Annotated in this window: 52 protein-coding genes and 1 tRNA gene; 38 read left to right on the top strand and 15 right to left on the bottom strand. The window is 66.1% G+C overall.

Annotated elements, in window-relative coordinates; all coding sequences use genetic code 11:
- Positions 1 to 235 precede the first annotated feature (235 nt).
- Entirely contained in the window at positions 236 to 3,484 is a 3,249-nt protein-coding gene (locus WDC87_RS04780; protein ID WP_252745171.1) for an autotransporter outer membrane beta-barrel domain-containing protein, read from the top strand.
- A 504-nt stretch (positions 3,485 to 3,988) separates the two neighbouring features.
- Here the strand turns inward: WDC87_RS04780 and ychF are convergent.
- The 8 genes from ychF to WDC87_RS04740 all read right to left on the bottom strand — a co-directional run bounded on the left by ychF (position 3,989) and on the right by WDC87_RS04740 (position 10,948).
- A complete protein-coding gene (gene ychF, locus WDC87_RS04775; RefSeq protein WP_005415403.1) occupies positions 3,989 to 5,080 on the bottom strand; it encodes a redox-regulated ATPase YchF in 1,092 nt (363 codons plus the stop codon).
- Between the two features lie 117 nt (positions 5,081 to 5,197).
- Positions 5,198 to 5,776, bottom strand: a complete 579-nt coding sequence (gene pth / locus WDC87_RS04770; RefSeq protein ID WP_072167917.1) for an aminoacyl-tRNA hydrolase — start codon at positions 5,774 to 5,776, stop codon at positions 5,198 to 5,200.
- Between the two features lie 48 nt (positions 5,777 to 5,824).
- Positions 5,825 to 6,442, bottom strand: coding sequence for a 50S ribosomal protein L25/general stress protein Ctc (locus WDC87_RS04765; protein WP_005415401.1), 618 nt, complete (start codon positions 6,440 to 6,442; stop codon positions 5,825 to 5,827).
- A 110-nt stretch (positions 6,443 to 6,552) separates the two neighbouring features.
- Entirely contained in the window at positions 6,553 to 7,512 is a 960-nt protein-coding gene (locus WDC87_RS04760) for a ribose-phosphate diphosphokinase (RefSeq protein WP_005415400.1), read from the bottom strand.
- A gap of 140 nt (positions 7,513 to 7,652) precedes the next feature.
- A tRNA-Gln gene (locus WDC87_RS04755) sits at positions 7,653 to 7,729 on the bottom strand.
- Between the two features lie 11 nt (positions 7,730 to 7,740).
- On the bottom strand, positions 7,741 to 8,610 hold the full coding sequence (gene ispE, locus WDC87_RS04750) for a 4-(cytidine 5'-diphospho)-2-C-methyl-D-erythritol kinase (RefSeq protein WP_088496488.1): 870 nt from the start codon (positions 8,608 to 8,610) through the stop codon (positions 7,741 to 7,743).
- On the bottom strand, positions 8,607 to 9,266 hold the full coding sequence (lolB, locus tag WDC87_RS04745) for a lipoprotein insertase outer membrane protein LolB (RefSeq protein WP_252744738.1): 660 nt from the start codon (positions 9,264 to 9,266) through the stop codon (positions 8,607 to 8,609). The genes ispE and lolB overlap by 4 nt, the downstream gene beginning before the upstream one ends.
- Positions 9,263 to 10,948 carry a tetratricopeptide repeat protein gene (locus tag WDC87_RS04740; protein ID WP_172412111.1) on the bottom strand — a complete coding sequence of 562 codons (1,686 nt, stop codon included), beginning with the start codon at positions 10,946 to 10,948 and terminating at the stop codon, positions 9,263 to 9,265. The genes lolB and WDC87_RS04740 overlap by 4 nt, the downstream gene beginning before the upstream one ends.
- Before the next feature lie 63 nt (positions 10,949 to 11,011).
- On the opposite strand from WDC87_RS04740, the gene hemA reads away from it, so the two are divergent.
- From hemA to WDC87_RS04715, 5 genes are all read left to right on the top strand, one after another.
- Positions 11,012 to 12,295 carry a glutamyl-tRNA reductase gene (gene hemA / locus WDC87_RS04735; RefSeq protein WP_065178970.1) on the top strand — a complete coding sequence of 428 codons (1,284 nt, stop codon included), beginning with the start codon at positions 11,012 to 11,014 and terminating at the stop codon, positions 12,293 to 12,295.
- On the top strand, positions 12,273 to 13,355 hold the full coding sequence (gene prfA / locus WDC87_RS04730; RefSeq protein ID WP_014036080.1) for a peptide chain release factor 1: 1,083 nt from the start codon (positions 12,273 to 12,275) through the stop codon (positions 13,353 to 13,355). Before hemA ends, prfA begins: the two co-directional genes overlap by 23 nt.
- A gap of 5 nt (positions 13,356 to 13,360) precedes the next feature.
- On the top strand, positions 13,361 to 15,067 hold the full coding sequence (locus WDC87_RS04725) for a tetratricopeptide repeat protein (protein ID WP_072167913.1): 1,707 nt from the start codon (positions 13,361 to 13,363) through the stop codon (positions 15,065 to 15,067).
- 46 nt (positions 15,068 to 15,113) lie between these two features.
- On the top strand, positions 15,114 to 15,896 hold the full coding sequence (ppk2, locus tag WDC87_RS04720) for a polyphosphate kinase 2 (RefSeq protein WP_088496485.1): 783 nt from the start codon (positions 15,114 to 15,116) through the stop codon (positions 15,894 to 15,896).
- A gap of 509 nt (positions 15,897 to 16,405) precedes the next feature.
- Entirely contained in the window at positions 16,406 to 17,020 is a 615-nt protein-coding gene (locus WDC87_RS04715; protein WP_005420993.1) for a DUF938 domain-containing protein, read from the top strand.
- Here WDC87_RS04715 and WDC87_RS04710 read toward each other — a convergent pair whose 3' ends face one another.
- From WDC87_RS04710 to WDC87_RS04700, 3 genes are all read right to left on the bottom strand, one after another.
- Positions 17,021 to 18,346, bottom strand: coding sequence for a type II toxin-antitoxin system HipA family toxin (locus WDC87_RS04710; protein ID WP_072167388.1), 1,326 nt, complete (start codon positions 18,344 to 18,346; stop codon positions 17,021 to 17,023).
- Between the two features lie 2 nt (positions 18,347 to 18,348).
- Positions 18,349 to 18,603, bottom strand: a complete 255-nt coding sequence (locus WDC87_RS04705; RefSeq protein WP_227836869.1) for a helix-turn-helix domain-containing protein — start codon at positions 18,601 to 18,603, stop codon at positions 18,349 to 18,351.
- Between the two features lie 253 nt (positions 18,604 to 18,856).
- Positions 18,857 to 22,543 (bottom strand): indolepyruvate ferredoxin oxidoreductase family protein, encoded by a 3,687-nt coding sequence (locus WDC87_RS04700; protein ID WP_252745040.1) that lies wholly within the window; start codon positions 22,541 to 22,543, stop codon positions 18,857 to 18,859.
- Between the two features lie 174 nt (positions 22,544 to 22,717).
- On the opposite strand from WDC87_RS04700, the gene WDC87_RS04695 reads away from it, so the two are divergent.
- The gene (locus tag WDC87_RS04695) at positions 22,718 to 23,353 is read left to right on the top strand and encodes a tetratricopeptide repeat protein (protein WP_061479389.1); all 636 of its coding nucleotides are present in this window, start codon (positions 22,718 to 22,720) and stop codon (positions 23,351 to 23,353) included.
- A gap of 698 nt (positions 23,354 to 24,051) precedes the next feature.
- On the opposite strand, the gene WDC87_RS04690 is transcribed toward WDC87_RS04695, so the two are convergent.
- On the bottom strand, positions 24,052 to 25,536 hold the full coding sequence (locus tag WDC87_RS04690; protein ID WP_088496481.1) for an AAA family ATPase: 1,485 nt from the start codon (positions 25,534 to 25,536) through the stop codon (positions 24,052 to 24,054).
- A 123-nt stretch (positions 25,537 to 25,659) separates the two neighbouring features.
- Here WDC87_RS04690 and WDC87_RS04685 point away from each other — a divergent pair, with 123 nt between their 5' ends.
- From WDC87_RS04685 to WDC87_RS04645, 9 genes are all read left to right on the top strand, one after another.
- On the top strand, positions 25,660 to 26,289 hold the full coding sequence (locus WDC87_RS04685; protein ID WP_252744567.1) for a ParA family protein: 630 nt from the start codon (positions 25,660 to 25,662) through the stop codon (positions 26,287 to 26,289).
- Between the two features lie 49 nt (positions 26,290 to 26,338).
- On the top strand, positions 26,339 to 26,815 hold the full coding sequence (locus tag WDC87_RS04680; RefSeq protein WP_061479387.1) for a histidine phosphatase family protein: 477 nt from the start codon (positions 26,339 to 26,341) through the stop codon (positions 26,813 to 26,815).
- Between the two features lie 4 nt (positions 26,816 to 26,819).
- Positions 26,820 to 27,437, top strand: coding sequence for a YceI family protein (locus WDC87_RS04675; RefSeq protein ID WP_065178694.1), 618 nt, complete (start codon positions 26,820 to 26,822; stop codon positions 27,435 to 27,437).
- Complete coding sequence (locus WDC87_RS04670) at positions 27,434 to 29,488, top strand: phospholipase D family protein (RefSeq protein ID WP_252744568.1); 2,055 nt, start codon at positions 27,434 to 27,436, stop codon at positions 29,486 to 29,488. The genes WDC87_RS04675 and WDC87_RS04670 overlap by 4 nt, the downstream gene beginning before the upstream one ends.
- A gap of 10 nt (positions 29,489 to 29,498) precedes the next feature.
- A complete protein-coding gene (locus WDC87_RS04665) occupies positions 29,499 to 29,933 on the top strand; it encodes a hotdog fold thioesterase (protein ID WP_049414459.1) in 435 nt (144 codons plus the stop codon).
- A 118-nt stretch (positions 29,934 to 30,051) separates the two neighbouring features.
- Positions 30,052 to 30,843 (top strand): lysophospholipid acyltransferase family protein, encoded by a 792-nt coding sequence (locus tag WDC87_RS04660; RefSeq protein WP_061479384.1) that lies wholly within the window; start codon positions 30,052 to 30,054, stop codon positions 30,841 to 30,843.
- A gap of 52 nt (positions 30,844 to 30,895) precedes the next feature.
- Positions 30,896 to 31,885, top strand: a complete 990-nt coding sequence (locus WDC87_RS04655; protein ID WP_050562730.1) for an alpha/beta fold hydrolase — start codon at positions 30,896 to 30,898, stop codon at positions 31,883 to 31,885.
- A 56-nt stretch (positions 31,886 to 31,941) separates the two neighbouring features.
- On the top strand, positions 31,942 to 34,011 hold the full coding sequence (locus WDC87_RS04650) for a tetratricopeptide repeat protein (RefSeq protein ID WP_072167383.1): 2,070 nt from the start codon (positions 31,942 to 31,944) through the stop codon (positions 34,009 to 34,011).
- A gap of 10 nt (positions 34,012 to 34,021) precedes the next feature.
- A complete protein-coding gene (locus WDC87_RS04645; protein ID WP_005420969.1) occupies positions 34,022 to 34,633 on the top strand; it encodes a YbhB/YbcL family Raf kinase inhibitor-like protein in 612 nt (203 codons plus the stop codon).
- A gap of 126 nt (positions 34,634 to 34,759) precedes the next feature.
- On the opposite strand, the gene WDC87_RS04640 is transcribed toward WDC87_RS04645, so the two are convergent.
- The 3 genes from WDC87_RS04640 to WDC87_RS04630 all read right to left on the bottom strand — a co-directional run bounded on the left by WDC87_RS04640 (position 34,760) and on the right by WDC87_RS04630 (position 37,078).
- Entirely contained in the window at positions 34,760 to 35,218 is a 459-nt protein-coding gene (locus WDC87_RS04640; protein WP_072167381.1) for an META domain-containing protein, read from the bottom strand.
- Between the two features lie 167 nt (positions 35,219 to 35,385).
- Positions 35,386 to 36,210: an META and DUF4377 domain-containing protein gene (locus WDC87_RS04635; protein WP_005420968.1), complete on the bottom strand. Its 825-nt coding sequence runs from the start codon at positions 36,208 to 36,210 to the stop codon at positions 35,386 to 35,388.
- Positions 36,211 to 36,283: 73 nt separating this feature from the next.
- Positions 36,284 to 37,078 (bottom strand): undecaprenyl-diphosphate phosphatase, encoded by a 795-nt coding sequence (locus tag WDC87_RS04630; protein WP_065195965.1) that lies wholly within the window; start codon positions 37,076 to 37,078, stop codon positions 36,284 to 36,286.
- 223 nt (positions 37,079 to 37,301) lie between these two features.
- Here WDC87_RS04630 and glnA point away from each other — a divergent pair, with 223 nt between their 5' ends.
- The 22 genes from glnA to WDC87_RS04520 all read left to right on the top strand — a co-directional run bounded on the left by glnA (position 37,302) and on the right by WDC87_RS04520 (position 56,711).
- Positions 37,302 to 38,711 carry a type I glutamate--ammonia ligase gene (glnA, locus tag WDC87_RS04625; protein ID WP_005420964.1) on the top strand — a complete coding sequence of 470 codons (1,410 nt, stop codon included), beginning with the start codon at positions 37,302 to 37,304 and terminating at the stop codon, positions 38,709 to 38,711.
- A 342-nt stretch (positions 38,712 to 39,053) separates the two neighbouring features.
- Positions 39,054 to 39,392: a P-II family nitrogen regulator gene (locus WDC87_RS04620; RefSeq protein WP_004134334.1), complete on the top strand. Its 339-nt coding sequence runs from the start codon at positions 39,054 to 39,056 to the stop codon at positions 39,390 to 39,392.
- A gap of 22 nt (positions 39,393 to 39,414) precedes the next feature.
- Complete coding sequence (gene amt, locus WDC87_RS04615) at positions 39,415 to 40,845, top strand: ammonium transporter (protein ID WP_188241388.1); 1,431 nt, start codon at positions 39,415 to 39,417, stop codon at positions 40,843 to 40,845.
- Between the two features lie 124 nt (positions 40,846 to 40,969).
- Positions 40,970 to 41,527 carry a hypothetical protein gene (locus WDC87_RS04610; protein WP_072167378.1) on the top strand — a complete coding sequence of 186 codons (558 nt, stop codon included), beginning with the start codon at positions 40,970 to 40,972 and terminating at the stop codon, positions 41,525 to 41,527.
- Positions 41,528 to 41,665: 138 nt separating this feature from the next.
- Positions 41,666 to 41,833 carry a hypothetical protein gene (locus tag WDC87_RS04605; RefSeq protein ID WP_176698774.1) on the top strand — a complete coding sequence of 56 codons (168 nt, stop codon included), beginning with the start codon at positions 41,666 to 41,668 and terminating at the stop codon, positions 41,831 to 41,833.
- A 51-nt stretch (positions 41,834 to 41,884) separates the two neighbouring features.
- A complete protein-coding gene (locus WDC87_RS04600; RefSeq protein ID WP_227836872.1) occupies positions 41,885 to 42,391 on the top strand; it encodes a hypothetical protein in 507 nt (168 codons plus the stop codon).
- A gap of 184 nt (positions 42,392 to 42,575) precedes the next feature.
- Positions 42,576 to 42,896 carry a hypothetical protein gene (locus WDC87_RS04595; protein ID WP_072167376.1) on the top strand — a complete coding sequence of 107 codons (321 nt, stop codon included), beginning with the start codon at positions 42,576 to 42,578 and terminating at the stop codon, positions 42,894 to 42,896.
- A gap of 33 nt (positions 42,897 to 42,929) precedes the next feature.
- Positions 42,930 to 43,136: a hypothetical protein gene (locus tag WDC87_RS04590; RefSeq protein ID WP_227836873.1), complete on the top strand. Its 207-nt coding sequence runs from the start codon at positions 42,930 to 42,932 to the stop codon at positions 43,134 to 43,136.
- A gap of 249 nt (positions 43,137 to 43,385) precedes the next feature.
- Complete coding sequence (locus WDC87_RS04585) at positions 43,386 to 43,619, top strand: hypothetical protein (protein WP_252744281.1); 234 nt, start codon at positions 43,386 to 43,388, stop codon at positions 43,617 to 43,619.
- A gap of 1,016 nt (positions 43,620 to 44,635) precedes the next feature.
- Positions 44,636 to 45,679 carry a VENN motif pre-toxin domain-containing protein gene (locus tag WDC87_RS04580; protein ID WP_227836874.1) on the top strand — a complete coding sequence of 348 codons (1,044 nt, stop codon included), beginning with the start codon at positions 44,636 to 44,638 and terminating at the stop codon, positions 45,677 to 45,679.
- Complete coding sequence (locus WDC87_RS04575; RefSeq protein ID WP_141653566.1) at positions 45,669 to 46,214, top strand: hypothetical protein; 546 nt, start codon at positions 45,669 to 45,671, stop codon at positions 46,212 to 46,214. Before WDC87_RS04580 ends, WDC87_RS04575 begins: the two co-directional genes overlap by 11 nt.
- 375 nt (positions 46,215 to 46,589) lie before the next feature.
- On the top strand, positions 46,590 to 46,865 hold the full coding sequence (locus tag WDC87_RS04570) for a DUF596 domain-containing protein (RefSeq protein ID WP_172412110.1): 276 nt from the start codon (positions 46,590 to 46,592) through the stop codon (positions 46,863 to 46,865).
- Between the two features lie 173 nt (positions 46,866 to 47,038).
- Positions 47,039 to 47,560, top strand: a complete 522-nt coding sequence (locus WDC87_RS04565; protein ID WP_141653565.1) for a hypothetical protein — start codon at positions 47,039 to 47,041, stop codon at positions 47,558 to 47,560.
- A gap of 94 nt (positions 47,561 to 47,654) precedes the next feature.
- Complete coding sequence (locus WDC87_RS04560) at positions 47,655 to 48,041, top strand: hypothetical protein (RefSeq protein ID WP_072167372.1); 387 nt, start codon at positions 47,655 to 47,657, stop codon at positions 48,039 to 48,041.
- A 141-nt stretch (positions 48,042 to 48,182) separates the two neighbouring features.
- Positions 48,183 to 48,929: an N-acetylmuramoyl-L-alanine amidase gene (locus WDC87_RS04555; RefSeq protein ID WP_072167433.1), complete on the top strand. Its 747-nt coding sequence runs from the start codon at positions 48,183 to 48,185 to the stop codon at positions 48,927 to 48,929.
- A 67-nt stretch (positions 48,930 to 48,996) separates the two neighbouring features.
- The gene (locus WDC87_RS04550) at positions 48,997 to 50,163 is read left to right on the top strand and encodes an MltA domain-containing protein (RefSeq protein WP_072167432.1); all 1,167 of its coding nucleotides are present in this window, start codon (positions 48,997 to 48,999) and stop codon (positions 50,161 to 50,163) included.
- Between the two features lie 107 nt (positions 50,164 to 50,270).
- Positions 50,271 to 50,585: a hypothetical protein gene (locus WDC87_RS04545; RefSeq protein ID WP_072167371.1), complete on the top strand. Its 315-nt coding sequence runs from the start codon at positions 50,271 to 50,273 to the stop codon at positions 50,583 to 50,585.
- 139 nt (positions 50,586 to 50,724) lie between these two features.
- Complete coding sequence (locus WDC87_RS04540; protein WP_252744279.1) at positions 50,725 to 52,770, top strand: TonB-dependent receptor; 2,046 nt, start codon at positions 50,725 to 50,727, stop codon at positions 52,768 to 52,770.
- 116 nt (positions 52,771 to 52,886) lie between these two features.
- Entirely contained in the window at positions 52,887 to 53,948 is a 1,062-nt protein-coding gene (locus WDC87_RS04535) for an ATP-binding protein (RefSeq protein WP_252744278.1), read from the top strand.
- Entirely contained in the window at positions 53,941 to 55,389 is a 1,449-nt protein-coding gene (ntrC, locus tag WDC87_RS04530; RefSeq protein ID WP_252744277.1) for a nitrogen regulation protein NR(I), read from the top strand. Before WDC87_RS04535 ends, ntrC begins: the two co-directional genes overlap by 8 nt.
- 93 nt (positions 55,390 to 55,482) lie before the next feature.
- The gene (locus WDC87_RS04525; protein WP_252744276.1) at positions 55,483 to 56,052 is read left to right on the top strand and encodes a superoxide dismutase family protein; all 570 of its coding nucleotides are present in this window, start codon (positions 55,483 to 55,485) and stop codon (positions 56,050 to 56,052) included.
- 32 nt (positions 56,053 to 56,084) lie between these two features.
- The gene (locus WDC87_RS04520) at positions 56,085 to 56,711 is read left to right on the top strand and encodes a superoxide dismutase family protein (RefSeq protein ID WP_252744275.1); all 627 of its coding nucleotides are present in this window, start codon (positions 56,085 to 56,087) and stop codon (positions 56,709 to 56,711) included.
- The last annotated feature ends 192 nt before the right edge of the window (positions 56,712 to 56,903 follow it).

The following is a 56,903-nucleotide window of genomic DNA, read 5'->3' as shown; positions in this document are numbered from 1 at the left end:
CCCGTGCGGGGGCCTGCGACGGCTTTAGGAAACGCCTGATTCCATAGGACAGTGCCGATTTCTAGGCTGGACGCATCCCGCCATGGTGCGCCTGCCGGCAGCAACCGCGTCGCCGTGGGGGACGGAAGCCCGATGGCGCCTGCAGCTGCCATCGCGTGTGGCTTCCGCAGCGACGCGGCCCTGCCGCGCCAGTCCGCGCAGCCCTGCTGCGCCCTGCCACAGGAAGTCCAACAGCATGTACGCCTCCCCCACTCGGCGCCGCCGAGCGTCCGGGCGCGCGCGCCTCGCGCCTGCTCCCCTCCTTCCCAGCCTGCTGGCAACCGCCCTGTGGGCGGCACTGCCAGTCCACGCCGCCGATCTGACCGGGCCCCTGCAGGTCAGCGATGGCAACAACCTGCAGCTGGGTGCCGATGATGTCCTCACCCATGGCGCGGGCAGCTTCGCACTGACCGTCACCGGCGCTGGCAGCAGCGCACTGATCGACGGCAGCCGCATCAACGTGACCGGTAATGGCAGCGCCGTGTCTGCTGCCAGTGGCGGCCAGGTGCAGCTGCGCGGTGCCACCCTGTCGATCGCACCCGCTACCGGCGTGGGCTTCTACGCACTGTATGCCAATGGTGCCGGCAGCGTGATCGATGCGCGCGATGTCGATATCGATGCCACGCGCAACGGCAGCGGATTCGGCAGCGTGCAGGCCTACAACGGTGGCGTGATCCGTTACACCGGGGGCCGCCTTTCAGTGACAGGTACCGGTGCGGCGCTGGCCGGTGCGTCCGGCAAGGGCAGTGAACTGCACCTGGCCGATCTGCAGATGAGCGCCGACGGTGGTGCCCGTCTGCGCGCCGACAGCGCGGGCCTGCTGACGATCCGCAACAGCCGCATCACCCTCGCTCCCGGTGGCATCCTCGCCGGCGTTGCCGTCGATGGCGCGGGCAGCCGCGCCGAGCTGTATGACACCTACATGGAAGGCGGCTGGTTCGATATCGACAGTGGTGGCAGCGTGCTGCTGGAGAACGTGGAAGCGCACTCGGTGGGTGGCAGCATGCGCCTGCTCGGCAGCCGCATCAGCAAGACCTATTCCAGCGCAGTGATCAACGGCGGCAGCTTCTACACTGTCGGCGGCTATGGCGTGAACATCAACAGCTGGGGGCAGCTGACCGCCCGCGACGCCGCGTTCGATGTGCGTGATGGCTACTCCGGATTCTGGCTGGCCAGCGATGAGTCGCGCCTGCAGCTGACCGACAGCACCATCGACACCTGGACCGACACCTACGGCTACGGTGTCGAGATCGCCGGCGGGGTCGCCACCGTGCAGGGCGGCCGGATCACCACGCACGGCGATACGACCTATGGCGTACGCGTGACCGGTTCCACCGGCAGCACCGCCAGCCGCATTGAAGCCACCGGCAACGTGATCGACGTGCGCGGCAACGGGGGTGGCGGCGTGTTCATCGGTGGCTCCACCGCCACCGCGCTGCTCGACACCGTTGCGATCCGCGGCGACGGCGAGAACGCGTTCGGCATCGTGCACATGAACACCGCGCGGCTGACCCAGGCCGATCGCCTGGACATCCGCATGACCGGCAGCAACAGTGGTGGCTACCGCTCCTACCTGACCGCGTTCGGCCCGTACTGGAACCGGGCCACCTTCAATGACAGCCACATCGAGACCGCCAGCGGCGCCGCGTTCTGGCTGCAGGGCAGCAACCATGCGTTGACCGTCAATGGCAGCGACGTGACCGCAGGCGACGGCAGCGGGCGCCTGCTGCGGGTCAGCGACACGGTGTTCACCGATGGCAGCAGCGTGGCGACCAGCCGCATCGACTTCAGCGCCGACGCCAGCACGCTGCGCGGTGACGTGGTGGTCGACAGCGCAACGGCTGACGTACGCATGGTGCTGGGCAACGGCACCACGTTCAGCGGTGCCCTGCGCAACAACTCAGGCTACCAGGTCGCACAGCTTGCGCTGGATGGCAGCAGCCAGTGGAACGTGCGTGCCAGTTCCAGCGTCGGCGCGCTCGAACACGCCGGCACCATCGCCTTCGATGCCCCGGGGGCAAGCGGCTTCAAGACCGTCACTGTCAGCGGCGACTATGTGGGCAACGGTGGTCAGTGGATCTTCAACCGTGCACTGGGTGACGACACTTCGCTGGGCGACCAGCTGGTCATCAGTGGCAACAGCAGCGGCACTGCCAGCGTGAGCGTGCGCAATGCCGGCGGTGCCGGTGCACTGACGCAGGAGGGTATCCGCCTGATCACCGTTGGCGGCCAGTCCGATGCACAGTTCAGCCTGCAGGGACGCGCGGTCGCCGGTGCCTACGACTACTTCCTGTTCAAGGGCGGCGTGTCGACCCCGGATGATGGCAACTGGTACCTGCGTTCGGAATACGTGCCACCCGTCGATCCGCCGGAACCGCCGATTGATCCGCCGCAGCCGCCGGAGCCGCCGGAGCCGCCGGTCGATCCACCGTCACCGCCGGAACCGCCGGTCGATCCACCGTTGCCGCCGGAGCCGCCGATCGATCCACCGCGCCCGCAGGTGGAACGCCCGGAACCGGCGGCCTACCTGGCCAACCGCAGCGCCGCGCTGGGCATGTTCCGGCACAGCCTGCACGACCGCGCCGGTGACCCCGCCGCCGAGGCCGGCACCAGCAGCGATGCCGTGGCCTGGATGCACCTTCGGAGCGCGCAGCCCGACAGCCACGACCGCAGCCGCCAGATCCAGGTCGATGGGCAGATCAGCAGCGTGCTGGTCGGCGTCGGCCGTCGCTTCGAGGTGGGCGGCGCGGGCGAACTGCAGGCAGGTGCGATGCTCGGCCACGGCCGCGCGCGCAATGACAGCCGCTCGCAGGTGACCGGCTATACCGCGCGTGGCGTGGTCACCGGCACCAGTGTGGGTGCCTATGCCACGTGGCTGCAGGATGCGCGCATGCAGGGCGGCGCCTATGTGGATGGTTGGCTGCAGTACGGCCGCTTCCGCAACAGCGTGCAGGGCGATGGCCTGCAGAAGGAACGTTATGACGCCCGCAACTGGAGTGCATCGGCCGAAGCCGGCTATGTGCTGCCCCTGCGGCGCACCGCGCAGCGCGGCATCTACCTGCAACCGCAACTGCAGGTGGTGCACAGCCGCTATGACAGCGACCGCGTGGTCGAGGCCAACGGCACGGTGGTCGAAGACCGCAGTGGTGACGAGACCAGCACCCGCCTCGGCCTGCGCCTCTACAGCCGCGGGTTGAGCCCGGCGCAGGGCCAGGTGCATCCGTACATGGCAGTGAACTGGTGGTCCGGCGGCAATGGCGCGGGCTTGGCGATGGACGGTGAACGGCTGCAGCGGCAGTTGCCGCGCGACATCTACGAAGCCAAGGCCGGTGTACAGGTGGATCTGTCCGGCGGCTGGCGCGGCTGGGGCGAAGTGAGCCGGCAGAGCGGCGGCATGGGCTTCCGCGACGTCGGTGCCCAGCTGGGCGTGTCGTACACCTGGTGATGCGGGAAGTGTCCGGCAAGGGAGTGCCGGGCACTTTTTCCACATGCCGCGTGGAAAGCGATGGGAGTTTGATGTGGACAAGTGGCGGTGAGCTCCACGCATCAAGCGTTTCAGGGAGTGGCGTTTTTTTGTCCACGCCCATGCGCGGTTTTCCACATCCGCCGTGGAGAGTGGTTGGGATTTGGTGTGGACAAGTGGGTGCGAGCATTGCACCGCAAGCATTTCGAAGCGTGGTGAAAATTTGTCCACATTGCACAGGCAAGCCTGGCAGAGCCGAGCCCACGCTCGGCTGATGCCCCCCAAGCCGAGCGTGGGCTCGGCGCTACAGGGGAGCTGCACGGTTTTCCACATGCGGCGTGGAAAGCGATGGGAGTTTGCTGTGGACAAGTGCCGGCGAACGTCACGCCGCAAGCGTTTCGCAGCGTGGTGATTTTTTGTCCATCGCCAGAAACGCAGACGCCCCGCACAAGGCGGGGCGTCCGGGGTCGATCCGATGCCGCTGGATCAGACGTTGAAGCGGAAGTGCAGGATGTCGCCTTCCTGCACGCGGTATTCCTTGCCTTCCAGGCGCAGTCGACCGGCTTCCTTGGCGCCGGCTTCGCCCTTGTACTTGATGAAGTCGTCATACGCGATGGTTTCGGCGCGGATGAAACCCTTCTCGAAGTCGGTGTGGATGACCGCGGCGGCCTGCGGGGCAGTGGCGCCCTTGCGCACGGTCCACGCACGGACTTCCTTCACGCCAGCGGTGAAGTAGGTCTGCAGGCCGAGCAGGCTGTAGGCCGCGTTGATCACGCGGTTCAAACCCGGCTCGCTCAGGCCCAGGTCGGCCAGGAAGGTATCGCGGTCCTCGTCGTCGAGCTGGGACAGCTCTTCTTCGATCGCGGCCGACACCGGCACCACCTGCGCGCCCTCGGCGGCGGCATGCGCGCGCACGGCTTCCAGGTGCGGGTTGTTCTCGAAACCGTCTTCCAGCACGTTGGCGATGTACATCACCGGCTTCAGGGTGAGCAGGAACAGATCGCGCACCAGCGCCTTCTCTTCCTCGTCCAGGCCCGCCGAGCGACCGGCCTTGCCCTCCGACAGCGCCGCCTGCAGCTTGGCCAGCACCGGCTTGCGCGCCGCGGCGTCCTTGTCACCGCCCTTGGCGGCGCGCTCGGCACGGTTCAGCGCCTTCTCGACGCTGTCCAGGTCGGCCAGCGCCAGCTCGGTATCGATGGTTTCGATGTCCGAGATCGGATCGACCTTGCCGGCCACGTGCACGATGTCACCGTGCTCGAAGCAGCGCACCACGTGGGTGATCGCATCGACTTCGCGGATGTGCGCCAGGAACTTGTTGCCCAGGCCTTCACCGCTGGCGGCACCGGCAACCAGGCCGGCGATGTCGACGAACTCGACCGCGGTCGGGATGACCTTCTGCGGGTTGATGATGCCCGCCAGCTCGTTCAGGCGCGGATCCGGTACCGGCACGATGCCGACGTTCGGCTCGATGGTGCAGAACGGGAAGTTCGCCGCGGCGATACCCGCCTTGGTCAGCGCATTGAACAGGGTCGACTTGCCGACGTTGGGCAGGCCGACGATGCCGCATTTGATACCCATGGGTGACAGCTCTCTGGGGTGAAAGTGATTGGTGAAACAGCGCGCGCGCTGCTTGGCCAATCCATCTCGGTGTCGATCATTGTGTGCCAACCAAGGTTGGCACCTACCCAAAGCGGTTTACTTCGGGGTGTGCAGCCGCTTCATCGCTTCGTTGAAATCGCCCTGCACCGCCAGCGGCATCACGTCGATCGCATCATCGATGGCGCGTGCGATCAGCACGTCGTCGTCCTTCGACGGGCGCCCCAGCACCCAACCCACCACGCGGTCCTTGTGGCCGGGATGGCCGATGCCCACGCGCAGGCGATGGAACTTGCCGTGGCCGAGCAGGCGCATGGTGTCGCGCAGGCCGTTCTGGCCACCGTGGCCACCGTCGAACTTCAGCCGTGCCGCGCCGGGCGGCAGGTCCAGTTCGTCGTGGGCCAGCAGGGTTTCCTCCGGCTCGATCTTCCAGAACCGCTGCGCGGCGGTGACCGACTTGCCGCTGAGGTTCATGAAGGTGGCGGGCTTGAGCAGCCACACCGTCTGCCCGGCGATCTCGACCTTGGCGGTCTCGCCGAACAGCTTGCTGTCCACATTCCATCGCGCACCGGCTTTTTCCGCCAGGGCCTCAACGAAATGAAACCCGGCATTGTGCCGGGTCCGGGCGTGTTCCGATCCGGGGTTGCCCAGACCGACGATCAGTCGCAGTCCTGCCATGGTTCCTTCCAGTACGGTGCCTGCCCGGAGGCAGGCACCGCAGCGGTATTACTCGGCGGCAGCCGCTTCTTCGTCGGCCGCGTCGGCCTTGCCGGCCTTGGCGGTGACGATGGCGTCGTCGTGGTCCTTGCCCAGCGCCAGGGCCGGGATTTCCACGCCCTTCGGCAGCTTGATGTCGGACAGGTACACCACGTCACCGGCCTTCAGCTCACCCAGGTCGACTTCGATCGACTCCGGCAGGTCCTTCGGCAGGCAGGTGATGGTCACTTCCTTCAGTTCGTGGGTGACCACGACGTCGGCAGCCTTGCCGGCCGGCGAGGTGTCTTCGTTGACGAAGTGCAGCGGGACCGAAGCGGTCAGGGCTTCGTTCTCGTTCACGCGCTGGAAGTCCAGGTGCATGATCAGCTGCTTGTACGGGTGGCGCTGCATGTCACGCAGCAGGACCTTCTGCACCTGGCCGTCCAGGTTCAGGTCCAGGATCGAGGCATAGAACCACTCGTTCTGCTGGGCCAGCCAGATTTCGTTGTGGTCCAGGCTGATGGCGACCGGCTCGGCGTTGCCGCCGTACACGATGGCCGGGATCACACCGGCGTGACGCAGGCGGCGGCTCGCACCCTTACGCTGCAGTTCACGCTTGGTGACCTTGATTTCATGGGTCTTCGACATTTTCGACTACTCAGGTTGTTGCCGCGCCCTGCGGCGTGGCGGTTGAAGATGCTTCCGCGACCAGAAGCACCCGGGGTATGTCCCCGCCGTTGCCGGCAGGGACGAAAAACTCAGTCGACGTACAGCGAGCTGACCGACTCGCCGAAGGCGATGCGGCGCATCGTTTCGGCCAGCATCTCCGCCACGCTCAGCTGGCGGATCTTGCTGCACACCCGCGCGGCGTCCTTCAGCGGGATGGTGTCGGTCACCACCAGCTCGTCGAGCTGGGAATTGGTGATGTTGTCCACCGCCGGGCCCGACAGCACCGCGTGGGTGCAGTAGGCGGCGACCTTGAGCGCACCGCGCGCCTTCAGGGCAGCGGCAGCGGCGCACAGGGTGCCGGCGGTATCGACGATGTCATCGACCATCACGCAGGTCTTGCCTTCGACGTCACCGATGATGTTCATCACGGTGGAGACGTTGGCGCGCGGGCGGCGCTTGTCGATGATCGCCAGGTCGGCGTCATCCAGGCGCTTGGCCACCGCACGGGCGCGGACCACGCCGCCCACGTCCGGCGAGACGACGATCAGGTTCTCGGTGCCGTAGGCGCGCCAGATGTCGGCCAGCAGCAGCGGGGACGCGTACACGTTGTCCACCGGAATATCGAAGAAGCCCTGGATCTGGTCGGCGTGCAGGTCGACGGTCAGCACGCGATCAGCGCCCGCGGTGCTGAACATCTTCGCCGCCAGCTTGGCGGTGATCGGCACGCGCGAGGAGCGCATGCGGCGATCCTGGCGCGAGTAGCCGAAGTACGGCACCACCGCGGTCACGCTGGCCACCGATGCGCGCTTGAGCGCGTCGATCAGCACCAGCAGTTCCATCAGGTTTTCCGCGCTCGGCGCGCAGGTCGGCTGGATCACGAACACGTCCTGCTTGCGGACGTTCTCTTCGATCTCCACCTGCACTTCGCCATCGGAGAAGTGCGAGACCAGCGCCTTGCCCGGGCGAACCCCCAGTTCCTTGCAGATGTTCTGCGCCAGACGTTTGTTGGCGTTGCCGGAAAAGACCAGCAGGTTCGGGGACTCTTGCATCATGATTGTCTCGGGCGGGGACGAGTGGCGGGGATCCGGGGGCGGCAAGGACCCGGATGGACCCCTGCTGCTGACAACACCGCGGTTGTTTCCACGTCCCGCGCGGGCGATGCGCTGGAAGGCGCGGACACAGCCGCTATTGGCAGGGGCGGTAGGATTCGAACCTACGAATGCCAGGATCAAAACCTGGTGCCTTGGGCCTCTTGGCGACGCCCCTGCATTGATAAATCAGTGTTGCTCGAGTGCATCCAGCAGTGGCGAACGCGCAACGCCCGCTGCCACCCTTGCCCGCAACTCCTTCGGCAATTTCGACCGTCCCTGCTCTGCAGCAGACTGCGACGCGAATTCGACGAAACAACCACTTCCCGAACCGGTCAGCCGCGCGGTGCCGATGTCGCTCAACGCGGCAAGCGCTGCCTCGACGGCAGGCTCACGGCGGCGCAGCACCGGTTCGAACGCGTTCCCGACCAAGGTCCCGGAAGCGAAGTCCTCTATTTTCGCCACTGGGCTGTCGCGCGTCAAATCCGGGTCTGCAAACAGGGCCGGCGTGGGAACATGAACGCCCGGTTCAACCACCACATACCAGGCCGGCGCCAGCGTGATCGGCTGCAGGCGCTCGCCCACCCCTTCTGCCCAGGCGTTGCGACCGCGCACGAACACCGGCACGTCGGCGCCCAGGCGCAGGCCCAGCGCGGCCAGCGCCTCTTCGTCCAGCCCGGCCTGCCAGAGCCGGTTCAGCACCACCAGTACCGTGGCCGCATCGGACGAGCCGCCACCGAAGCCGCCACCGGCAGGAACGTGCTTTTCGACGATGATGTCCGCACCTTGCGCGACCTTCGCCACTTCCTGGAGCAGACGCGCGGCGCGCACCGCCAGATCATCGGCCTCGGCCACGCCGGCCAGGCCCTCGCCCTGCCGGCGCACCTGGCCGTCTTCACGCAGGCGCAGGCCGATGCGATCGCCCCAGTCCAGCAGGCGGAACACGGTCTGAAGTTCGTGGTAGCCGTCGGCCCGGCGGCCGGTGATGTGCAGGAACAGGTTCAGCTTGGCCGGGGCCGGCCACCAGGACCAGCCCGCGTCGTCGACTGCCCCACTCATGGCGTGCCCTGCCCCCACTGGTCCACCAGCAGGCGCACCTTGGCGTCACCATTGCTGGCCTCGATCCGGCGCGGCAGCGCCGGTCGTCCGGCGTCGGCCGGGTACCAGTCCAGGTACTGTACCTGCCAGCCCATCTGCTGCATGCGGCGCGGCCGGCCTTCACCGTCGCGTTCGACCGTCTCGGGGCCGGCGGCGTCGCCGGCGACCAGCCCGCGGATCCACTCCGGCAACTGGTTGACCGGAATGTCCCAGCCGGTCGCCTCCAGCAACAGCTGCTGGGCGTCCTCGCCGTCGCGCGGGCCGCCCGTCAGTCCTTCCAGGCGGCCAGCTTCGGAATGGGTATCGCCGGTCAGCTTCCAGCTCTGCCGGGTCACCGGCGCGCTCAACTCCACCACGTAGCGGCGGCCTTGCTGCTTCCAGTCGATGCGACCGCTGCCGCCGTCCTTGCCCTTGCTGACCGCGACCCGGCCCTGGAAGGCCCAGTCCGGCTGTGCATGCAGGGCGGCCACGCGCGCCGCTTCGGCCCGCGCCGCTTCGGCCGAGACCGTCTCGACCACCGCCGGTGGCGGGGTCTTCTGCGTGCCCACGCTGGTACAGGCGGTCACCGCCAGGGTCGCTGCCGCCAACAGCAGCGGCCGGATCAGGGAAACACTCATGGATTGAATTTCTCGCGGGCGCGCAGCAGCGCGCGGTTTTCAGGGTCGAGCTTGGCGGCTTCGTCGAAGAAGTGGCGGGCCTCGTCATGCTTGCCCAGCACCCACAGCACCTCGCCGACATGGGCGGCAATCTCCGGGTCCTTGGCCAGGGTCCAGGCCCGGCGCAGCTGCACCAGCGCTTCGTCCTTGCGGCCCAGGCGATACAGCACCCAGCCATAGCTGTCGACGATAGCGGCGTTGTCCGGCTCGGCGACGCGGGCGCGGTCGATCAGCTCCAGCGCCTCCTGCAGGCGCCCGGTACGGTCAGCCAGGGTGTAGCCCAAGGCGTTCAGGGCCGGCACGTTTTCCGGGTCGGTCACCAGGATCTTGCGCAGGTCGGCCTCGGCGCGCGGAATATCGTCCCGACGCTCCCAGGTGAGCGCGCGGGCGTACAGCAGGCCATTGTCATCCGGGTAGGCGGCCAGGCCGCGGGCAAGCGCATCCAGTTCGCCAGCACTGTCATCGCCGCGCTGGCGCAGCTCGGCCTCCAGTAGATACGCGTCACGGCGCACATCATCGTCGACCACCGCGTCGGACTGGATCGCGTGCACCTCATCCAGTGCCTGCGGCAGCCGTCCGGCCAGCGCCTGGGCGTTTGCCGCACGCAGGCGCGCCTCGCTCAGCTCATCACCGCCGGGCACACTGTGGTACCACTGCACCGCCTCGGGATAGCGCTTCAGGTATTCGGCGATCTTGCCCAGCAACAGGCGCTGCGCGGGGTCCGGCTTGGCCGCCTGCCGCGACAGTTCGTTGTAGAGGTTGGACAGCGCCGCCTTGTCGCCCTGCTTGGCCAACAGTGAAGCGCGCATGCCCCAGGTCTGCACATCCTGCGGGCCGAATGCCAGTACGCGCTCGGCCGCAGCCGGTTGCCCCAGGCTGTCGTAGGCGATGGCCACCGCATTGCGCAGCTCGGGGTCCTGCCGGGTCTTCGGCTCGACGTCGTGCAGCAGCGACAAGGCCTTGTCGGTCTCGCCGGCCTGCTGCAGCTGGCTGGCACGCAGCAACGCTACGCGCGGTTCTTCGGGGAAGCGCCTGACCACTTCATCGATCATGCGACGCGCCAGGTCGGGCTTGTCCATGCGCAGGGCGAGGCGGCCGAACTCCTGCCAGGCCTCGATCTTCGGCGGAATCGCATTGGCATCGACCAGCTCGCCGAGCACCTGCGCCGGCACCGCCGGGTCGCGGCCACCGCCGATCAGCGCGGCCAGGGCGAACTTCCAGCCGCGCTCGTCGGGGTCGGCCAGCAGCGCCTGCAATTCAGTGCGGGCGGCCTTCACATCACCCTGGCGCATGGCCAGCGCACCGGCGGCGCTGCGCATGGTCAACGAACGCGGGGCGCGCTGCTGCCACAGGGCCAGGCCCTTGGCGGCGCTGGCGTCATCGTTGGCAAGCATGGAGATACGGGTCGCGCGCTCGGCCAGGCCAGCATCGCCGTCAGTCTGCTGCGCGGCCTGCAGGTACCAGCGCGCGGCCTCGGCCAGCTTGCCGGCCTGCAGGGCGAACTCACCGGCCATCACCGGCTCCAGCGCCAGTTCCCCGGTGGCCGCGGCCCGCACGGGGGCCTTGGGCGGCACCGCCGCCAGGGCCTGCGCGCAGGCCAGGGACAGCAGCAGAACACTGGGGATGCGAATCAATGCGGGCATCGTCGGCATCGGGGCCTTAAAATGTCGTCCAATGGCCAGCAGCTTATCGCAAGCAACTGAACAATGACCCTGTGGGTGCTCGGACTGAATCACCAGACCGCACCGGTGGAGCTGCGCGAGCGCGCGGCCTTCGCCGGTGAGGCGTTGCCGCGTGCGCTGGGCTCGCTGCGCGATACCCCGCAGATCGCCGAGGCGGTCCTGCTGTCCACCTGCAACCGCACCGAGCTGTACGCCGTGGCCGAGTCGGCACAGGCGCTGGACCAGTGGCTGCGCAGCCAGGCCGGTGACCTGCAGGGTTATCTGTACCAGCATGCCGATGCCGAGGCTGTGCGCCACCTGTTCCGGGTCGCCACCGGGCTGGACTCGATGGTGCTGGGCGAACCGCAGATCCTCGGCCAGGTGAAGGACGCCTGGTCGACCGCGCGCGACCATGGCCTGCTCGGCCAGCGCCTGGACCGCCTGTTCCAGCAGACCTTCTCGGTGGCCAAGCGGGCGCGCACCGATACCCAGGTCGGTGCCAACCCGGTATCGGTGGCGTCGGCGGCGGTGCGCCTGGCGCAGAACGCGTTCGCCCGGCTGGACGACTCCACTGTGCTGCTGGTTGGTGCCGGCGAGACCATCGAGCTGGCTGCACGGCACCTGAGCGAAGGCAAGGTGCGGCGGCTGCTGATCGCCAACCGCACCCTGGCCCACGCGCAGGAACTGGCCAGCCGCCATGGCGGCGTGGCCCTGCCGCTGACCGAACTGGACCGTCACCTGGGCGAGGCCGACGTGGTGTTCTCGGCCACCGCCGCGCGCGAGCCGGTGATCCATCGCGAGATGGTGGCCAAGGCCCTGCGTGCACGCCGGCACAAGCCGATGCTGCTGTTCGACCTGGCCGTTCCGCGCGACATCGAAGCCGAGGTCGGCACGCTCAACGATGCCTTCCTCTACACCGTCGATGACCTGGAGCGCGCGGTGGAAGACAACCGCCGTGGCCGCCGCGAGGCCGCCGCCGAAGCCGAGGCGATCATCGACCTGCAGGTATCGCGTTACGTCGAGACCCAGCAGGCCAGTGCCCATCAGGCGCCTTTGCGGCAGCTGCGTGCGTTCGGCGAGGCCACCCGCGCCGAGTTGCTGGAGCGCGCACGCCAGCAGCTGGCCAACGGCAAGCCCGCCGACGAAGTGCTGGAACTGCTGGCCCACGGCCTGACCAACCGCCTGCTGCATCCGCCGACCGCCGCACTGCGCGCCGCCGCGCTGAGTGGCGATGCCGACCTGACCCGCGCCGCCGAGCGCCTGTTCCCGGCCACGCCGGGCTACCACCACCCACCCGTGAGACCCGATGACGCCGACCCTGCGCCGTAAGCTGGAAGCGCTGGCCGAGCGCCGCGAAGAACTGGAACGCCTGCTCGCCGAACCCGACGTGGTCGCCGACAACACCCGTTTCCGCGACCTTTCGCGCGAATTCGCCCAACTTGAACCGGTCGCCACTGCACTGGCCGATGAAGCCCGTGCCAAGGCCGACCTGGCCGCCGCCGAAGGCATGCGCGCCGACCCCGACCTGCGCGAGCTGGCCGACGAGGAAATCGCCGCCGCGCAGGCGCGCCTGCAGGAACTGGAGCAGGAGCTTGCGCTGCTGCTGGTGCCGCGTGACCCGCGCGACGAAGGCAACCTGTTCCTGGAAGTGCGCGCCGGCACCGGCGGCGACGAAGCCGCGATCTTCGCCGGCGACCTGTTCCGCATGTACGCCCGCTATGCCGAGCGCCAGGGCTGGAAGGTCGAGATCGAATCGGACAACCCCGGCGAGCATGGCGGCTACAAGGAAGTGGTGGCGCGTGTGGTCGGCCGTGGTGCGTTCTCGCGCCTGAAGTTCGAATCGGGCACGCATCGCGTGCAGCGCGTGCCGGCCACCGAATCGCAGGGCCGTATCCATACCTCGGCCGCGACCGTGGCGATCATTCCCGAGGCCGACGAAGTCGATGACATCGTCATCAACCCGGCCGACCTGAAGGTGGATACGTTCCGCTCGTCCGGCGCCGGTGGCCAGCACGTCAACAAGACCGAGTCCGCGATCCGCATCACCCACGTGCCGACCGGCGTGGTGGTGGAGTGCCAGACCGAGCGCAGCCAGCACGCCAACCGCGACAAGGCAATGAAGCGCCTGAAGGCGCAGCTGCTCGATGCCGAGCGCCAGCGCCAGGACGCGGCACAGGCCGAGTCGCGGCGCCTGCAGGTCGGCAGCGGCGATCGCAGCCAGCGCATCCGCACCTACAACTTCCCGCAGGGCCGGATCACCGACCACCGCGTGGAAGGCCTGACGTTGTACGACCTGCCCAACATCCTGGCCGGTGACCTCGACCCGCTGCTGCAGCGGCTCAGCCACGAACACCAGGTCGACGCCCTGGCCCAGCTGTCGGCGGGCTGAGCACGATGACGGCCTGGCAGCAGCGGCAGCACCTGCAGCAGGCGATCGCACGCCAGCCCGGCGACTTCGTCGCCTGGGTGATGCTGGCCGATCTGGAACTGGAAGCCGGCGACATCGCTGCCGGCGAGCAGGCCGCACGACGTGCCCTGCAGCTGCGCCCCAACCACCCCGAAGCGCTGGCGCGGCTGGGGCGCGTGGCGTGGATGGCCGGCGCGCACGCCGACGCGGCGAAGCTGCTCGGCCAGGCCTCGGCATTGGCCCCGCAGCACCCGGGCATCGCGTTGTGGCTGGGCCACGCGCTGGAAGATGCCGATGATGCCGAAGGCGCAGCAGCGGCCTATCGCCGCGCGCACGCGCTGATGCCGGGCGAACCCTACATCGCCGCCCAGCGCCTGGCCTGGCAGCGCCGCCTGTGCGACTGGCAGGACGTGGACACGCTGGCTGCGCAGGTGCGCAACGCGCTCGCCGCGGGTCAGGGTGCAGTGGAACCCTTCGCCTTCCTCAGTGAAGACGTAAGCGCTGCGGAGCAGTTGGCCTGTGCGCGCGCACGCGCCGCGGTCGTTGCGTCGGCGGTGCGCCCCCTTCCTGCAGTGAAGGTTCGCGAGCACGGCGCGTTGCGCGTCGGCTTCCTCTCCAATGGCTTCGGCGCCCATCCCACCGGGCTGCTGACCGTGGCCCTGCTCGAACACCTGCGCCATGACCCGGCGTTGCAACTGCACCTGTTCGCGCTGAACCGCGCCGATGGCAGCCGCATCCGCGAACGCCTGCAGGCCGCCACCCGCCTGCATGACGTGGCCGCACTGCGGCATGCCGACATCGCGGCCCGCATCCGTGCACAGGGCATCGACCTGCTGTTCGACCTGCGCGGCTGGGGGGGCGGCGGCACGCCCGAAGTGCTGGCCATGCGCCCGGCCCCGTTGCAGCTGAACTGGCTGGCCTACCCCGGCACATCAGGTGCGCGCTGGCTGGATGCCGTGGTCGCCGACGAATTCGTGCTGCCGGCATCGCTGGAACCTCACTTCAGCGAACGCGTCCTGCGCCTGCCACGTGCCTTCCAGCCCTCGGACAACACCCGCGTACTGGAACCGGCACCGTCCCGCGCCGAGTGCGGGCTGCCCGAACACGGCGTGGTGTTCTGCTGCTTCAACAACAGCTACAAGCTCAACCCGCGCAGCATGGGCCGCGCCTTCGCGGTGCTGCAGGCCGTGCCCGGCAGCGTGCTGTGGCTGCTGTCCGGGCCCGGCAAGGCCGACGCCCGCCTGCGTGCGGCCGCGCAGGCCGCAGCCCTGGACCCGGCGCGCCTGGTGTTCATGGCCAAGCTGCCGCATCCGCAGTACCTGGCCCGCTATCAGCTGGCCGACCTGTTCCTCGACACGCATCCGTACAACGCGCACACCACCGCCTCCGATGCGCTATGGGCCGGCTGCCCGGTGCTGACCTGCCCGGGTGATACCTTCGCCGCGCGCGTGGCCGGCAGCCTCAACCATCATCTGGGTCTTTCGCGGATGAACGTTGCCGACGATGCGGCGTTCATCGCCACTGCCAGCGCGCTGGGCAACAAGCCGGCGGCGCTGGCAGCGTTGCGTGCCGAACTGGCGCAGGCACGCGAAGACAGTGGTGTATTCGACATGGCAGGTTTTGCCCAGGACCTTTCCGCCCTGCTGCAGACGCTGGCGGGCGAGCAGGGCTGGCGCGGCGTCGACACCCCCTGAGCAACCGCTGCGTTACGCTCCGGCTTCCTCCCCGCGTGGCGTGACGATGGCCAAGCTCAAGCGCAAGGACTACGACAAACTGCTGCTGCCGCTGCAGCTGGAACTGACTGCAATGGCGCGCTGGGTTCAGTACAGCGGGCAACGCCTGCTGGTGCTGTTCGAAGGCCGCGATACAGCCGGCAAGGGCGGTGCGATCCAGGCCATCAGCCAGCATCTCAACCCGCGCCAATGCCGGGTGGTGGCGCTGCCCAAGCCCACCGACCGTGAAGCCACGCAGTGGTACTTCCAGCGTTACGCCGCGCATCTTCCCGCCGCCGGCGAGATCGTGCTGATGGACCGCAGCTGGTACAACCGTGCCGGTGTTGAACGGGTGATGGGTTATTGCAGCGAAACCGAGTACCAGCAGTTCCTGCGCCAGGCGCCGGTGTTCGAACAGCTGCTGGTGGACGACGGCATCCTGCTGTTCAAGTACTGGTTGTGCGTGGACCAGGAGCAGCAGGAAAAGCGCTTCGCCGAACGCCATCTCGATCCGCTGAAGGGCTGGAAACTCTCACCGGTCGACCTGAAATCGCGCAGCAAGTACAGCGCGTACACCGAGGCCCGCGAGGCGATGCTGCGCGCGACGCATCGCGAGGCGGCGCCGTGGACGCTGGTGGACTTCAACGACCAGCGGCTGGGCCGGCTGACCCTGGTGCGAAACCTGCTGGACCGGTTGCCGGACACGCGGGTGGACGCACCGTTGCCGGAGCTGCCGAAGCTGAAGGGCAAGCTGCATCGCGAGCACTTCGATGTGCTGAAGCCGATCGAGGATTTCCCGGTGGAGGATTAGGGTGGGTCGGCAGGGCCTGCGGCCCTGCACCCGCGGTAGTGCCGGCCGCAGGCCGGCAACAGCAACAGCAACACCCCGCACTCCGGCATCGCCCCACCTCTGACAGATTCCGGCGATCTGGTAGATCCACGCCATGCGTGGATGAATCTCCATTGAAATCGAACATTTCGACAATGGAACGAAGAGCATCCACGCATGGCGTGGATCTACGTGTCGACCAAGGTCGACACCCACCAAGAGCAGGCCATCCCATTCCGACAGATCGCGGAGAACTGTCAAAGGCGGGGTGGGTCCGGTTGCGGGGGCGTGAGCCGCATGGATGCGGCGACCGAGCCTACAGGGACGTATTTACGGCGCCCCCCGCAACCGGGCCCACCCCGCCAACCCACGGAATGCCAGCTTTTGACGTTGCTCTGGCTCTGGCTCCGGCTCCTGCGGGTGCAGGGCTGCAAGCCCTGCAGACACCCCCTCGTGCACAATGGGGCCGACCCCGCCTGGACACCGTCCTGATGTCGAGCAAGCCGTATTCAGAAGCCTGCGAGCGCAACCGCGAACCCATCGCCACCGCACTCGACCCGTGGATGGGCGACCGCCATCGGGTGCTGGAGATCGGCAGTGGTACCGGCCAGCACGCAGCCTTCTTCGCCGAGCGCTGGCCGTGGCTGCGCTGGCAGCCCAGCGACCATCCGGACCATCTGCCCGGCATCGAAGCCTGGCGTGCGGAGGCCGCGCTGCTGAACCTGCTGCCGCCGGTGGCGCTGCAGGTGGAGCTGCCACCGGCGACGGGCCTGGACCTTCCAGAAAGCAGCACGTTCGACGCCGCATTCAGCGCCAACACGCTGCACATCATGGGCTGGGAGTACGTGCAGGTGCTGTTCGGCGCGCTGCCGCCACTGTTGCGTCACGGTGCGCTGCTGGCGATCTACGGTCCGTTCAACTATGGCGGCCGCTATACCAGTGACAGCAATGCGCAGTTCGATGCCTGGCTGAAGGCGCGCGACCCGCGCAGCGGTATCCGCGACAGCGAAGCGGTGCAGGCGCTGGCGGCCGACAACGGGTTTACCCGGTTGGGTGACGTGGCGATGCCGGCCAATAACCGGTTGCTGCTGTGGCGGTTGGGGTGATCAGGCCTCCGGTGCCATGCTGGAAAGGCGTGCCGCAGCAGCACGCAGTCCCTGGAAAATAGGTCCGGACACGTTGGAAGGGAAATCATCCGGGAGCTGACGCGTGACCTGTGCGATGGCAGGTTCCACGGATTCCAGCAGTGTCTCGATCCATGGTTCTGCGCCATCGCTTACACCGCAGACGCGAGCTGTTTCGTTCCAATGCCGTCGTCGAATATCCAGCAGACTTCGGTGTCGATTCCGTCCGTTGATACTCATGGCGAGCTTCGCATCACGAGGCTCCAGCTGGCCGGGTCCGCGGCCGAGAATGGGGTAGACCGAAAGCACGTCATAGATGGGCGTTAATCTGAAGCGGCCGCCAGCTTCAATGTGAACGCTGAAGTTCTTGGCATGGCCATCGATTGCAGCCAACATCCAGAAAAGAATCTGCGTCTTGAAGAAGGTCGCGCGATCCTCGGAATGCTCGGATTGTCGAAGCAGATCCATGATGGCCACGATGCCTGGGCCACCATCCGATTCATATTTCCTGGCGGCGGGCAGACCAAAGACCTGGCACATGTCTTCCTGTGGCAACCTCAGCCACCATCGGCGGTCCGCAGACAGACGGCGGTCGAATCGCTCAACAATGAGCGCGCGTTGGTCCTGGAAACGTCCCATTTGCGTCTCTGCAACGGGAATTCCGAAGGCGGAAAGCAGATGCATGCACAGCCACTCGTTCTCGACTGACTGGTGCATGTCTGCCCTCATGTTGCCGACCAGGCCTAGGGGCAACTTGAAGATATGAGTAGAAGGCGTGCTGCCGATGGGAATACACCACTGATCCTCGTGCAGAAGTAGCCCTGTCTTCTCCTGTGCACCGGCGATAGAGATTCGAAACTCGTCACTCGGATGGTGCCTTGATCCTGGCAGTGCGGGTGCAGTAACTCCTCGCAGGATGTCCGCAACTTCGCCCTCATTCAATGGCCGGAATTGGATGCTCTGCAGATCGTTGGGTGTGGCTGCAACGGGTAGCAGCTGCACAGCGCCAACGCAATCCCGACCGATGGCCTCGAGAAGGTCAAAGGTTCCCGCTGAGCGGGTTGAAAAGCGATCGCGTAGCCTGCTTCTGATCTCGCTGTTGTCAGGAAGAAGGTTGTCGAAGTAGTCGACAACCTTCTGTCCACGGTGACTTTCACCAAGTGGCAGCAATGGGAGTGAGAGGGAAATAGGGCGTGGCGAACCAGACTCAAGCCAGTTTTGGGTGTAGGTAAGGCGCGGAGAGCTGTTCGAGTTCTGCTGCCATTTCGCTACCTCTACACCGTTCATCCAGATCGCTAGCTCACTCATCGCTACCATTCCATATCTTGATTGCTTGAGCGCTCCGTCCCCTGCTGTAGAGTCACCTCGATTCCTAGTACCGCCCACACCTTCATCAGGCGCCCAAACGAAGCTGTTTCTGGTTCGTGCTCCAGAGCTGTCACCGCTTGGCGGCTGATACCCAGTTGTTTGCCAAGATCTGTCTGTGTCAGGCCCGCCTGCTTGCGAAACGCTTTCATGAGCGAGCCCAACTGTTGGGGAGTTCGGACAACAAACTTGACTGCCACAGAGCTTTCTCCTTCATCGGCGATGCGCTGGTCAGGCGAGCGCGGGTGGTAGGCGCCCCGATACAAGCCCTTCCGCTGCAAACGAGTCAGTACCCTGCGCTCGACGATAGCAATCCATAGGTTGCTTCGTTGTAAGGCAACCTATAGCTTTCTTATTTGAAATGCAACCTATAGCTTTCTTATTTGAAATGCAACCTATAGCTTTCTTATTTGGAATGCAACTTATAGCTTGCCCCGCTTCTTGCGTCCTTTCTCAAGCCACCTGCACGATATGCAGCGCCTTCGGGTTGCGCCACTGCGCCAGCAGGGCCGCTTCCCGCGCCTTGGCCTGCGCGAAGTGGGCTTCCTTGACATGGCCGAAGCCGCGGATGTGCTCGGGAATGCTGGCGATCTCCACCGCCAGCGACAGACGGTCGTCCTCCAGCCCGTCCAGCAGCACCTGCACCGTCGCCTCGTAATCAGCAATCAGCTTGCGCTCCATGCGGCGCTCCTCGGTGCGTCCGAACACATCGAAGCGGCCGCCACGCAGGAACTTCAGCTTCGCCAACAGACCGAAGGCCTTGAACATCCACGGGCCGTATTCCTTCTTCAGCAGCCGTCCCTGCTCGTCCTTCTTCGCGAACAGCGGCGGTGCCAGATGGAAGCGCAGCTGGTAGTCGCCCTCGAACTGCTGCTGCAGGCGGCGCTGGAAGTCGCCGCTGGTGTACAGGCGCGCCACTTCGTACTCGTCCTTGTAGGCCATCAGCTTGAACAGGTAGCGCGCCACGGTCTCGGTCAGCGCAGTGGAACCGCCGATGCGGTCGGCTTCGGTGGCGCGTACGCGCGCTACCAGGTCACGGTAGCGCCTGGCGTAGGCGGAATCCTGGTACTCGACCAGGAACGCGGCGCGGCGCTCGATCATTTCATCCAGCGAGCGCGACAGGCGGGCGTCGTCCAGCGGCAGGAACGCCACGTCGCCACCGTGCGAGGGCAGGCCACGCAGTTCGCGTTCGTCGCCGGTGTTGCGCGGTGCCGCAGTGGCACCCCATTCATTGCCCTCCCACTCGCCTGGCGGCAGCGGATGCAGCGGGCCCGGGGTGGATTCGGTATCGGTATGGCGGTTGCGCACCAGGCCGGCGGCCTGCTGCACCGCCTGCGGATCGACCACGGCCAGTCGGCCCCAGGCGAACGCCTGCTGGTTCATCGCCACGGCGGCGCCATTGAGCTCGATGGCGCGCATCAGTGACTCGAACGAGAGCGGCACCAGGCCCTGCTGCCAGGCGTAGCCGAGGATGAACAGGTTGGCGGCAATGGCATCGCCCAGCAGCGCGGTGGCCAGTTGGGTGGCATCGAGCAGCAACGGCTCCTGGCCGCCCAGTGCCACGCGCACGCCGGCGATGATGTCGGCGGCGGGGAACTGCATGTCTGGGCGAGTGGTGAAGGTGCCTGGCATCGCTTCGTAAGTGTTCAGCACCACCTGCGAACGGCCGGCACGGACCTTCGACAGCGCCCAGTAATCGTTGACCACCACCATGTCGCAGCCCAGCACCAGGTCGGCCTCGCCAGCGGCGATGCGCACGGCATGGATGTCTTCAGGGCGACGGGCAATGCGGATGTGCGTGGTCACCGCGCCGCCCTTCTGCGCCAGGCCGGTCTGGTCGAGCACGGTTGCACCCTTGCCTTCCAGGTGGCCGGCCATGCCCAGCAGCGCACCGATGGTCACCACGCCGGTACCGCCGACGCCGGTGATCAGGATGTTCCAGGGCTGTTCCAGGCTGTCGCGGAGGGTCGGCGCCGGCAGGTTGTCCAGCAGCGTGGACGCATCGCGCTTGCTGCCCTTGCGCGGCTGGCCACCGTGCACGGTGACGAAGCTGGGGCAGAAGCCGTTCACGCAGGAATAGTCCTTGTTGCAGTTGGACTGGTCGATCTCGCGCTTGCGCCCGAACTCGGTTTCCTTCGGCAGCACCGACACGCAGAAGCTCTTCTTCCCGCAGTCACCGCAGCCTTCGCAGACCAGCGAGTTGATCATCACCCGCTTCTGCGGGTCTTCCAGCTTGCCTCGCTTGCGGCGGCGACGCTTCTCGGTGGCGCAGGTCTGTTCGTAGATCAGGATCGACACACCCTTTACTTCGCGCAGGCGCTTCTGCACTTCGTCCAGTTCGCTGCGGTCATGGAACTCGACGTCGCTGGGGAAGTGCTCGCGCTGGCCGGTCCACTTGCCGATGTTGTCCGACAGCACCACGATGGTGTGGATGCCTTCGGCGCGCATCTGCTTTGCAATGTCCGGCACGCTCAGCGGACCGTCCACTGGCTGGCCGCCGGTCATCGCCACCGCATCGTTGTAGAGGATCTTGTAGGTGATGTTGACGCCAGCGGCGACCGCCTGGCGGATCGCCAGCGAGCCGCTGTGGAAGTAGGTGCCGTCGCCGAGGTTCTGGAACACGTGCGGGGTATCGGTGAACGGCGCCTGCCCGGCCCAGGTCACGCCTTCGCCGCCCATGTGGGTGAAGGTGTCGGTGCTGCGGTCCATCCAGGTCACCATGTAATGGCAACCAATGCCGGCCAGCGCACGCGAGCCTTCCGGCACGTTGGTGGAGGTGTTGTGCGGGCAGCCCGAGCAGTAATGCGGTACGCGCGGGAAGCTGGCGCGCGGCAACGCAAGCTCGGCTTCCTTCTCCTGCATCCACTGCAGCCGCTGCTCGATCGATGCGTTGTTGAAGAACTTCTGGATGCGGCGGCCGATCACGCCGGCGATGGTGGCCGGGGTCAGCTCGCCGGTGGACGGCAGGATCCATTCGCCAGTCTCGTCATACTTGCCGACGATGGACGGGCGCTGGCCCCAGCTGGCCGGCCAGTTGAAGAACTGTTCCTTCATCTGACGCTCGATGAAGGCACGCTTTTCCTCCACCACGATGATGTCTTCCAGGCCCTGCGCGAAGCGCGCGATGCCCTGCGGCTCCAGCGGCCAGGTCATGCCGACCTTGTACACGCGGATGCCGATGTCGGCGCAGGCGGCTTCGTCCAGGCCCAGGTATTCCAGCGCCTGCAGCACGTCCAGGTAGCTCTTGCCGGTGGTGACGATGCCCAGCCGCGCGCGCGGCGCGTCCATCACCACCTTGTCGATGCCGTTGGCGCGGGCGAACGCCTGTGCGGCCTTCACCGCATAGCGGTGCAGGCGCATTTCCTGGTCCAGCGGCGGGTCCGGCCAGCGGATGTTGAGACCGCCCGAAGGCATCTCGAAGTCTTCCGGCAGCACGATGCGGCGCGCCATCGGGTCGACCTCGACCGAGGCCGACGATTCGACTGTCTCGGCGATCGTCTTGAAGCCGACCCAGCGCCCGGTATAGCGGCTCATCGCCCACCCCAGCAGGCCCATGTCGAGGATGTCCTGCACACCGGCCGGATTCAGTACCGGCATCATCGCGCTGACAAACTCGTCCTCGCTGCCATGCGGCAGGGTTGAACTGCGGCAGGCATGGTCATCGGCGGCCAGTGCCAGCACCCCGCCGTAGCGCGAGGTGCCGGCGGCATTGGCGTGCTTGAACACGTCGCCGCAGCGGTCCACGCCCGGGCCCTTGCCGTACCACATGCCGAACACGCCCTGCACGTTGGCGACGGGGAACAGGTTGGTCTGCTGGGTGCCCCACACCATGGTGGCGCCCAGGTCCTCGTTCAGGCCGGGGGTGAACTTCACCTTGGCCGCGTCGAGGTGTTTGCGAGCGCGCCACAGCTCCAGGTCGAAGCCGCCCAGCGGGCTGCCGCGGTAGCCGCTGACGAAGCCGGCGCTGTCGATGCCTTCGTGTGCGTCGCGCAGCCGCTGCATCAGCGGCAGCTTCACCAGCGCCTGCACGCCACTCAGATAGATCCGCCCCTCGTTGCGGGTGTACTTGTGGTCGAGCGTGTAGTCACGGTCGATCAGGTCGGTGGAGGAGGGCGACGTGAGTTGCGCGGTACTGGTCATGGCTGGCCCGGTCAGGATCGGCTGGCACCGGCCGCGTGCAGGCACGCGACGGGAAAGGCGCGAATTGTAGCAGCGAGGCCCGGCCGCCCCGGCACTCGCGCCGGCGGCCATGCTGGGGTTAGGATCGGGGAGAGAGAGAGAGAGGGGGCTGCGGTTGCGGCCTGGGGAGAAGGGATGTCAGTTGCAGGAAAGATCCTGGGCAGCATGTTGCTGGTCTCGGGAACGGCCCCGGTGTGGGCCGCGCCGGCGGTGCCGGCACCACAGGAGTTCTATTTCGACAGCGATGCGGCCGCCGTGCCCATGATCGTGGTCCAGTCCGACGGGGATGAGCTGGTGGCGCAGCTGCTCAAGCAGCGCGAGCGCGGCCGGCGGACCGTGGAGGCCACCGTGCAGCTGGCGTCGGTGGCCATTGCCCAGGGCCGTACCGAACTGGGTGAACAGCTCTATCGCGAAGCGCTGAAGGATGCGCCGGTGCAGGGCAGCCTGGGCCGTGGCGTGCGCTGGAACTACGGCTGGGACCTGCTGCGTCAGGGCCAGCCCGAAGCCGCCCTGGAGCAATGGCAGGCCGCTGCCGGTGGTTCGCTGAGCAAGCCGGGCTGGTTGCCACCGACCTATGCGCTGGCGCTGTGGCGGGCCGGGCGGAAGCAGGAGGCGGTGCAGTGGTATGCCGCCGCAGTGCGTACCGAGCCGACGCAATGGAGCGACAGCAGCCGCTATGCGCAGTTGTTGCCGTTGTGGCGAGACGACGAGCGTGCCTCGCTGGCGGAAGTGCAGCAGGCGTGGGCGGCCGCGCCGCCGGCCTGGCCCTGAGGGTAGGGGGCGGCCGGGTTGCACCCGGCACCCGCAGAAGCAACAGCCGAAGCAGCAGCAGCAGCGGGCAATCCGCGGGATGGCGGGGTGGTGTGGGTTGGCAGGACACGCCGTAAACCCCGCTCCGCGGCCCGGCCCAGCCGCTGGAGGCTGGGCGTTCGGGCGCTTGCGAAGCAGTGCTTCGCAAGCAAAGCGCCCTCACCCATGGGGGCTCGATGGCGCCTTGCTCGTGTGCGCAGTCCTGCGCACACGGCAAGACCGGGGTTGGGCGTCCTGACCAACCCGCCCGAGGCATGCCTCGGGCCCATGGCGCCAACGGTCCTGCCAACCCACACCGCCCCACCTCTGACGGTTCGACGCTGCTGTTGGTAGGTGTCGACCTTGGGCGACACGGTAGATCCACGCCATGCGTGGATGAATCTGCATCGGAATCGAGTATCCGATATCTGATCGAAAGGCAGCCGAGCGTGGGCTCGGCTCGACAAAAGGCAGCCAGCCAAGCGCTTCTGCTTTTCTTTTTTCTTTTCCGTGGCGGACGCACTCAGAAATTGTCAGAGGCCGGGCGGGGTGGGTTCGCGGGGGTCACTTCAGGACGGGTTTACGGCGTCCCCCGCGAATCCACCCCGCCCGGCCAAGCGCGGCTTTTGATGTTCACAGCCAACCAGCCGCCACGAGGGGCTGCGCCGTTCGCGGGAACCTCAATCGTCCGCGGAAACCGTCCGCCCCGACGCCCATGCCCGCAGTGCCTCTACCTGCTCGGCCATCAGCACCGACAGCGGCCGCGTCGTGCGGATCTCATTCATCAGCAGCTCGGTGTCCAGCGGCCGGCCTTCGGCGTGCGCTGCGTACAGTCCGGCCACGATCGCCTGCTCGATCTCCGCGCCGGAGAAACCATTCGCCGCGGCCGCCAGCGCCGGCAGCGCGAAGTCGTCGCCATTGAGCTGGCGTCGCCCGAGGTGCAGCCGCAGCAGTTCCACGCGCACTTCGGGGGGGGGCAGGTCGACGAAGAAGATCTCGTCGAAACGGCCCTTGCGCAGCAGCTCGGCCGGCAGTTCGTGCACCTGGTTGGCGGTGGCGACGATGAAGACCGGCGCCTTGCGTTCGGCCATCCAGGTCAGCAGGTAGCCGAGCACGCGGCGCGATACGCCACCGTCCTCGCCACCACTGGCCAAGCCTTTCTCGATCTCATCCATCCACAACACGCAGGGCGCCAGCTGCTCGGCCGAGGCCAGCGCCTGGCGCAGGTTGGCCTCGGTCTCGCCGTGGTACTTGTTGTACAGCGCACCCACGTCCAGGCGCAGCAGCGGTACACCGAAGCCGGCGGCGGTGGCCTTGGCCAGCATCGATTTGCCGCAGCCCTGCACGCCCAGCAGCAGCATGCCGCGCGGCGGGTCCAGGCCGGCCGGTGCCGAGCCGGCGATGAAGGCCACCCGGCGCTGGCTGATCCAGCGCTTGAGCCGGTTGGCGCCGGCCACGTCGCCGAAGCGTGCGCTGTCGTGCTCGAAGAACAGGTGGCCGCTGCGGTTGAGCAGCTCGAACTTCAGCCGTGCCAGCTGCGGCAGGTCGTCGTCGCGCAGCGCGCCATCGGCGTAGATCAGCTGGCGGGCAATGCGGCGGGCATCGACCAGGCTCAGGCCCTGCAGGTTCTTCAGGATCTTCTTCACCGCCTCGCTGTCGACCTCGACACGGCGGCCGCCGTGCTCGCGTGCGTAGGCGTCGGCCTCCTCGCGCAGCATCTTCAGCAGGGCGTTGGCATCGGGCAGGCGCGGGTTGAAGCGCACCGCCAGTGCTTCCAGCTCGGCCGGCAGCTCGACCTTGGCGCCGATCAGCACCAGCACGTGCGGCTCGCTGTGGCGGCGCTGGATCAGGTCGCGCAGTGCGCGCTGGTGGCTGGCATAGCCCAGGTAGGGGTGGAAATCGAGCAGCAGGTAGACACCGCGCTGATCAGCCTGGCGGATCATCTGCAGCGCGGCGCTGGCATCGGGCGGGCCGACCGGCGGATCCTCGCGGTCCAGGTCGATGCGGCGCAGGCCCTCGGTGATGGACCAGCGGTGCAGGGCCCGCCACACGTGCATCAGCGTCTGCCGGAACAGTTCAACGATGCGCCCCTCGTCCTGGGTCTCGATCACGATCAGGGGGGTATTGGCGCGGATCAGTGCGCTCAGGTCCTGCAGTTCGCTCATGCCGGTTCGATCCTTCGGGGGCGCCACGATAGCAAAGGCGATGGCCACGGGTTCAGCACGGCGCTACCTCCCGTCACCACCGCCGGTGTACGCTCGGGGCACGTACCCGGAAGCGAGGCTGGCATGAAGACGATCCTGGTGGCCGGTTCCAAGGGCGGGGTGGGCAAGACCACCGTCGCCACCCACCTGGCCGCGTACGCGGCATTGCAGGGCAAGGCCACGGTGATCGCCGATGCCGACCCGCAGGGCTCCAGCACCCGCTGGGCACAACGGCGTGCCGGGCTGGAAAGCGCGGTGCTCCCCATCGATGTGTATCGGAAGAAGCAGTGGGCGCAGAAGCTGCCCGACGGTACCGATACCGTCATCATCGATGCACCCGCCGGCGCGCTGGCCGACGATATCCCCCATTTCCTGGACGCGCCCGACGCCGTGGTGGTGCCGGTGCTGCCCTCGGCGCTGGATATCGAAGCCATCGTCGGCTTCCTCAACAGCCTGGCCCAGAACCCGCGCGTGCACAGCCGCAAGCTGCCGGTAGGGCTGGTCCTCAACCGCACCAAACCCTGGACCCAGACCTCGCAGCAGGCATTGCAGATGCTGGCCGAATGGCCGTACCCGGTGGTCGCGCAGCTGCGTGACAGCCAGAGCTACGTGGTCATGACCGGCCTGGGCCGCAGCCTGTTCGACTATCGCTCCGCCCAGGTGCGCGAACACCAGGCCGACTGGGAGCCGCTGCTGTCCTGGCTCAAGCTTTGATGCCTGCCTCACTTCTCCTGCTGCATCCTCTTCTCCATGGAAACCCGCGATGCGTGAACTGATCCTGCTGCGCCATGCCCATGCCGAACCCGCCGTTTCCGGCCAGGCCGACCTCGACCGGCCGCTGTCGCCGGTGGGGCTGGCCGAAGCTGAAGCTGCCGGCAAGTGGTTGAAGGAAAACAAGCTGCTGCCGGACTGCGTGCTGTGCTCGCCGTCGCGACGTACCCGTGAGACCCTGGAAGCGGTGATGACGGCCATCGGCTATGTCGAGAAGCGCCTGGAAGACCGGATCTACGAAGCCACCCCGGGCACCCTGGCGGCGCTGGTGGACGAGCGTCGCGACCTGGACCGGGTGCTGATCGTGGGCCACAACCCGGGCCTGGAGCAGCTGGTGGCCCTGATGACCGACGGCACCAGCAGCGACTACCGCGGCATGCCGCCGGGCGGCGTGGCCGTCCTCGGCTTCCCGCGCGAGGTCTCGATCGAGCCGGGCGTGGCCAGCCTGAACGCGTTCTGGTGGCCGTGATCCGATGAGCCAGGCGCGGCGCAGCCGCTTCCTGCTGCCCGCGTTGCTGGCGCTTGGCCCGGCCTGGGCCGCCGTGCCCCCACCAACGCCGTTGCCGCCGGTGTCCGCCGAAGCACCGCGGGTAATGCGCCTGGATACCCAGCGCTCGCGGATCGGTTTCGAGGTGCGGACCCGTTTCGGCCAGCGCATCGAAGGCGTATTCCCGCACTTCGAGGGGCGCATCGAGATCCTGTCCGACGGGCGCCACCAGGTGCACCTGAAGATGTTCACCCGTTCGGTGGAGATCCCTGGCAAGGCGCGCTACACCGGCTGGATGCGCGGCGAAGAGTTCTTCGATGCAGGGCGCCATCCGGTGGTCGAGTTCGACTCGCTGCCATACTGGCCGGAGACGGTGGAACAGGGCGGCGACATCAACGGCCGGCTGACCCTGCGCGGCGTCAGCCACCCCGAGTCGCTGCGGGTCGAGAAGGCGGAGTGCGCCCGACCCGGCTATGATTGCGATGTCGTCAGCCGCGGTACCGTGCAGCGAGGCCGGTATGGAATGGACAGCTGGCAGCTAGCCCTGAGTGACCGAGTGACCTTCGTATTACGTGCGCGCCTGAGCGAGGCGCCGAAACCGTGACCCTCCTGCTGCGTTTACTGGCGCTGGCAACGGTGTTGCTGGGCAGCGGCTGCGCGTCGCTTTCGCATGCCGAGCGCGACCGTGCCGAAGCGATCGCCGTGCAGGCGCGCTCGACCGTGGTCGGCTGCCAGCGCGCCGACCGCTGCGCGCAGGACTCACCGCTGCGTGCGCTGGCCGGCCGGGCGTTCACCGAATCCACCCCCGAACAGCCGCGCCACTACGCCACCCTGCTCGACGAGGGCGAAGGTGCGCTGGTGGCGCGCCTGAACCTGCTGCGCAGCGCTACCCGCAGCATCGACCTGCAGACCTACATCTTCGACAAGGACGACAGCGCCCGGCTGGTCATCGACGAGCTGCTGGCTGCATCGCGGCGCGGGGTGAAGGTGCGCGTGCTGATCGACCAGCTCTCGGCGATCTCCGACCTGCAGATCCTCGGCGCGCTGTCCGGCGCGCACCAGAACTTCCAGCTGCGGGTCTACAACCCGACCTTCGGCAAGGCCCGGCTGAACTACTTCGACTATGCCGGCAGCGTGCTGTGCTGCTTCCGCCGCTTCAACCAGCGCATGCACAACAAGCTGCTGGTGATCGACGATGCGATCGGCGTGGTCGGTGGCCGCAACTACCAGGACGACTATTACGACTGGGACCGCGAGTACAACTTCCGCGACCGCGACGTGCTGATCGCCGGCCCGGAGGCGCGGGCGATGGCCGCCAACTTCGATGCCTTCTGGCATGCCAGGCGCAGCGTGCCGGCCGAGCGCCTGAACGATGTCGGCCGCACCCTGCTGCGCGAGGGCGTGCCGACCCTGCCGCCGGCCAGCTTCCGCCGCCCCGAGCGGGTGCAGCGGGTCAGTGCCGAAGCCAATGACATGGACTTCGTCAGCCGTTCCTTCGTCGATACCGCCTTGCCGGTGGCCTCGGTGCGCTATGTCGCCGACCTGCCACGCAAGCACCGGCGCGAGAAGGCCGATGCGCCACTGGCGGGCCAGCACGTGACCGAGCCGCAGCTGGATGCGCTGATCGCCGGCGCGCAGGAGGAAGTGATCCTGCAGACGCCATACCTGGTGTTGTCCAAGCCGGCGCAGAAGCTGTTCCGCGAGCTGCGCAAGCGCCCGCAGCCGCCGCGGGTGGTGGTGTCCAGCAACAGCCTGGCCGCCACCGACAACCCGATCGTGTATGCGCTGTCGTACAAGTACAAGCGGCGCAACATGCGCGAACTGGGCTTCAACATCTTCGAGTACAAGCCGTTCCCGCTGGATGCACCGGTCGACTACCGCAACCTGCTGCCTGATCCGATCGCCGCGCCCGGGGGTGACGACGACGGCGGGCGCAATCCGCTGATCGGCGGCAGCGCCGCGGGCAGCAATGCCGGCGACAGCCGCGATCGCGATGAGCATCCGGCACCCACCGGCAAGCAGCTGGCGGTGAACCCGCGCACCGGCAGTGCCTACCAGAACGCGCGCGAGCGCCGCCGCGCGGCCGGCAGCGAGGTCGAGACCCGCCTGCTGCGCACCGAGACCCGGCCCTCCTTCCTGGGCAGCAAGGCGGTCAACAAGCCGTTGCCGGTCACCCGCAAGGGCGCGCGCATGGGCCTGCATGCCAAGTCGCTGGTGGTCGACCGCCGCATCGGCGTGGTCGGCACCCACAACTTCGATCCGCGCAGCGAGAACTACAACACCGAAGGTGCGGTGATCATCGATGACCCGGCCTTCGCCGAGCAGCTGGCCGAGAGCATCCTGCGCGATATCCACCCGCAGAACTCGTGGACGGTGGCGCCGCGGGCCAAGCCGCCGGTGCTGTCCGGGCTCAACTACAGCGTCGGCAAGGCCTCCGAGGCACTGCCGATCCTCGACTTCTGGCCGTGGCGCTATGCCACCGACTACGAGTTCAAGCCCGGCCCGGACTGTCCGCGGCCGCTGCCCCGGCAGGACCCGGACTTCCACCGCTGCTATGTCGCCGTGGGCGATTTCCCCGAGGTCAATGTCGGCCCGAAATGGCTGCTGGTCCGCATGCTCACTGCATTCGGCGCCGGCCTCGTTCCCATCCTCTGAAGGTGCCCGCATGACCCTGGTGTTCCGCGAAGCCGTTTCCCTCGAGCAGCTCAACACGCTCAGCCGCAACACCGCGATCGAGTCGCTGGGCATCGTCTTCAGCGCGGCCGGCGACGATTGGCTGCAGGCCACCATGCCGGTGGACGAGCGCACCCGCCAGCCCTACGGCATCCTGCATGGCGGCGCGTCGGTGGTGCTGGCCGAGACCCTGGGCAGCAGCGCCGGCAACCTGTGCGTGGATACGGCCAAACAGATCTGCGTGGGGCTGGAGATCAACGCCAACCATGTACGCGCCGTTCGCTCGGGCACCGTGACCGGCACCGCACGTGCACTGCACGTCGGCCGCAGCACCCAGCTGTGGGAGATCCGCATCGAGGACGAGCAGGGCCGCCTGGTGTGCATCTCGCGGCTGACCCTGGCGGTGGTGGCGGCCGGCCACGGCTGAGCCCCGGACGGCCGGCGACGGCAGCGGAACCCAGCGTTCCCCGCCGATTGCCCCGGTCGATGGGTGTTATGGCCTAAATCGGCTGGCAGCGATGACGGCCCTCCGGTATCGTGCGCGGATGACTTCCCCCACTCCGGCCCCCCGCGGCGGCGTGGCGCGTGTGTGCCGTTACCTGTACCGCGTACCGCTGCTGTTGGTCCACATCGTTGTGTTCCTGCCGCTCATCCTGATCGGCATGCTTCGGCCGTGGGGCGAACTGCGCGTGGGCGAGGCGACCCTGGGGGCCAAAGTGGTCAACTGGTGGCAGGGCGGGCTGATGTGGATCTTCGGCTTCCGCCTGGTGCAGATCGGTACGCCGTTGCCCGGCGCCGTGCTGTTCGTCGCCAACCACGTCAGCTGGGTCGACATCTGCATCCTGCACAGCCAGCGCATGATGGGCTTCGTCGCCAAGCGCGAGATCGCCAGCTGGCCGTTGGTCGGTTGGCTGGCCGCGCGTGGCCAGACCATCTTCCACCAGCGCGGCAACACCGAATCGCTCGGTGGCGTGATGCAGGTGATGGCCGATCGCCTGCGCGAAGGCAAGGCGGTGGGCGTGTTCCCGGAAGGGCGCACCCGCGGCGGCCACGAAGTAGGCCCGTTCCATGCCCGCATCTTCCAGGCCGCGGTTGAAACCGGCGTGCCGGTGCAGCCGGTGGCACTGGTGTACGGGCTCAAGGGCGATGCGCAGACCATTGTCGCGTTCGGCCCCGGCGAGAGTTTCTTCGCCAATTTCCTGCGCCTGCTCGGTGAGCCGGCGCGGCGTGCAGAAGTGCACTTCCTGGCACCGATCGGTGCGCAGGACCTGGAAGGCCGTCGGCGCATCGCGGAGACGTCGCGCGCGCGCATCGTGGCGGCCATGAGCTCCGAGTGAGGGTGCGGTGGCCCTGATCCCGCCACCCGTCCTGGACGCCGGCACGCCGACGCTGCACGCGGCTGACTACCAGCCGCCGCGCTGGCTGCGCAATCCGCATCTGCAGTCGATGCTCAGCTCCAGCCGCATGCGCCTGCAGCGCGGCCTGCTGCTGCTGGCCGCGACCGGTGCGATCAGCGAAGAACTGATCCTCGACGGCGGTGATGGCGTGCGCCTGCAAGGCTGGCACAGCCACATCGAAGGCCGCGAACCCAAAGGCATGGCCCTTCTGCTGCACGGCTGGGAAGGCAGCGCCGAATCCAGCTACATGCGCATGGCGGCCGCGCGCATGCTCGAACAGGGCTTCGACGTGGTGCGGCTGAATTTCCGCGACCACGGCAATACCCATCATCTCAACCCTGGCATCTTCCACTCCAACCTGATCGACGAAGTGGTGCATGCCGCGGGCGATATCGCCCAGCGCTGGCCGCAGTTGCCGCTGGTGGCCGCCGGTTACTCGCTGGGCGGCAACTTCGTGCTGCGCCTGGCCCTGCGCGCGCCAGCGGCCGGCGTGCCGCTGCTGCGCGTGGCCTCGGTATGCCCGGTGCTGGATCCGGCGCTGACCATGGAGAGCATCGAGAACGGCCCGGCGATGTACGACTGGTACTTCCGCCGCAAGTGGGCCGGTTCGCTGCGGCGCAAGCGCGACCTGTTCCCCGAACTGAGCGACTGCGACGACCGCGTACTGAAACTGGACATCCGCGCGCTGACTGCCTGGCTGGTCGAGCGCCACACCAGTTTCGGTTCGTTGCAGGCCTATTTCGATGGCTACTCGATTGCCGGCGATCGGCTGTCCACGTTGCAGGTGCCTGCCGACATCCTGATGGCGCAGGACGACCCGGTGATCCCCTACGCGACCTTCAGTGACTGGCAGCTGCCGCACCAGGCGCATCTGGAAACCGCCAGCTGGGGCGGACACTGTGGCTTCCTGGAAAACTGGCGCGGTGACGGCTTCTCCGAGCGCTGGGTGGCGCAGCGCCTGCAGCGCGTGCTGCAAGGCTGAACCGGCACGGGCGCGCAGGCCGCTACAATGCGGGTTTGCCCTTGAACCGGACCGCCATGCAAGACCAGATCATCCAAGCGTTGCGCCAGAACGAGGCCGACCAGGCCGTGCAGCTGGCCCAGGCGTGGACCCGTGATGAACCCGGCCAGGCCGAGGCCCACCGCTGGCTGGCGCTTGCGCTGCAGCAGCAGGGCAAGGCCGAGGACGCGATGGAAGCCCTGCAGCAGGCGCTGCAGCTGGCCCCGGACAACGCCCAGCTGCACCTGCAGCACGCCGGCCTGCTGCTGGCCCTGCGCCAGTTCGACGGCGCCGGCGAAGCACTGACGCGCACCACCGGGCTGGACCCGAACGCATTCGCCGCGTACCTGATGCAGGCCCACCTGGCGATCGGTCGCAACGATTTCGATGAAGCGCAGCGCCTGTCCACGCTGGCCTCGCGTGTCGAGCCGGACCACCCGGAGCTGCTGACCATCGATGGCATGATCGCGCTGCGCCGCGATGATGCCGATCGCGCGCTGACGCTGCTGTCGGCCGCCAACCAGGCCCTGCCCAACGACATCCGCGTGCTTTACGCACTGGGCTTCGCCTACCTGGGCAAGAACATGCTGGCCTTCGCCGAGCAGGCGTTCCGCCGCGTGCTGGAACTGAACCCGACCATCGCCTCGTTGCATGGCCTGGTGGTGCAGCTGGCCATGCGCCAGGGCAACCTGGAAGCTGCGGCAGAAGCGATGCAGATCGCGCTGCAGCAGGAAGGCCTGGATACGCCTTCGATGCGCCGCCTGGCTGGTGAACTGGCACTGCGCAGCGGCCAGCCGCTGCAGGCGCTGGAACACCTGCTGCCGTTGCTGGAATCGCTGCCTGATGACCGCGACGTGCTGCAGCTGCTGCTGATGTCCTGGCAGCGCCTGGGTCGCGAAGACGAGGCCCGCGCACGCCTGGATGCCGCCCTGGAGCAGCACCCGCAGCTGCACGACCTGTGGCTGGCACGCCTGGCGGTGGAGGAGGTCGGCAGTGCCACCGCCGCCGCCACGGTCGAGCGCTGGATGGACGCGATGCCGGGCCACCTGCCGGCGCTGGAAGCGCGCCTGCGGCTGCACGACATGGTGGGCGAACACGCGCAGGCCGAAGCGATCGCCGAGCGTATCGTCAGCCTCGAACCGGGCCGTGTCAGTGGCGAAACCCGCCTGGTCGAAGGCCTGCTCCAGCGCGATCCGGCCGCTGCCGTCGCCCGCGTGCAGGCGCTGATCGGCATGGCGCCGGAAGGCCACCGTGCCGACCTGCGCACCTGGCTGGGCGAGATCCAGGATCGCGCCGGGCAGCACGAAGACGCGCTGCAGACCTGGCTTGCCCTGCAGGCCGACCAGGCCCCGCAGCGCCTGCCGCTGCCGCCGCAGGCCAAGGCACCGCCGAGCTGGCCGGACAAGGGCGAGATCGACGGTGATGCCACTTCCGCACCGATCTTCCTGTGGGGTGCGCCGGGGTCGGGCGTGGAGCGCGTGGCGACCGGCCTGGCTGCGGCCAGCCCGGTACTGCGCAGCGACCGCTATACCTCCAACGCACCCGACGACGCGTTCCAGAACTACCACACGCTGCAGGACCTCGCTTCGGGCGTGCTGACGCCGGAGCGGCTGGTGCAGCGCTGGCGCGAACAGCTGCCGTCGCGCGGCGTGCAGGACGACGCGATCATCGACTGGCTGCTGTGGTGGGACAACGCGCTGCTGTGGGCGCTGCGCCCGCAGTTGCCGCAGGGCCGCCTGCTGGTGGTGCTGCGCGATCCGCGCGACATGCTGCTGGACTGGGTGGCCTACGGTGCGGCCGCGCCGCTGGCGATGACCTCGCTGGCCGAAGCCAGCGAATGGCTGGCGCGCGCGCTGGCCCAGGTCGCCGCCCTGCACGAGGACGATCTGTACCCGCAGGTGTTGCTGCGCATCGACCAGATCGGCAACGATCCGCAGGCGATGGCCGAACTGCTGGGCCGACTGTTCGAGCGGCCGATGCCGCCGGCCGCGCAGCTGGGCGCGCCGCGTTTCCCGCCGGGCCACTGGCGCAACTACCGCGACGTGATGAGCGCCGCCTTCGCCAAGCTCACCCCGATCGCGGTGCGCCTGGGTTACCCGGAAGAGTGAGGACACGCCGATGCAACTGAGCAGCCACAGCCTGACCAACGGTGCACCGATCGACCGCGAATTCGCCGCAGGCGATGCCGCGGGCTTCGCACCGGACCGCAATCCGCACCTGGCCTGGAGCGATGTGCCGGAGGGCACCCGTTCGTTCCTGCTGGTATGCGTCGATCCGGACGTGCCGACCGTGCCGGAGACGGTCGGCCGCACCGACATGAGCGTGCCACGCGACCAGCCCCGCTGTGATTTCGTGCACTGGGTGATGGCCGATATTCCGGCTTCGGTGCGCGAGATTGCCGCAGGCAGCTGCAGCGACGGCTTCGTGGTGAAGGGCAAGACCACGCCGGCCGGGCCGGCCGGCAGCCGCCAGGGCCTGAACGACTTCACCGGCTGGTTCGCCGGCAACCCGGACATGGCCGGTGACTACCTGGGCTACGACGGCCCCTATCCGCCGTTCAATGACGAGCGCGTGCACCGCTACTTCTTCCGCGTGTTCGCGCTGGACGTGGCATCGCTGCAGCTGCCGGCACGCTTCACCGCCGCCGACGCGTACCGGGCCATGCACGGCCACGTGCTGGCCGAAGCGGCACTGCACGGCACCTACACGTTGAATCCGGCGCTGGGCTGAGGCTGCATAACGGGTCGTGCCGGCCGCTGGCCGGCCACGTCCGTGTGTTGCTGCATTCGCCCGTGGCAGCCGGCCAGCGGCCGGCTCTACCGCTGGCGAAGACGGGCGACCCTGCGGCCGCCCTTTTCATTCGTCCGTACCGGCTACCGGCGCGAACACCAGCACATCGCCATGCGCATTGCGCAGCAGCAGGCGGCCACGCTCATCCAGCGCAAGCGTCATCTCTGCGCGTGCATTCACCAGCGTGCCGGCGACACGTTCCTGTTCGGCCACCTCGGCCCGCATGCAAGCGGCTGTGGTGATGATGCCGCCCTCAAGAAGCAGCCGGTCACCTTGCAGGTGATAGGTGCTGCTTGACTGGTTGCACAGGTTCAACTCGCTCATGTAGCCGGGTTGGAAGCGCAGCGTGTAGGGCGGTCGACCGCGCACGAACAACGCATCAATGCGCCGGCCCTGCGCGTCGGTGGCGCGCGCGAGTTGCCACGGATGTGCCTCGAGCTGCCCGGTGGTGGGCGTGCTGGCAGCGGCCACATCCGTAGACATGGCCAGCAGCGCGGCAATGATGAGGGCGGGGACGTGCTTCATGCCGATCTCCCTGATGCATGCGGGTAGTGCCGGCCGTTGGCCGGCAACATCCGCGTGTTGGCGGTGCTCCGCAAGGCAGCCGGCCAGCGGCCGGCTCTACCCACCACGAAGAAGGGCGACCTCGCGGCCGCCCTTCAAGAGCCAGCCGACTAACAGTCGGCTCTACATCACTTCTCGATGGCCGACTCGACCACCATGTCCAGCACGTAGGCCTGCGACGGCGCATCGGCCGGTGGGTTCTTCACTTCGTAGCGCTTCACGCGCACTACGTTGCGCACGCCGTCTTCGTGGGTGTAGCCCTCGATGTTGCCGTAGAAGTTCTCGAACTTGCCCGGCTCACCCTGCTTCAGGCCCTTGTCGTCGAACTTCACTTCGCGCACCTGCAGGCACTGGTAGTCCGGAATCAGCGGGTGCGAGCACTTCTCGGTCTTCGCGGCCACTTCCAGGAACACGGTTTCGCCGGCGCCGCCGTAGCGGGTTTCAGCGGTCGGTTCCGGGTTGAACACCAGCACGTCGCCCTTGGCGTTGGTCAGGGTCAGCTTGCCATCGGCATCCTGCTCGGCCTTCAGTTCGCCCTGCAGGCGGCTCGACACGGCTTCGTCCAGCGCCATCAGCGCCTTGTCGGTGCAGGCCATCATGGTCGAGGCCATCGCACTGACCGTCAGCTTGCCGTCGGCCAGGGTGTAGCCGCCGCCCATGCGGTTGCAGGTGTTGCTGACCGACAGTCGGCCATCAGCGAAGTCCAGGGTGACCGGCTTGTCTTCGCGGGCGAACAGCGCGTCGATGCGCTTGCCGTCGGCGCCGGTGGCCTGCTGCAGCAGCCAGTGCTGGCTCTGCAGGCGCTGCGCATCCAGGTGCGCCAGCGTCTGCTGGTCCGCTGCCTTGGTCGCGGCCGGGGCCACGTCGTCGCCGCCATTGCCGGCCGGGGCCGGGGTCTGGCTGCAGGCGGCCATCAGGGCCAGCGGGAGGAGCAGGGTGAGCTTGCGGTTCATGGTGATTCTCCTTGGGGAACCGTGGGGGAAACGGGGTGGGGCCGGCCATGGGGTTACCGTGCCCCAGTGCTGTTCAGCTGCCGGAGGGCAACCACAGCAGCAGCGCCGCGCCCAGCGCGATGCGGTAGAGGGCGAAGGCCGTAAACCGGTGCGACTTGATGTAGCCCATCAGCCACTTCACTACGACGAAGCCGGTGATGGCCGCGGCAAGGAAGGCCACGCCCACCTCGGTCCAGTTCTCGCTGCCCAGCTGCCCGTCCCTGGCCAGTTCCAGGAAGGTGTAGGCGCTGGCGGCGAACATGGTGGGAATGCCGACCAGGAACACGAACTCGGCGGCAGCGGCGCGGCGGCTCAGGCCCAGCAGCATGGCCAGGAAGATCGCCGAGGCCGAGCGCGAGGTACCGGGGAACACGCCCGCCACCACCTGCGCCAGGCCGACGCCGATCGCCACGGTCCAGGTCACCTGGTCTCGGTCGGGCAGGCGCGCGGTGTAGGCCTCCACCAGCAGCATCCAGACGCCACCGATGATCAGTGCCCAGGCCACCGGGCTGACCGTCTCCGGCAGCGACCAGCCGGCCTTGCGCACCACCAGGCCGACCACGGCGGTGACCAGGAAGGCGGCGCCCAGCTTGAACACGTACTCACGGTTCTCGCGTTGGTTCAAGCCGGTGGCCAGCTGCAGCAGGCGCTGGCGGAACACCAGCACCACGGCCACGATCGCGCCAGCCTGGATGACGATGTTGAAGAAGTCCGAGCGGGCACCCAGCCAGTGCTGGGCGATGAGCAGGTGGCCGGTGCTGGAGATCGGCAGGAATTCGGTCAAGCCTTCGAGGATGCCCAGCAGCAGGGCGGAGAGCAGGTCGGACATGGACGGTGCGGGCACGGGCGGCGGAAGGAAGGAGGTCGAGAGGATAGACGATCCCTGCTGCACCAAACGGGTGCGTCTGATGGCGGGTGCACCGGTTTGGTGCGCACCGTTCTGCACCGGCGCGGGGCAGCCATATTGAAATCAACAACTTGCGGGAATCAAAAAGTTGGCACGGTCATTGCTGTACCTCAGCAGGCATTCATCCCCATCCGAGGTCGTACCGATGTCCGTGGAAAACGTTGAGAAGCTGATCAAGGACAACCAGATCGAGTTCGTCGATCTGCGTTTCGTGGACATGCGTGGCGTCGAGCAGCACGTCACCTTCCCGGTCAGCATCGTCGAACCGTCGCTGTTCGAAGAAGGCAAGATGTTCGACGGCAGCTCGATCGCCGGCTGGAAGGGCATCAACGAATCGGACATGGTGCTGCTGCCGGACCCGTCCAGCGCGTACGTCGATCCGTTCTACGCCGATCCGACCATCGTGATCAGCTGCGACATCCTCGATCCGGCCACCATGCAGGCCTATGGCCGCTGCCCGCGCGGCATCGCCAAGCGTGCCGAGGCCTACCTGAAGTCCTCCGGCATCGCCGAAACCGCGTTTTTCGGCCCGGAGCCGGAGTTCTTCATCTTCGACTCGGTCCGTTTCGCCAACGAAATGGGCAACACCTTCTTCAAGGTCGACTCGGAAGAAGCGGCGTGGAACAGCGGCGCCAAGTATGACGGCGCCAACAGCGGCTACCGTCCGGGCGTGAAGGGCGGCTACTTCCCCGTCCCGCCGACCGACACCCTGCACGACCTGCGCGCGGAAATGTGCAAGACCCTGGAACAGGTCGGCATCGAAGTGGAAGTGCAGCACCACGAAGTGGCCACCGCCGGCCAGTGCGAGATCGGCACCAAGTTCAGCACCCTGGTGCAGAAGGCCGACGAGCTGCTGCGCATGAAGTACGTCATCAAGAACGTCGCGCACCGCAACGGCAAGACCGTCACCTTCATGCCCAAGCCGATCGTCGGCGACAACGGCAGCGGCATGCATGTGCACCAGTCGCTGTCCAAGGGCGGCACCAACCTGTTCTCCGGTGACGGCTACGGTGGCCTGAGCCAGCTGGCGCTGTGGTACATCGGCGGCATCTTCAAGCATGCCAAGGCCATCAATGCCTTCGCCAACTCGGGCACCAACAGCTACAAGCGCCTGGTGCCGGGCTTCGAGGCGCCGGTGATGCTGGCCTATTCGGCCCGCAACCGTTCGGCGTCGTGCCGCATTCCGTGGGTCTCCAACCCGAAGGCGCGCCGCATCGAAATGCGCTTCCCGGATCCGATCCAGTCGGGCTACCTGACCTTCACCGCGCTGATGATGGCCGGCCTGGACGGCATCAAGAACCAGATCGACCCGGGTGCACCGAGCGACAAGGACCTGTACGACCTGCCGCCGGAGGAAGAGAAGCTGATCCCGCAGGTCTGCTCCTCGCTGGACCAGGCGCTGGAAGCGCTGGACAAGGACCGCGAGTTCCTCAAGGCCGGCGGCGTGATGAGCGATGACTTCATCGACGGCTACATCGCGCTGAAGATGCAGGAAGTGACCAAGTTCCGCGCGGCCACCCACCCGCTGGAATACCAGCTGTACTACGCCAGCTGACCGGGCGCGATGGCGGTGGGTTCCCCCTCCCACCCGCCGCCATCGCCTCCGTTCTCGCGGCTGGGGAGCCGCAAGGCGGGCGCAGGCCCGCCGTTGTAGAGCGGGTCGCTGGCCCGCTGCAGTACAGCGGACTGCCGGTCCGCTGAAACAGGGGCAAGAGAGACCGGATACGCGACCAGGGCTGCCCTCCCTCCCGCGTCGGTCGTGCAAGGAGAGAGGCACGGCCGTCCCGGCCCTGTACGTGTCCGGTGCAACAGCCACGGTCATCACCCTGATGACCCGTGGTTGCCTGATGCCAACGCGCGCTGGCGCGCTGGCCCCATCCACCCTCGGGACATGCGCATGAAACTGATCTCCGCCATCATCCGACCGTTCAAGCTCGACGAGGTCCGCGAGGCCCTGTCCGATGCAGGCGTGTCGGGCATCACCGTGACCGAAGTGAAAGGTTTCGGTCGCCAGAAGGGCCACACCGAGCTGTATCGCGGCGCCGAGTACGTCGTCGATTTCCTGCCCAAGATCAAGATCGAAACGGTGGTCACCGACGAGCGTGCCGACGCGGTGATCGAAGCGATCCAGTCGTCGGCAGGCACCGGCAAGATCGGTGACGGCAAGATCTTCGTCACCGCCGTTGAACAGGTCATCCGCATCCGCACCGGCGAAATCGGTGCCGACGCGCTGTAACCCCCTTCCGGAGATTCCCCCCATGAAGATGCGCCTTCTCACCGGGTGGCAAGCCCGGTTCCACCTGGTGTGCCTGCTGATGCTGCTCAGCGCGCTGGCCGCCGGTGCCTGGCCGGGCAGCGCCCACGCCCAGGCCCAGGTCTCGCCGTTGCCCAGCGAAAGCGTGGCGGTCGAGCCGTTGCACGATCCGGCCGCCAGCGCCGCTGCGCCGGCCGTGGCCGAAGCGGCCGCCGCCTATGATCGTGGCGACGTCGCCTGGATGCTTACCTCCACGTTGCTGGTGCTGCTGATGGTGGTGCCGGGCCTGGCCCTGTTCTACGGCGGACTGGTGCGTTCGAAGAATGTGCTGTCGGTGCTCAGCCAGATCCTGGTGGTGTTCTCGCTGGTGCTGCTGCTGTGGGTGGCCTACGGCTACAGCGCGGTGTTCAGTGCGGGCAATCCATTCTTCGGTTCGTTCACCGAGTTCGCCTTCCTCAAGGGCTTCACCCCGGAGTCGGTGGGCAACACGCCGATCAAGGGCCTGCCGGATTACCTGTTCGTCGCCTTCCAGTCGACCTTCGCCGGCATCACCACCGCGCTGATCGTCGGCGCATTCGCTGAGCGCATCAAGTTCCGCGCGGTACTGCTGTTTTCGGCGTTGTGGTTCACCCTCAGCTACATCCCGATGGCACACATCGTCTGGGGCGGCGGCTACCTGGGTGAACTGGGCGCGATCGACTTCGCCGGTGGCACCGTGGTGCACATCAATGCGGGCGTGGCCGGCCTGGTCGGCGCGTGGTTCGTCGGCAAGCGCCTGGGCTACGGCCAGACCGCGCTGAAGCCGCACAACGTGCCGTTTACCTACATCGGCGCCATGCTGCTGTGGGTGGGCTGGTTCGGCTTCAATGCCGGTTCCGCCGCCGCCGCCGATACGGTGGCCTCGCTGGCCTTCCTCAACACCGTGCTGGCCACCGCTGCTGCCGTGCTTGGCTGGACCCTGGTGGAGGCGATCGGCAAGGGCAAGCCGTCGGCGCTGGGTGCGGCGTCGGGTGCGGTGGCCGGGCTGGTCGGCATCACCCCGGCCTGTGGCACCGTCGGGCCGCTTGGCGCGATCGTGATCGGCTTCGTCGCCGGCGTGGTCTGCGTGTGGGGCGTGACCGGTCTCAAGCGCCTGCTGAAAGTGGACGACACTGCCGACGTGTTCGGTGTGCATGGTGTCGGCGGCATCGTCGGCGCGATCCTCACCGGCGTGTTCAGTGCACAGTCGCTGGGCGGTACCAAGGCCGATCTGGATATCGCCCACCAGGTGTGGGTGCAGGTGGTCAGCGTCGGCTTGACCGTGGCGTGGTCGGCGGTGGTGACCGCGGTCATCCTGCTGGTGGTCAAGGTCGTGGTCGGCCTGCGCGTGACCGAAGAGGCTGAACGCACCGGCCTGGATGTGACTTCGCACGGCGAGTCTGCTTACGAGGCCTGAGGCATGACGGGCGGCCCTGCCGGGCCGCCTGCCACCGCCATGGTGGATGCCGACCGTTGGTCGGCACTTCTACTGTTCTGCTGGGTGCCAAGCTTGCTTGGCACTGCCGGCGACTCAGCCACGCATGGCGTGGCTCTACCGTTCCTGCTTCAATGGCTGTCTGCAGGCGTGCGTGTTCGCCTCCAACGACTTCGATGGACTACAGAACGGAGCAGGTGTGATCCAGGCGACATCCGCAGCAGTGATGGAAGACATCGAATGGTATGTCTACCTGCTGACCCTGGACGACTACAGTCCGCATGCATTCGTGGGCGGCGTGGCTGGCGCAGCAGATCCAGAGCGCTGGAGCTTCGCCGTGGAGCTCATCTATCGCTGCCTTTCCGCCGGTCTGTGGCGGCTAACTTACGGCCTGCCTGCGGAGCTCGGGCTTCCCAGCATCGATGCCTTCTGCCACAAGCTCTCGGTTGTCCGTCCGGATCAGCTTTCCGACGAGGGGCAGGTGCTGTGGCTGGATACCTACATGGAAGCGACGGAGCTGTGCCTGGATCTGGTCTCGCGTTACCTGCGTTCGCAGTCGAGCGGTGAGACGACTTTTCATCCAGGATTCCAGGATGAGATCGAACGGCTGTTCTCCGATGCCGGAGTGCCCTGGAGTCGTGGGCCTCTGTTCCCCATCGCCTGAAGCGCCTTTTGCGGAACGGCTTCTCGTAGAAGGTGCCCTTTTCCTTCAAGCTATGCTCTGGATCAGGACGACCTGTCCCGTTGTCGGGGCGGGTGTCGCCCCAGATTCCGAACGGCGACCAGCGCGCAAGGAGCAGGCGTGAACTATTTCAGACTCCGTCCATGCAGCGGCATTGGCAGCAAATGGGTGCTGGATGATGTGGATCATGTGGACAACTTCGGTGCTGCACTGATCGTCAGTGAGGGAGTGAAGTCACGCCTTGAGCGGGCAGGCGTGATTGACGTGATCTTTGATCAGGTTGGGTAGACTGGAAGTGGGACAGGGGTTTCCGTTGCGGTACCAGGGAATGGGTTTCGAATGACTATCCATGCAGTTCTTTTCCCCTACTGGACCGGCGATTGCCACGTTCCTTCCGGAGAAGAGAAGATCGGTGACGCGCCGGTCATCCACCACGGGCAGGGGCGGGGTGTCGGTGAAATCGCAGCGTGGCTGGATGGAGACTTCGGCCATCTCGGCCGCGGCAGCGAACTGCGGACCCGCAGTGCCTTTGCTGCGCCCACAAAGGGTGACGAGGGCAGCGCATGCGTCCACTATGGAGAGGGGCATGCCGTCCTGCGGGCAGCCGATTTCTTCCTGGTGTATTCGCGATGGAACTCCCAGGACGTCGTCTTGTTGACGCGACCCCAGATATTGGCTTTGCTTGAGGGCTATGCAGTGTTTCGAAGCATGAATCCGCAGAAGAAGCATCGTCCGCCCATGCCGTTTGCCATCGAGTACGAGGCCGAGGGTGAAGAGGCGATCCGATGGTTCACACAGGCCGGGGGCTGCTTCGACCCGGAGATGGATGCTGGGCCGGAGTACTGAATGACAGCTATGCGGCTCCAGCACCCTGATACGCCCGCGCATGTGCGCTGCGCGAAGGAACGGCATGGAGGGCATGAGGCGTGGATCGCGGAAATCTGTCCGGGCAGCGTATGCATCGGTCATTGATCGGTACGGGTTCAGTCAACTCGAACGGAGACGGGAATGTAGCGCAGGTAGGTGGACCTTGCTTCTATCAAGCGTCAGCGCACTGGCCCGGCTTTTCCTGCTCGCCCTTTGGGGTGTGGTCACTTTCAATCGGAACACCGACAACTCCCTCGGAATCTACGAGTTGTCCACTCCGGGTGTAGAAGCGCTCTTCTGGGGCTGCTTCTTCGGGCAGCCCATGCTGACCGTGGTGATGTTCATCCGGATGGCATTGCGGGACCGTTCCGCGTTCTACGAGATCCCACTCGCGATCGCGATCGCGGTCTGGGGCCTTTTTTCTGTACAACCTGTCGTTCTTCAGAAGCTGAGCGGCATGCCGGCCGGCCGAGCGCCGGCCTGACCAGGTCGCGCAGTCCATGGTTACAATCTGCCCATGATCAGCTCCCGCCCTCTGATTACCGCACTGCTGGCGCTGACGGCCTGCACCGCCACCGCGCAGCACAACCCGCTCGCCACCTCGGTGCCATCGCCCAACCACAACGCGCGCACGCCGATCATCAAGGTTGCGGCCGAAGCTCACTACTTCATCCGACAAAGTGGTATGGACGATGTGATTTCTGTAAGGATCAGGAATCAGTGAGTACTGAGCGCATTGCAATCCATCTCCAGGCACGGCCTGACAGATCCATCTCGATTGCCGAGAGGCATCTCCATGTCATGGATAGGATGTCGGCAATCGAGTGCCCATTGGGATTCCGTGGTCTCGAGCTGCCCCCTGTACCCGACGTGGAGAAGAACTGCTGGCAAGCTATGAGATCAAGACTGGACTGAAAGGTCTGTCGATCATCGGTACAGGTGGCCCGGGCGCGAGTACGCGGATGTGGCTGCGTTGGACGAGATCATTCTGTATGGGTTCGGAAGCAGCAACAAGGCACTGGACTATCCGGGCGTTCTGAGGAACGGCGTCGCTTCTGTTGCCGAGGCGTTCGGTGCGTACAGAGTGAAGGTCACGTGCGGTACGTATTCGATGGACTATCAGGACGGTGTGGGCCGAGAAGGGCCAACACTTGAGGATCTGAAAGCTGCTGGAGTCAAGATGTCGATGGGAGGAAGAACATCCTGACGATGTACCCTGCCCAGTTCTGGGATGCCGGTTTTGCAGCGACGCGCTTGGGTTCGGACCGGAGGAGGTTTTCTCCAGGCTTGAAGGCAAGGTTGATAAGGTGGAACTGACAGCGAGTGGTGTCCACATTCTCCTGAGTTACAGGGTTGATCTTTCCTATGGGGCAATCGCCGCACAAAAGCGCTTCAGGGTTTGCAATAGTCCGGAGCGTGACGGGATGACCCTACTGGCTACGTAACGCGCCTCGTCGATCCGAGCACCAGCAGTCTGATCAACATCACGGTGCCTGGAGCACATGCATTGGATCCGGGCTTTGTGTTCCGACAGGTGCTTCCGGATGGATTCGGTGGATTCTCAGTCTCAACCAGAGGCTGGGGTACGGGCTCGCGCCCAATGTGCAACTCGAATTCGTGGGCCGATAGAGAAGTGTGGAGTCCCAATACGCGCGATATTGGTAGCGAAGTTGGCAAGTTGCAGTGGCCTTGGAGTACTTTTCCCTCAAGGCAGAAATGCATGAGCTACCGGGGCCCTGATGGAAAGATGGTGGAGGTTTGCCAGTGAGTGAGCGTGAGTTGGGGGCAAAGATTGTGTCTGTGATTGCCAGTTCCGTGCTTGGAGCGGCTCTATTCATAGGCATTCCGCTGAGTTCTCGGATAGGCAGCTTTTCGCAGGCTGCAATTTTCACATCGCTGGTTTGCGCCATAGCCGCCGTGTTGGGCCTCATCTTCGGTGTGCCCGGGGTTATGCTTGTGGATAAATTTCTTCCGCGGTTCAAAGCTCGTCATGTTGTAGCTGCACCAATCTGTGCCTTGTTGGCGTGGCTCGCGTTCGAGGGTGCCTTCTCTCCTGGCGCTTGGATAAAGGTCTGGACCAGTCCTTCCTTTTGGTTTGGGTGGGCTCCCAGGCGCGCTGGCATCATGCTTTTCATCGGGTTGGCCGTGGGTGCCTTCTACATGTTGATCTGGCCGCGGATTGGACGAATGTTGAAGGTCAACACGGCCTTGTGACTGAGGGCGATGGAATCGGGTGCCTGTGCGCAGCAAGGTGGCGGCGGCAAACAGCCAGGCAAACAGCGGCGCGGGGAAGTGGGGCGCCTCGATGAGTACAACCGTGCACTGAACGCAGTGACGACGGCGCTGGTGGGTGGTGTGGCGGGACAGGGCGCTGGTCAGGTCGCGTCCAATGCACTGGCGGCCTATGCCGCTTACTTCATCGGCAGCAAGCTGGACCCGAACCACGGCAGCGATCCCAATGCGACTCTGCAATTGCTGTCGCATGCGATCTTGGGTGCGCTGCTGGCGGAAGCCAATGGTGGCAATGCGGGAACCGGGGCGTTGTCCGCGGCCGGTGGCGAGTTGGCCGCGAAGGTGCTGACCAATACGTTGACCGGCGGAGACCCCTCCAAGCTGAGCCCGGAACAGAAGGAGGTGGTGCTGGCGCTGTCGCAGGTGGTGGGTGCGCTGGCGGGTGGGCTGTTGGGTTGGTGCCTTGGCTGGCGGAATACCAGCGGGCATGCGTCTTGCAGGCAGGAATCGTTTGGAAATGGCGGTGTTGGGTCCTGTCTCTGCAATGCCCAGCATGCTTCTACGCTCGGGGGGCAAGTCCGGAAACAATTCCCGCAACCAATCAAATTGGATCCCTTGCATGGGATGTGGTGGAGCTGCGGTCGCCTTGGCCCGAAATCAACACGCTCTCGAAGTGGGGTGACAAAGGACCCGGCAGCAGTGGGGCGAGGCGTTCCTCAGCCCAAGCTTGTGACATTGTGGGAAAATCTACTTCTGACCGATGTCAAGTTCTCAAAGGATCAGTCCAGATACAGTGCGGATCAGACGCAAACAGACGTTTCCGTTGGTGATGCGATCGGAGCTCTTTATGGTAATGAATATTCCACGGCCGTTTCCAAGGATGGGGCAGTGGTCGTTTTGCAGAAAGGTAACAATATCTACAGGACCTATCCGAGTTCCTCTTCCGATGCTGTCCCATCTGCATCGCTCACCATTTCTGACCGGAAACAGCCTGTTCTGAAGATTGGTTTCGTCGGGAATGAAAATGGAAAATGATTATCTTCTTGAAATAAAAGAAAAGGTGGCGGGATTCGTTCCTCGTCTGGTTGATCTTGAAATGGATCTACCGCAAATGGTTTTTAGGGGGGCTGGCTGGCGCTTCAGGTTCTTTGAGAGGCCAGTTCTGTTGGATGATGACGTTATGTCAAATTTAATTGAAAGTTCATCAAGAACTTTTGGTTCAGGTATTTTTGTAAAATTCTCTCGATCGTCTGATTTGAATTCAGTTTTGGTGATTGATAATTCTTGCGTCGGGCGGGCATTTGATTCGGCCGCTGATGCTTATGAAGATAATTTGATGGACCTAGGATATCCTGTCATCTTTGGGGATCTGGAGGGGCGTTGGATCGGCTTTGAAAGTGTTTGCGAGGAGCTGGGTGTCCTTGCAGTTAGAGATTCGATCCAAGCACATGAGTTTATATCGAATCTTGGTGAGGGATTGATTTCGGTTCGTGATTTGCAGGCGTGGGCCGTGGATGGAGGCGACCTTGAGAAGGCCGCAAGAGCTTTCCTGGCAGCCTACAATGATTGAATTTTAATGGTTGATGGCGGTGTTATCTTCGGCGCCTTCGCACGGGTCAAGTCGCCCTTGACCGATCTGCTCAACAGCGTCGACGCCGCGCAAGTCTGACGGTCGCCTGCAGAAGATGCAGGGGCTTGCCGCCGAACGAGAAGTGGAATCTGGCAGATGTGTCTACGTTGCAACTCGGCCTGACGGTTCAAAGTTTACTCTGCGAAGCTTCTCTTCATCAGCCCAGCAGACAGGCGCAATGTGGACTACTGAAGTCAGGCATCCTCTGATTAGCAACAATAGAATCGTGGAGATCAAGTTCAAATGATGACTGGCGCGATCAGGAATGTTCTTCATTACTCCTATGGATACTCCATGGGAGTCCTATGGAGAAATATGAATATGGAGTTTGAGGGGGGCGGTATGAATTTTGAGCAGCAGACGGAAGAGTTCTTCTCGATGCTTAGGATGTTGATGGAGGAAGGGAAGCTGAAGCTTGCCTCGGATGGTGTCTTCGCCGATGGCGAAATCGATGCGCAATTGGGTGTTATGCGTCACGCTTGGCCTGCTACAAGAGATCAGGAAGATCTCGATGAGGATGGATTCTGGTTTCTTACGGATGCTCCGTTTGGATTGGTTTGGATCACGCCTGAGGGAGACGCCTGGACCTGATTTGAGCGTGGACTTCATCGGGTACAGCCCTTGAATCAACTCGCTTGGCGTGAACAAAAGCGGGGTAGTGTTTTGAAGCCAAAGTCCACTCTTGCGAGTGACTTTTCAGGATTCCGGATCGCGATGGCGCGGTGATCTAAGTGCCGGGTGGTGTATGTATCTACTGTCGAAGGATGATTGCTACCCACATGCGCTGTTGGGCGACCTCGCAAAGGAGGGGGCACAAACAGCAGTTGATGCCGAAGCGGGGGAATGAAGCAATCTACAACGAGGCAATCATCAAGTCGGGCTGCAGATCTATGGATGAAAGAATTAGAAAGCTCTGCGCTGAGATGTCTGCAATGGACGCTACGGCCGCATCAGAGTGGTTGATGAGTTACGCGCCATTGAAATCGGACAATTATCGGGATGCATTTGTTCTGATGAAGTGCCGCTCTTGGCCAAGGGCAGAGCAAAAGAAGCTGGCAAACTACTATTTGCAGGGTGTTCCTTTTGCGAGCTCATATCCCTACGAGGTGTTTCTTTCGTTTATGTCGGTGAGATCGTTCTTGAGTTGTCTTGATGCTTTCATTCCAGAGGCCGGTGCCTATCGTGACCTTCTTGCCTACCATATTGGTCCAGTTCTGGATCGGGCTGGAAAGAATGATTCGGATCGGGCGTTGATTGCGGAATTCATGGGTAAGATCAGCGGATAAGAGGATCATTGCGTCCGATTGCCCGATAGGCGGATGAGACCGCTCTGCCGCAGCACAAGATCTTTGATGATGGCGCCGCTATAAAGGTTCGACGATGAGCATTTCGCTCGAAGTCGAGGTCGGTTCCAGCCTCGAGGTCGTGCTACAAGCCTTGGATTCTATCCAGTTCGCATATTCCGATGATCTGGACAAGCTACAGCGGTATCTCCCAGCGTCCAACACGGGATTCGGTTTCCGTATCGTTGAACCGCCGGAGGCTGTCGTCGCGGAAGGGCAGGAGGCCGAGTGGCGTGTGGCGCTGATGGGTTCGTTCCATTTCCGCGCAGGCGGATTTGAATGCGCTTGGGAGGAAATTTGCCGTTTCATCAAGCGCTATGCTGCGGCATGTGAATCGCGGTTCGTGCTTTCCTTCCAGTTCGAGAGCATCTATGCCGCAAGATTTGGGCAGGATCTGATCTTTCCGGGTCCTGCTGCCTCGTAGTGCCGCTTCGCTCTTTCCATGTGATTCGCTACATCTTCATGATCAGGCACAGCCATCAGCACGCGGACTGCGGAGCCACCGGCGATGTCGATCGGTACGCTGCGTCGAACCACGGCCGCAGTCCATGGTTACAATCTGCCCATGATCAGCCCCCGCCTTCTGGTTTCCGCACTGCTGGCGCTGGCCCTTTCGGCCTGCACGGCTACCGCGCCCGTACAGCACAACCCGCTCGCCACCTGGGTGCCGTCACCGAACCAGAACGCGCGCACGCCGGTCATCATCGTCATCCACCACACCGAGCAGAAATCGGTGCAGCAGAGCCTGCATACGTTGCGCACGGCCAACAGCGGTGGGCCGGTCAGTGCGCACTACCTGATCGGCGCCGATGGCCATCGTTACCAGCTGGTGGCCGATGAGCGCCGCGCCTGGCACGCTGGGGCCGGGCGCTGGGGCACCATCACCGATCTCAACTCGGCTTCGATCGGCATCGAGCTCGACAACGATGGCCGCAGCCCGTTCAGTGCGGCGCAGATCGAATCGCTGATCGTGCTGCTGCGCGATCTCACCACGCGCCTGAACATTCCGCCGCGCCAGGTGATCGGCCATGCCGACCTGGCGCCGACGCGCAAGCAGGATCCGAGCCGGTTCTTCCCATGGCAGCAGCTGGCCGAGGCCGGATTCGGCGTCTGGCCGCGTGCGGCCGATGGTGCTGCGCCGGAAGGCTTCGATGCGTGGAATGCGCTGGCCCGCTTCGGCTATCCGCTGGACAACCGTGAGGCCACCGTTGCGGCCTTCCACCGCCGTTTCCGTGGTCGCGACGACCTGCCGAAGACGCTGGATGCCGAAGACGCCCGCATCCTGCACTCGCTGCTGCTGCAGACGCCGTGATCCGGCGCATGAACGCTTGACCCCGCGCTGGGTTGCCGCCCGGCGGCCGGCACTCCACCATGGCGGCATGATCGATTCCGCTACCTTCTTCAAGCGCAAGCACTGGACCCTGTTGGCAGCGGCGGTGCTCGCCGGTTGCGCCACCACTGCTCCCCGCACGGGCTCCGAAGCGCCCACGCCGCCCACGCCGCCGGCGGCCACCTACGCCAAGGTCGACTGGAAAGCCCTGCCCGCAGTCTCCGACGCTGATCTGCAGGCCGGCTTCGTGGCCTGGCGCAGCAGCTGCACCCGCCTGAAGAACGATGCGGTCTGGGCCAAACCCTGCGCCACTGCCGTCGCAGTATCAGACAAGGACCCGGCCGCGATCCGCCAGTTCCTGCAGCGCGACCTCGATGCCTACGCGCTGCGTGCCGGTGGCCACCAGGCCGACGGGCTGATTACCGGCTACTACGAGCCGATCTACCCCGGCAGCCTCACCCGCACCGACAAAGCGACGGTGCCGGTGTACGGCACGCCGGATGATCTGGTGGTGGTGCAACTGGACAGCCTCTACCCGGAACTGAAGGGCAAGCGCCTGCGCGGTCGCGTCGAAGGCAAGGTGCTCAAGCCCTATGACGACGCCGGCACCATCGCGGCCAAGGGCGCCAAGGCGCCGGTGCTGGCCTGGCTGACCGACCCGATGGACCTGCAGCTGCTGCAGATCCAGGGGTCTGGCCGCGTGCGCCTGGGCGACGGCACGCAGATTCGGCTGGCCTACGCAGAGCAGAACGGACACCCCTACCGCGCCATCGGCCGCTGGCTGGTGGACCAGGGCCAGCTGAAGAAGGAAGACGTCACCATGGACGCGATCCGCAGCTGGGCCCGGGCCAATCCTGCGAGGGTGCCCGAGCTGCTGCGCAGCAATCCCAGCTACGTGTTCTTCGTGCGCAACCCGGACAGCCCGGAGGGCCCGCGCGGTTCACTGAACGTCCCGCTCACCGCCGGCTACAGCGTTGCCGTGGACCGCACCGTGGTGCCGCTGGGCAGCCTGCTGTGGCTGTCCACCACGCGCCCGGACGGCAGTCCGGTGGTGCGCCCGGTGGCCGCGCAGGACACCGGCGGCGCCATCGCCGGCGAAGTGCGCGCGGACCTGTACTGGGGCAGCGGCGATGCCGCCGGCAAGCTGGCTGGCGACATGAAGCAGAAGGGCAACATCTGGATGCTGTGGCCGAAGGGCGTGCCCCTGCCCAACTGAACCGGCAAGGGTCGGATCCCTTCCAAAGGAAAGGGCTCTGACCCCGGATGCCTGATAATGGCTCCATTCCGTACTTTCCGGCCGCGCCTGCGGCCAGGGCTCCTGCAATGACCTACGCAAAGCACACCGCAAAATCCGGCGCGAAATCTGCCGCAAAGAAGTACTACAAGCACTGGGCCGAATCGGGCCTGGGCAAGGGCAACGTGCTGATGGAAGCGCGTGGCGAGAAGATCGTGCGGCAGGTGGAAATCTACGGGACCAAGATGGTCTGGGCCGACGAGCATGCCCACAGCGACGACCGCTTCCTGCTGGCCGACCAGCCAGTGTCGTTCCTGGATTTCGACGAGGACGACGAAATTCCCGCGCGTGAATTCGAAGCCGCCTGGAAGAAGGCACGGGAAGCCACCGGCTACCCGGTGTAATCCCCTCTCGCCACCCGTCTTTGTAGAGTCGAGCCACGCTCGACTGCCGTTTGCCAGCAGCAGTCGAGCGTGGCTCGACTCTACAACGGCTACATGTGAAATGTTATAGAATTACATTTTATCGTAGCCACCCCTTCCCATGAAGACTCCCACCCTGGTGGCCGCCCTCGCGGCCGCACCGTTCGCCCCTGAAGCCTTCGCACAGTCGGCCGACGCCGCGCTCACTCTCGGCAAGGTGCAGGTGCACCAGCACGGCGAAGGCCAGCTCAGTGCGCATCAGGTACTGACCTCGGTGGACGTCCTGGGTGCAGACCAGATCGAAAACCGCAACGTCTCGCACAGCTGGGAACTGCTCGGGCAGATGCCCGGCATCCAGCTCACCGAAACCCGGCAGGGCGCCGAATCGGGCAAGGTCAGCTTCCGCGCCTTCAACGGTGAGGGCTACCTCAATGCCATCAAGACGCTGATCGATGGCATCCCCAGCAACGTCAACAGCGGCAACCAGCGCTTCATCGACATGCTGTTCCCGCTGGACATCAGCTACATCGAAGTGGTGCGTGGTACCAACGACCCGCGCTATGGCCTGCACAACATCGGCGGCAACGTGAACTTCGGTACGCGCCAGGGTGGCAGCTACACCGATGCGCGCCTGGCCTACGGCAGCTACAACACTCGTGATGCGCAGCTGGCAGTTGGCCGTGAAGCCAATGGCTTCGCGCAGAACTATTTCGTTGGCACCCAGGCCAGCGACGGCTACCGCGACCACGACACCTCGAAGAAATATTCGCTGGGCGGCAAGTGGTTCTACGGCTCGCTGGACGACGGCCTGCGCGTGGGTCTGACCGCCCGTGCGTACCACCACGAAGCCGACGAACCCGGCTTCATGACCGCCGACGAGCTGCGCACGCACCGCCGTGGCAGCGAGCTGCGCAACGGCAACGATGGCGATGACCGCGACATGCGCCAGCTTGCTGCGCACCTGGACATGAAACTGTCCGACGCAATCACCTTCGGCACCCGGCTGTACTACAACCGCTACGAAGACGACCGCCGCGTGACCTTCAGCGACCTGCCCACCGGCAACCTGCCGCGCCAGCGCCGCGTATGGGACGAGCGGCAGCATGGCCTGCTCAGCACGCTCACCTGGCAGGCCAGCCCCACGCTCACCGTCGAAGGTGGCCTGAACTACGAGCAGCAGGACAACGGCTACCTCCGCGAGCGCTACGCCTACGCCGAACCCACTGATTTCAGCCAGCCCCCAGCGCGGGTGCAGAACAATGATCGCCACAGCTTCGACAACTGGGGCGCCTACGTGCAGGCCGTCTACCAGCCCGTCGAGGCCTGGAAGATCGTGCCGGCCTATCGTATCGATCGCTTCAGTGGCAGCACGCACCTGATGAACGGCGTCAGCGGCCGCCTGCAGGACTACGGCAGCATCGGCCAGCCCAAGCTGAGCGTCATCCACAGCCTGGGCCAGACCACCCATGTCTACGCGAACTGGGGTCGCACCTTCCAGGTACTGACCGGCTCCACCGCACCGGCCTACCTCACCCCAGGGCAGGCACCGATGCAGCCGTCCACCAACACCGGCATGGAGCTGGGCCTGAAATTCCAGCCGCTTGCCGGCAGCCAGGCACGCCTGGCGGTGTGGCAGCAGGACGCGGAAAACGAGGTGTCCAACATGCCGGCCACCGGCACCACGGTCACCCTGGGCAAGACCCGCCGGCGCGGCGTGGATGCGCAGTTGAGCCTGCAGCTGGGCGACGACTGGACGGTATGGGCGTCGCACGCCTACCAGGAAGCGAAGATCACCCGCGACGACCGCGATGCCAGCATTTCCCTGCAGGGCCGGGAAGTGGCCGCCACCCCGCGCCACATCAGCAACCTGGGCGTGGACTACCGCGCCACGGATGCGCTGCGGCTGGGCCTGCAGGCGCGTGCACAGGGCGATTACTACCTGGAAGAGCGCAACGTGGCCGGCAAGTTCGGAGGCTTCGCCGTGCTCGACCTCAGCGCGGCCTACCAGCTCACCCCGCGTTTCAGCGTGGACCTGCAGCTGAAGAACGTTACCGGCCGCGAGTACGCCTACGCCTGGTACGACAGCTTCTTCTGGGACAGCGCCCGCCCGATGTTCTCGCCGGCCCCGGGTCGCAGCGTGTTCGTCGGCCTCAACATGAAGCTGTAACCGGCCACGCATCTGGTAGTGGTCGAGCTTGCTCGACCTGCAGCAGGGGGTCAGAGCCCTTTCCAGGCGGAAAGGGATCCGACCCCGAACCCCGCGTTTTGCACTACATTGGTGCAATGTCCGACCCCGCACCGCCGCCGACCCTCGATGCCCTGGGCACGCCGCTGGCCTGGGCCGGGGCCGATGGCTGCATTGCCGGCTGCAATCCGGCCTTCGCCCGCTGGCTGGGCGTCAGCGTCCGGCGCCTGCTGGGTCGGCCATTGGCCGCCTTGGAAGTGCAGGGCGAGGCGTTGGCCCATTTCCTGGCCCGCGACGAGCGCGACAGCCTGCGCCTGAACCGGCTGGCGCTGGCGGTGCCCGGCGAGGCGCCGCGCTTCGCCGAGGGTTGGATGAGCCGCCGCGACGATGGCGGCTGGTTGCTGGAGGCGCATCCTGTCGACGAATTCCCCGGGCTGGACCCGACCCAGGCCCTGCCCAGCGCGCTCAGCGCGGCGCTGAAGGGCTTGGCCCACGAGCTGCGCAACCCGCTGGCCGGGTTGAAGGGTGCGGCCCAGCTGCTGGCCCGCCGCGCGGCCCAGCGCGATGCCAGCGAACGTGAGCTGATCGAACTGATCGGCTCGGAGATCGAGCGCCTCAACGGCCTGCTCGACCAGCTGCTGTCGCCGGCCCCGGCCGCGCCGCATGCCGAACTGAACATCCATGCCGCGCTGGAACGCGTGCTGCGCCTGGCCGAGAACGAGGCCGGCTGGGCGGTGCGCCTGCAGCGTGACTACGACCCCAGCATCCCCGAATTCCATGGTGACGCCGACCGCCTCACCCAGGCGGTCTGGAACCTGGTGCGCAACGCGATCCAGGCCGGCGCCGGCAACATCACCCTGCGTACCCGCGTGGAGCATGGCGTGCGCATTGCCGAGCAGCTGCACACGCTGGCGTTGCGCCTGGAAATCGCCGACGACGGCCGTGGCGTTCCCGAGGAACTGGCTGAACACCTGTTCCTGCCCTTGGTCAGTGGCCGCGCCGAAGGCACTGGCCTGGGCCTGGCGCTGGCCCAGCAGGTGGCGCGCGAGCATCGCGGCACGCTGACCTACCGCTCGCGCCCGGGCCATACCGTGTTCACCCTGCTGTTGCCGATCGGCAACGGCGCCGCCCCGGCCGAGGAGGCCCCGCGCGATGTCTGAGTCTTCTTCGTCCCCGCAGCGCATCTGGGTGGTCGATGACGATCGGGCCGTGCGCTTCGTGCTGTGCACCGCGCTACGCGAGGCGGGCTACCAGGTCCTCGATTTCGACAGCGCCGCACCCGCCCTGCAGGCGTTGAGCGAAGGCCCGCCACCGGCGCTGCTGTTCACCGATGTGCGCATGCCCGGCGACGATGGCCTTGTGCTGCTGGACAAGCTCAAGGCCGCGCTGCCGCAGCTGCCGGTGGTGGTGATGTCGGCCTATACCGATGTAGCCAGCACGGCCGGCGCGTTCCGCGGTGGTGCGCATGAATTCCTGTCCAAGCCGTTCGATCTGGACGATGCGGTGGCACTGGCGCAACGGGTGCTGCCGGCCGTCGCACCGGCATTGGCGGCGGCCACACCTGCGGCCGAAGCGCATAGCGACCAACCGCCGCAACTGGTGGGCGATACCCCGCCGATGCGCGCGCTGTTCCGCGCCATTGGTCGCCTGGCGCAGGCACCGCTGGCGGTGCTGATCACCGGCGAGACCGGCACCGGCAAGGAGCTGGTGGCCAATGCGCTGCATCGCGAATCACCGCGCGCGCAGGGGCCCTTCGTCGCGCTCAATACCGCTGCAATCCCGTCCGAGCTGCTGGAAAGCGAGTTGTTCGGCCACGAGGCCGGCGCCTTCACCGGCGCGCAGCGCCGCCATATCGGCCGCTTCGAGCAGGCCGATGGCGGCATACTGTTCCTGGATGAGATCGGCGACATGCCGCTGCCGTTGCAGACCCGGTTGCTGCGCGTGCTGGCGCAGGGCGAGTTCTTCCGCGTCGGTGGCCGCGAACTGATCCGCGTCGACGTGCGCGTGGTGGCCGCCACCCACCAGGATCTGGAGGGACTGGTCGCGCAGGGGAAGTTCCGCGCAGATCTGCTGCACCGCCTGGACGTGGTGCGCCTGCAGCTGCCGCCACTGCGCGAGCGCCGCGAGGACATCGCGCAATTGGCCAGCACCTTCCTGGCTGCCGCCGCACGCAAGCTGGATACGCCGCCGAAGCGCCTGACCGCCGCGGCCCTGCAGGCGCTGCGCGAGCACGACTGGCCGGGCAATGTGCGCGAGCTGGAGAACGTGTGCTGGCGGATGGCCGCGCTGGCCGCCGCCGACACCATCGGCGTGGCCGATGTCGATACCGCGCTGAACCGCGCGCGCGGGCGCCGCAGCAGTACCAGCGCAGCCGATCCGGGGCAGTGGGAAGCGCTGCTGGCCGAATGGGCGCGCCGTCAGCTGGCCGAAGGCGTGGAAGGGCTGCACGCGCAGGTGCGCGAGCGGGTCGACCATGCCCTGCTGGAGGCCGCGCTGCAGATCACCCACGGCCGCCGCGCCGAAGCCGCTGCCCGTCTCGGCCTCGGCCGCAATACCCTTACCCGCAAGCTGGGCGCCGGGCGCCGTCGCGGGGGCCATTGAACGGTCCCTGCACGCGATCCTCGCACCGGCTTGCCGAACCGTTGATCGTTCATGGACGATGCCGTCCGTAGTGTCACCTGCAAGGAGTCTTCGATGCGTCTGTCCTTTGCCATCCTGCCGTTGTCCGCCGCCGTGCTGCTGTCTGCCTGTGGCAGTGCGCCGAAGAAGGCCGAACCCACGCCGCCACCGCCGACCGTGGTCAGTGCTGCGAAGCAGGGCGAGGCCAATCTCGCGCCGGCCTCGGCCAGCATCGTCAGTGGCCGCATCGCGCTGATGGTGGAGCCCGGTGGCATCCACATCACCGGCCTGGTCGGTGGCCTGCAGCCGATGCAGCAGGCCGGCTTCCACATCCATGAGCGCGGCGACTGCAGTGCGGTGGATGCCAGCAGTGCCGGCAATCACTTCAATCCCGGTGGCGCTGCGCATGGCCGCGCCGGCACCGGTAAGCACCACCTGGGCGACATGGAGAATCTGCGTGCCGATGCCCAGGGCCGCGCCAACGTCGATATCCACCTCAAGGGGGTTACCCTTGGCGGAGGCGCCGCCACCGATATCGCCGGACGCGCACTGGTCGTGCATGCCAACGCCGACGACTATCGCAGCCAGCCCGCCGGCAATGCCGGCGTCCGCATCGCCTGTGGCGTGATCCGGGTCGTCCGCTGATCACTGCAGGCATCATCGAGGGAGAGATTCCAATGCGTCTGATCCACACTTCGCTGTTTGCGGCCATCGCCGCGCTGGGCCTGGCGGCCTGCAACCAGCAGCCCGCCGCGCCGCAGACTGAAACCCCGCCGGCCGCGCCGGCTGACGGCGCCACCACCGAACCGGCTGCAGCGCCGGCACCGGCGGCTGCACCGACGGGCGATGCTTCGGCAACGGCCGAACTGGCACCGACCCAGGGCAACAAGACCAAGGGCAGCGTCACCTTCAAGGTGGTTGATGGCAAGGTCCACGTGACCGGCCAGATCACCGGCCTGAAGCCGGGCAGCGAACATGGCTTCCACATCCACGAGAAGGGCGACTGCAGCGCGCCGGACGGCATGAGCGCCGGCGGCCACTTCAACCCGGGCAAGCAGGATCACGGCAACGTCGCCACCGATCCGCACCACGGCGGCGACATGCCCAACATCAAGGCCGACGACAAGGGCGTGGCCACCATCGACGGCCCGGTGTCGAGCAACGTCAACATCGGCAAGGGTGATGACTTCGACATCATCGGCCGCGGCCTGATCGTCCACGCCGACGCGGACGACTACAAGACCCAGCCGACCGGCAACGCCGGCGCGCGCCTGGCCTGTGCGGTGATCCAGAAGGCCCCGTAAGAAACAAAGAACGCCGGCACAAGCCGGCGTTTTTCCTGATGGGTAGTGGCGGGCCCCTGCCGGCCCACACACAAACCCGGGGGGGGGGGGGCCGCGCCGCCCCCGCCCCCACAAAAAAACCCAACACACCCCCCCCCATCCAGTCGGGCCGGCCCGCGCCCCCCGCCCACCCACAACAACACACCCACACAC

It is taken from the genome of Stenotrophomonas maltophilia group sp. Smal12 (genome assembly GCF_037079935.1).
GTDB classification, from domain to species: Bacteria; Pseudomonadota; Gammaproteobacteria; order Xanthomonadales; family Xanthomonadaceae; genus Stenotrophomonas; species Stenotrophomonas sepilia.
The sequence above is the reverse complement of the archived record's forward strand: the minus strand, read 5'-3'. Positions and strand labels throughout refer to the sequence as shown.

Bases quoted from the DNA above. Each gene is read 5' to 3' on its own strand.
- amt (WP_188241388.1), top strand. From the start codon at position 39,415: ATGAAGATGCGCCTTCTCACCGGGTGGCAAGCCCGGTTCCACCTGGTG.
- WDC87_RS04600 (WP_227836872.1), top strand. From the start codon at position 41,885: ATGACTATCCATGCAGTTCTTTTCCCCTACTGGACCGGCGATTGCCAC.
- WDC87_RS04575 (WP_141653566.1), top strand. From the start codon at position 45,669: ATGGAAAATGATTATCTTCTTGAAATAAAAGAAAAGGTGGCGGGATTC.
- WDC87_RS04760 (WP_005415400.1), bottom strand. From the start codon at position 7,512: ATGCAAGAGTCCCCGAACCTGCTGGTCTTTTCCGGCAACGCCAACAAA.
- WDC87_RS04580 (WP_227836874.1), top strand. From the start codon at position 44,636: ATGGAATCGGGTGCCTGTGCGCAGCAAGGTGGCGGCGGCAAACAGCCA.
- WDC87_RS04635 (WP_005420968.1), bottom strand. From the start codon at position 36,210: ATGAACCGCAAGCTCACCCTGCTCCTCCCGCTGGCCCTGATGGCCGCC.
- glnA (WP_005420964.1), top strand. From the start codon at position 37,302: ATGTCCGTGGAAAACGTTGAGAAGCTGATCAAGGACAACCAGATCGAG.
- WDC87_RS04590 (WP_227836873.1), top strand. From the start codon at position 42,930: ATGATCAGCTCCCGCCCTCTGATTACCGCACTGCTGGCGCTGACGGCC.
- WDC87_RS04740 (WP_172412111.1), bottom strand. From the start codon at position 10,948: ATGCCCGCATTGATTCGCATCCCCAGTGTTCTGCTGCTGTCCCTGGCC.
- ppk2 (WP_088496485.1), top strand. From the start codon at position 15,114: ATGGCCAAGCTCAAGCGCAAGGACTACGACAAACTGCTGCTGCCGCTG.
- pth (WP_072167917.1), bottom strand. From the start codon at position 5,776: ATGGCAGGACTGCGACTGATCGTCGGTCTGGGCAACCCCGGATCGGAA.
- ntrC (WP_252744277.1), top strand. From the start codon at position 53,941: ATGTCTGAGTCTTCTTCGTCCCCGCAGCGCATCTGGGTGGTCGATGAC.
- WDC87_RS04710 (WP_072167388.1), bottom strand. From the start codon at position 18,346: ATGAGTGAGCTAGCGATCTGGATGAACGGTGTAGAGGTAGCGAAATGG.
- WDC87_RS04690 (WP_088496481.1), bottom strand. From the start codon at position 25,536: ATGAGCGAACTGCAGGACCTGAGCGCACTGATCCGCGCCAATACCCCC.
- WDC87_RS04665 (WP_049414459.1), top strand. From the start codon at position 29,499: ATGACCCTGGTGTTCCGCGAAGCCGTTTCCCTCGAGCAGCTCAACACG.
- hemA (WP_065178970.1), top strand. From the start codon at position 11,012: ATGACCCTGTGGGTGCTCGGACTGAATCACCAGACCGCACCGGTGGAG.
- WDC87_RS04725 (WP_072167913.1), top strand. From the start codon at position 13,361: ATGACGGCCTGGCAGCAGCGGCAGCACCTGCAGCAGGCGATCGCACGC.
- WDC87_RS04650 (WP_072167383.1), top strand. From the start codon at position 31,942: ATGCAAGACCAGATCATCCAAGCGTTGCGCCAGAACGAGGCCGACCAG.
- WDC87_RS04565 (WP_141653565.1), top strand. From the start codon at position 47,039: ATGATTGCTACCCACATGCGCTGTTGGGCGACCTCGCAAAGGAGGGGG.
- WDC87_RS04560 (WP_072167372.1), top strand. From the start codon at position 47,655: ATGAGCATTTCGCTCGAAGTCGAGGTCGGTTCCAGCCTCGAGGTCGTG.
- WDC87_RS04550 (WP_072167432.1), top strand. From the start codon at position 48,997: ATGATCGATTCCGCTACCTTCTTCAAGCGCAAGCACTGGACCCTGTTG.
- WDC87_RS04780 (WP_252745171.1), top strand. From the start codon at position 236: ATGTACGCCTCCCCCACTCGGCGCCGCCGAGCGTCCGGGCGCGCGCGC.
- ispE (WP_088496488.1), bottom strand. From the start codon at position 8,610: ATGAGTGGGGCAGTCGACGACGCGGGCTGGTCCTGGTGGCCGGCCCCG.
- WDC87_RS04610 (WP_072167378.1), top strand. From the start codon at position 40,970: ATGGCGTGGCTCTACCGTTCCTGCTTCAATGGCTGTCTGCAGGCGTGC.
- lolB (WP_252744738.1), bottom strand. From the start codon at position 9,266: ATGAGTGTTTCCCTGATCCGGCCGCTGCTGTTGGCGGCAGCGACCCTG.
- WDC87_RS04715 (WP_005420993.1), top strand. From the start codon at position 16,406: ATGTCGAGCAAGCCGTATTCAGAAGCCTGCGAGCGCAACCGCGAACCC.
- WDC87_RS04700 (WP_252745040.1), bottom strand. From the start codon at position 22,543: ATGACCAGTACCGCGCAACTCACGTCGCCCTCCTCCACCGACCTGATC.
- prfA (WP_014036080.1), top strand. From the start codon at position 12,273: ATGACGCCGACCCTGCGCCGTAAGCTGGAAGCGCTGGCCGAGCGCCGC.
- WDC87_RS04570 (WP_172412110.1), top strand. From the start codon at position 46,590: ATGAATATGGAGTTTGAGGGGGGCGGTATGAATTTTGAGCAGCAGACG.
- WDC87_RS04540 (WP_252744279.1), top strand. From the start codon at position 50,725: ATGAAGACTCCCACCCTGGTGGCCGCCCTCGCGGCCGCACCGTTCGCC.
- WDC87_RS04680 (WP_061479387.1), top strand. From the start codon at position 26,339: ATGCGTGAACTGATCCTGCTGCGCCATGCCCATGCCGAACCCGCCGTT.
- WDC87_RS04535 (WP_252744278.1), top strand. From the start codon at position 52,887: ATGTCCGACCCCGCACCGCCGCCGACCCTCGATGCCCTGGGCACGCCG.
- WDC87_RS04675 (WP_065178694.1), top strand. From the start codon at position 26,820: ATGAGCCAGGCGCGGCGCAGCCGCTTCCTGCTGCCCGCGTTGCTGGCG.
- WDC87_RS04685 (WP_252744567.1), top strand. From the start codon at position 25,660: ATGAAGACGATCCTGGTGGCCGGTTCCAAGGGCGGGGTGGGCAAGACC.
- WDC87_RS04640 (WP_072167381.1), bottom strand. From the start codon at position 35,218: ATGAAGCACGTCCCCGCCCTCATCATTGCCGCGCTGCTGGCCATGTCT.
- WDC87_RS04695 (WP_061479389.1), top strand. From the start codon at position 22,718: ATGTCAGTTGCAGGAAAGATCCTGGGCAGCATGTTGCTGGTCTCGGGA.
- ychF (WP_005415403.1), bottom strand. From the start codon at position 5,080: ATGGGTATCAAATGCGGCATCGTCGGCCTGCCCAACGTCGGCAAGTCG.
- WDC87_RS04525 (WP_252744276.1), top strand. From the start codon at position 55,483: ATGCGTCTGTCCTTTGCCATCCTGCCGTTGTCCGCCGCCGTGCTGCTG.
- WDC87_RS04545 (WP_072167371.1), top strand. From the start codon at position 50,271: ATGACCTACGCAAAGCACACCGCAAAATCCGGCGCGAAATCTGCCGCA.
- WDC87_RS04630 (WP_065195965.1), bottom strand. From the start codon at position 37,078: ATGTCCGACCTGCTCTCCGCCCTGCTGCTGGGCATCCTCGAAGGCTTG.
- WDC87_RS04555 (WP_072167433.1), top strand. From the start codon at position 48,183: ATGATCAGCCCCCGCCTTCTGGTTTCCGCACTGCTGGCGCTGGCCCTT.
- WDC87_RS04520 (WP_252744275.1), top strand. From the start codon at position 56,085: ATGCGTCTGATCCACACTTCGCTGTTTGCGGCCATCGCCGCGCTGGGC.
- WDC87_RS04660 (WP_061479384.1), top strand. From the start codon at position 30,052: ATGACTTCCCCCACTCCGGCCCCCCGCGGCGGCGTGGCGCGTGTGTGC.
- WDC87_RS04620 (WP_004134334.1), top strand. From the start codon at position 39,054: ATGAAACTGATCTCCGCCATCATCCGACCGTTCAAGCTCGACGAGGTC.
- WDC87_RS04645 (WP_005420969.1), top strand. From the start codon at position 34,022: ATGCAACTGAGCAGCCACAGCCTGACCAACGGTGCACCGATCGACCGC.
- WDC87_RS04765 (WP_005415401.1), bottom strand. From the start codon at position 6,442: ATGTCGAAGACCCATGAAATCAAGGTCACCAAGCGTGAACTGCAGCGT.